General features: G+C 40.1%; 57 protein-coding genes and 4 tRNA genes (1 of these 61 running past the window's edge). 51 read left to right on the forward strand and 10 right to left on the reverse strand.

All coding sequences use genetic code 11. The features are described from left to right. Positions 1-372 (reverse strand): helix-turn-helix domain-containing protein (locus tag RCO25_RS06730; protein WP_308995374.1); only part of this gene is annotated, 372 nt, incomplete at its 3' end. A 225-nt stretch (positions 373-597) separates the two neighbouring features. Between RCO25_RS06730 and RCO25_RS06735 the strand changes: the two genes are divergently transcribed. The 17 genes from RCO25_RS06735 (at position 598) to RCO25_RS06815 (ending at position 20,921) form a co-directional block, all read left to right on the forward strand. Further along, positions 598-1,455: an ABC transporter ATP-binding protein gene (locus RCO25_RS06735; protein WP_308995375.1), complete on the forward strand. Its 858-nt coding sequence runs from the start codon at positions 598-600 to the stop codon at positions 1,453-1,455. 532 nt (positions 1,456-1,987) lie between these two features. After that, a tRNA-Gly gene (locus RCO25_RS06740) sits at positions 1,988-2,062 on the forward strand. 6 nt (positions 2,063-2,068) lie between these two features. Continuing rightward, a tRNA-Arg gene (locus tag RCO25_RS06745) sits at positions 2,069-2,145 on the forward strand. A gap of 34 nt (positions 2,146-2,179) precedes the next feature. Further along, positions 2,180-2,256, forward strand: a tRNA-Pro gene (locus tag RCO25_RS06750). A 15-nt stretch (positions 2,257-2,271) separates the two neighbouring features. Further along, positions 2,272-2,345, forward strand: a tRNA-Gly gene (locus RCO25_RS06755). Between the two features lie 327 nt (positions 2,346-2,672). Beyond that, the gene (ppc, locus tag RCO25_RS06760) at positions 2,673-5,477 is read left to right on the forward strand and encodes a phosphoenolpyruvate carboxylase (protein ID WP_308995376.1); all 2,805 of its coding nucleotides are present in this window, start codon (positions 2,673-2,675) and stop codon (positions 5,475-5,477) included. Positions 5,478-5,759: 282 nt separating this feature from the next. Then, complete coding sequence (locus RCO25_RS06765; RefSeq protein ID WP_308995377.1) at positions 5,760-6,914, forward strand: S1C family serine protease; 1,155 nt, start codon at positions 5,760-5,762, stop codon at positions 6,912-6,914. A 466-nt stretch (positions 6,915-7,380) separates the two neighbouring features. Next, on the forward strand, positions 7,381-7,974 hold the full coding sequence (gene sigW, locus RCO25_RS06770) for an RNA polymerase sigma factor SigW (RefSeq protein WP_374992071.1): 594 nt from the start codon (positions 7,381-7,383) through the stop codon (positions 7,972-7,974). Positions 7,975-8,181: 207 nt separating this feature from the next. Beyond that, a complete protein-coding gene (locus RCO25_RS06775; protein ID WP_308995378.1) occupies positions 8,182-8,820 on the forward strand; it encodes a zf-HC2 domain-containing protein in 639 nt (212 codons plus the stop codon). A gap of 139 nt (positions 8,821-8,959) precedes the next feature. After that, on the forward strand, positions 8,960-9,802 hold the full coding sequence (gene cdaA, locus RCO25_RS06780) for a diadenylate cyclase CdaA (protein WP_308995379.1): 843 nt from the start codon (positions 8,960-8,962) through the stop codon (positions 9,800-9,802). Further along, positions 9,795-11,201, forward strand: a complete 1,407-nt coding sequence (locus RCO25_RS06785) for a CdaR family protein (protein WP_308995380.1) — start codon at positions 9,795-9,797, stop codon at positions 11,199-11,201. The genes cdaA and RCO25_RS06785 overlap by 8 nt, the downstream gene beginning before the upstream one ends. 62 nt (positions 11,202-11,263) lie before the next feature. Further along, a complete protein-coding gene (gene glmM, locus RCO25_RS06790; protein ID WP_308995381.1) occupies positions 11,264-12,604 on the forward strand; it encodes a phosphoglucosamine mutase in 1,341 nt (446 codons plus the stop codon). Between the two features lie 564 nt (positions 12,605-13,168). Further along, positions 13,169-15,001: a glutamine--fructose-6-phosphate transaminase (isomerizing) gene (glmS, locus tag RCO25_RS06795; protein WP_308995382.1), complete on the forward strand. Its 1,833-nt coding sequence runs from the start codon at positions 13,169-13,171 to the stop codon at positions 14,999-15,001. A 418-nt stretch (positions 15,002-15,419) separates the two neighbouring features. Beyond that, a complete protein-coding gene (locus RCO25_RS06800; protein ID WP_308995383.1) occupies positions 15,420-17,258 on the forward strand; it encodes an ATP-dependent nuclease in 1,839 nt (612 codons plus the stop codon). Beyond that, positions 17,245-19,122, forward strand: coding sequence for an ATP-dependent helicase (locus RCO25_RS06805; RefSeq protein WP_308995384.1), 1,878 nt, complete (start codon positions 17,245-17,247; stop codon positions 19,120-19,122). The genes RCO25_RS06800 and RCO25_RS06805 overlap by 14 nt, the downstream gene beginning before the upstream one ends. Positions 19,123-19,677: 555 nt before the next feature. After that, positions 19,678-20,139: a hypothetical protein gene (locus RCO25_RS06810; RefSeq protein ID WP_308995385.1), complete on the forward strand. Its 462-nt coding sequence runs from the start codon at positions 19,678-19,680 to the stop codon at positions 20,137-20,139. 233 nt (positions 20,140-20,372) lie between these two features. Beyond that, the gene (locus tag RCO25_RS06815; protein WP_308995386.1) at positions 20,373-20,921 is read left to right on the forward strand and encodes a GNAT family N-acetyltransferase; all 549 of its coding nucleotides are present in this window, start codon (positions 20,373-20,375) and stop codon (positions 20,919-20,921) included. Between the two features lie 120 nt (positions 20,922-21,041). On the opposite strand, the gene RCO25_RS06820 is transcribed toward RCO25_RS06815, so the two are convergent. Further along, on the reverse strand, positions 21,042-21,821 hold the full coding sequence (locus RCO25_RS06820; protein WP_308995387.1) for a hypothetical protein: 780 nt from the start codon (positions 21,819-21,821) through the stop codon (positions 21,042-21,044). Between the two features lie 175 nt (positions 21,822-21,996). On the opposite strand from RCO25_RS06820, the gene RCO25_RS06825 reads away from it, so the two are divergent. The 13 genes from RCO25_RS06825 to RCO25_RS06885 all read left to right on the forward strand — a co-directional run bounded on the left by RCO25_RS06825 (position 21,997) and on the right by RCO25_RS06885 (position 31,988). Further along, positions 21,997-22,557 (forward strand): hypothetical protein, encoded by a 561-nt coding sequence (locus RCO25_RS06825; RefSeq protein WP_308995388.1) that lies wholly within the window; start codon positions 21,997-21,999, stop codon positions 22,555-22,557. Positions 22,558-22,717: 160 nt separating this feature from the next. After that, complete coding sequence (locus RCO25_RS06830) at positions 22,718-23,584, forward strand: hypothetical protein (RefSeq protein WP_308995389.1); 867 nt, start codon at positions 22,718-22,720, stop codon at positions 23,582-23,584. Between the two features lie 954 nt (positions 23,585-24,538). Then, complete coding sequence (locus RCO25_RS06835; RefSeq protein WP_308995390.1) at positions 24,539-24,952, forward strand: hypothetical protein; 414 nt, start codon at positions 24,539-24,541, stop codon at positions 24,950-24,952. 71 nt (positions 24,953-25,023) lie between these two features. Further along, entirely contained in the window at positions 25,024-25,602 is a 579-nt protein-coding gene (locus RCO25_RS06840; RefSeq protein ID WP_308995391.1) for a hypothetical protein, read from the forward strand. A 40-nt stretch (positions 25,603-25,642) separates the two neighbouring features. After that, entirely contained in the window at positions 25,643-26,224 is a 582-nt protein-coding gene (locus RCO25_RS06845) for a lipoprotein (RefSeq protein WP_308995392.1), read from the forward strand. Positions 26,225-26,652: 428 nt separating this feature from the next. Further along, the gene (locus tag RCO25_RS06850; protein WP_308995393.1) at positions 26,653-27,132 is read left to right on the forward strand and encodes a hypothetical protein; all 480 of its coding nucleotides are present in this window, start codon (positions 26,653-26,655) and stop codon (positions 27,130-27,132) included. Positions 27,133-27,285: 153 nt separating this feature from the next. Further along, a complete protein-coding gene (locus tag RCO25_RS06855) occupies positions 27,286-27,771 on the forward strand; it encodes an Imm26 family immunity protein (RefSeq protein ID WP_308995394.1) in 486 nt (161 codons plus the stop codon). A gap of 133 nt (positions 27,772-27,904) precedes the next feature. Then, entirely contained in the window at positions 27,905-28,354 is a 450-nt protein-coding gene (locus RCO25_RS06860; protein WP_308995395.1) for a protease complex subunit PrcB family protein, read from the forward strand. 118 nt (positions 28,355-28,472) lie between these two features. After that, positions 28,473-28,961, forward strand: coding sequence for an NUDIX hydrolase (locus RCO25_RS06865; RefSeq protein ID WP_308995396.1), 489 nt, complete (start codon positions 28,473-28,475; stop codon positions 28,959-28,961). 315 nt (positions 28,962-29,276) lie between these two features. Then, positions 29,277-29,858, forward strand: a complete 582-nt coding sequence (locus RCO25_RS06870; protein ID WP_308995397.1) for a hypothetical protein — start codon at positions 29,277-29,279, stop codon at positions 29,856-29,858. Positions 29,859-30,055: 197 nt separating this feature from the next. Continuing rightward, positions 30,056-30,592 (forward strand): hypothetical protein, encoded by a 537-nt coding sequence (locus RCO25_RS06875; RefSeq protein ID WP_308995398.1) that lies wholly within the window; start codon positions 30,056-30,058, stop codon positions 30,590-30,592. Between the two features lie 223 nt (positions 30,593-30,815). Next, positions 30,816-31,109 carry a hypothetical protein gene (locus RCO25_RS06880; protein ID WP_308995399.1) on the forward strand — a complete coding sequence of 98 codons (294 nt, stop codon included), beginning with the start codon at positions 30,816-30,818 and terminating at the stop codon, positions 31,107-31,109. Positions 31,110-31,355: 246 nt separating this feature from the next. Beyond that, positions 31,356-31,988, forward strand: a complete 633-nt coding sequence (locus tag RCO25_RS06885) for a hypothetical protein (RefSeq protein ID WP_308995400.1) — start codon at positions 31,356-31,358, stop codon at positions 31,986-31,988. 209 nt (positions 31,989-32,197) lie between these two features. On the opposite strand, the gene RCO25_RS06890 is transcribed toward RCO25_RS06885, so the two are convergent. Continuing rightward, positions 32,198-32,575, reverse strand: coding sequence for a hypothetical protein (locus RCO25_RS06890; protein ID WP_308995401.1), 378 nt, complete (start codon positions 32,573-32,575; stop codon positions 32,198-32,200). Between the two features lie 205 nt (positions 32,576-32,780). Here RCO25_RS06890 and RCO25_RS06895 point away from each other — a divergent pair, with 205 nt between their 5' ends. The 10 genes from RCO25_RS06895 (at position 32,781) to RCO25_RS06940 (ending at position 39,539) form a co-directional block, all read left to right on the forward strand. After that, positions 32,781-33,248, forward strand: coding sequence for a GNAT family N-acetyltransferase (locus RCO25_RS06895; protein WP_308995402.1), 468 nt, complete (start codon positions 32,781-32,783; stop codon positions 33,246-33,248). Positions 33,249-33,379: 131 nt separating this feature from the next. Beyond that, on the forward strand, positions 33,380-33,895 hold the full coding sequence (locus RCO25_RS06900) for a hypothetical protein (RefSeq protein WP_308995403.1): 516 nt from the start codon (positions 33,380-33,382) through the stop codon (positions 33,893-33,895). A 244-nt stretch (positions 33,896-34,139) separates the two neighbouring features. Further along, positions 34,140-34,502 carry a glutamine amidotransferase-related protein gene (locus tag RCO25_RS06905; RefSeq protein WP_308995404.1) on the forward strand — a complete coding sequence of 121 codons (363 nt, stop codon included), beginning with the start codon at positions 34,140-34,142 and terminating at the stop codon, positions 34,500-34,502. Between the two features lie 453 nt (positions 34,503-34,955). Further along, a complete protein-coding gene (locus tag RCO25_RS06910; protein WP_308995405.1) occupies positions 34,956-35,465 on the forward strand; it encodes a GrpB family protein in 510 nt (169 codons plus the stop codon). Between the two features lie 234 nt (positions 35,466-35,699). Continuing rightward, positions 35,700-36,083 carry a hypothetical protein gene (locus tag RCO25_RS06915; RefSeq protein WP_308995406.1) on the forward strand — a complete coding sequence of 128 codons (384 nt, stop codon included), beginning with the start codon at positions 35,700-35,702 and terminating at the stop codon, positions 36,081-36,083. A gap of 202 nt (positions 36,084-36,285) precedes the next feature. Next, a complete protein-coding gene (locus tag RCO25_RS06920; protein ID WP_308995407.1) occupies positions 36,286-36,750 on the forward strand; it encodes a GNAT family N-acetyltransferase in 465 nt (154 codons plus the stop codon). A 168-nt stretch (positions 36,751-36,918) separates the two neighbouring features. Continuing rightward, positions 36,919-37,398, forward strand: a complete 480-nt coding sequence (locus tag RCO25_RS06925) for a GNAT family N-acetyltransferase (RefSeq protein WP_308995408.1) — start codon at positions 36,919-36,921, stop codon at positions 37,396-37,398. Between the two features lie 154 nt (positions 37,399-37,552). Beyond that, a complete protein-coding gene (locus tag RCO25_RS06930) occupies positions 37,553-37,927 on the forward strand; it encodes a VOC family protein (RefSeq protein ID WP_308995409.1) in 375 nt (124 codons plus the stop codon). 151 nt (positions 37,928-38,078) lie between these two features. After that, a complete protein-coding gene (locus tag RCO25_RS06935) occupies positions 38,079-38,585 on the forward strand; it encodes a GNAT family N-acetyltransferase (RefSeq protein WP_308995410.1) in 507 nt (168 codons plus the stop codon). A 294-nt stretch (positions 38,586-38,879) separates the two neighbouring features. Beyond that, the gene (locus tag RCO25_RS06940; RefSeq protein ID WP_308995411.1) at positions 38,880-39,539 is read left to right on the forward strand and encodes a hypothetical protein; all 660 of its coding nucleotides are present in this window, start codon (positions 38,880-38,882) and stop codon (positions 39,537-39,539) included. Positions 39,540-39,605: 66 nt separating this feature from the next. On the opposite strand, the gene RCO25_RS06945 is transcribed toward RCO25_RS06940, so the two are convergent. From RCO25_RS06945 to RCO25_RS06955, 3 genes are all read right to left on the reverse strand, one after another. Further along, a complete protein-coding gene (locus tag RCO25_RS06945) occupies positions 39,606-40,004 on the reverse strand; it encodes a YhjD family protein (protein ID WP_308995412.1) in 399 nt (132 codons plus the stop codon). Positions 40,005-40,114: 110 nt separating this feature from the next. After that, the gene (locus RCO25_RS06950) at positions 40,115-40,318 is read right to left on the reverse strand and encodes a hypothetical protein (RefSeq protein ID WP_308995413.1); all 204 of its coding nucleotides are present in this window, start codon (positions 40,316-40,318) and stop codon (positions 40,115-40,117) included. A 207-nt stretch (positions 40,319-40,525) separates the two neighbouring features. After that, positions 40,526-40,870, reverse strand: a complete 345-nt coding sequence (locus tag RCO25_RS06955; protein ID WP_308995414.1) for a helix-turn-helix domain-containing protein — start codon at positions 40,868-40,870, stop codon at positions 40,526-40,528. 160 nt (positions 40,871-41,030) lie between these two features. Between RCO25_RS06955 and RCO25_RS06960 the strand changes: the two genes are divergently transcribed. The 4 genes from RCO25_RS06960 to RCO25_RS06975 all read left to right on the forward strand — a co-directional run bounded on the left by RCO25_RS06960 (position 41,031) and on the right by RCO25_RS06975 (position 45,232). Beyond that, complete coding sequence (locus tag RCO25_RS06960; RefSeq protein WP_308995415.1) at positions 41,031-41,720, forward strand: hypothetical protein; 690 nt, start codon at positions 41,031-41,033, stop codon at positions 41,718-41,720. A gap of 100 nt (positions 41,721-41,820) precedes the next feature. Then, positions 41,821-44,307: an AAA family ATPase gene (locus RCO25_RS06965; protein ID WP_308995416.1), complete on the forward strand. Its 2,487-nt coding sequence runs from the start codon at positions 41,821-41,823 to the stop codon at positions 44,305-44,307. 11 nt (positions 44,308-44,318) lie between these two features. Further along, positions 44,319-44,633: a hypothetical protein gene (locus RCO25_RS06970; protein WP_308995417.1), complete on the forward strand. Its 315-nt coding sequence runs from the start codon at positions 44,319-44,321 to the stop codon at positions 44,631-44,633. A 185-nt stretch (positions 44,634-44,818) separates the two neighbouring features. Further along, positions 44,819-45,232, forward strand: a complete 414-nt coding sequence (locus tag RCO25_RS06975; protein ID WP_308995418.1) for a hypothetical protein — start codon at positions 44,819-44,821, stop codon at positions 45,230-45,232. Here RCO25_RS06975 and RCO25_RS06980 read toward each other — a convergent pair. The 3 genes from RCO25_RS06980 to RCO25_RS06990 all read right to left on the reverse strand — a co-directional run bounded on the left by RCO25_RS06980 (position 45,229) and on the right by RCO25_RS06990 (position 47,986). Beyond that, positions 45,229-45,513: a hypothetical protein gene (locus RCO25_RS06980; RefSeq protein ID WP_308995419.1), complete on the reverse strand. Its 285-nt coding sequence runs from the start codon at positions 45,511-45,513 to the stop codon at positions 45,229-45,231. The two genes, RCO25_RS06975 and RCO25_RS06980, sit on opposite strands and share 4 nt — an antisense overlap. 307 nt (positions 45,514-45,820) lie before the next feature. Then, the gene (gene recJ / locus RCO25_RS06985) at positions 45,821-47,467 is read right to left on the reverse strand and encodes a single-stranded-DNA-specific exonuclease RecJ (RefSeq protein WP_308995420.1); all 1,647 of its coding nucleotides are present in this window, start codon (positions 47,465-47,467) and stop codon (positions 45,821-45,823) included. Between the two features lie 300 nt (positions 47,468-47,767). Further along, a complete protein-coding gene (locus RCO25_RS06990) occupies positions 47,768-47,986 on the reverse strand; it encodes a helix-turn-helix domain-containing protein (protein WP_308995421.1) in 219 nt (72 codons plus the stop codon). A gap of 135 nt (positions 47,987-48,121) precedes the next feature. On the opposite strand from RCO25_RS06990, the gene RCO25_RS06995 reads away from it, so the two are divergent. From RCO25_RS06995 to RCO25_RS07015, 5 genes are all read left to right on the forward strand, one after another. Continuing rightward, a complete protein-coding gene (locus RCO25_RS06995) occupies positions 48,122-48,952 on the forward strand; it encodes a TnsA endonuclease N-terminal domain-containing protein (protein ID WP_308995422.1) in 831 nt (276 codons plus the stop codon). Continuing rightward, the gene (locus tag RCO25_RS07000) at positions 48,953-51,148 is read left to right on the forward strand and encodes a Mu transposase C-terminal domain-containing protein (RefSeq protein ID WP_308995423.1); all 2,196 of its coding nucleotides are present in this window, start codon (positions 48,953-48,955) and stop codon (positions 51,146-51,148) included. Next, on the forward strand, positions 51,138-52,871 hold the full coding sequence (locus RCO25_RS07005) for an ATP-binding protein (RefSeq protein ID WP_308995424.1): 1,734 nt from the start codon (positions 51,138-51,140) through the stop codon (positions 52,869-52,871). The genes RCO25_RS07000 and RCO25_RS07005 overlap by 11 nt, the downstream gene beginning before the upstream one ends. Before the next feature lie 12 nt (positions 52,872-52,883). Continuing rightward, a complete protein-coding gene (locus RCO25_RS07010) occupies positions 52,884-54,743 on the forward strand; it encodes a TnsD family Tn7-like transposition protein (RefSeq protein ID WP_308995425.1) in 1,860 nt (619 codons plus the stop codon). Positions 54,744-55,000: 257 nt separating this feature from the next. Beyond that, complete coding sequence (locus tag RCO25_RS07015) at positions 55,001-55,930, forward strand: hypothetical protein (protein ID WP_308995426.1); 930 nt, start codon at positions 55,001-55,003, stop codon at positions 55,928-55,930. 212 nt (positions 55,931-56,142) lie between these two features. On the opposite strand, the gene RCO25_RS07020 is transcribed toward RCO25_RS07015, so the two are convergent. Continuing rightward, entirely contained in the window at positions 56,143-56,517 is a 375-nt protein-coding gene (locus RCO25_RS07020) for a hypothetical protein (protein ID WP_308995427.1), read from the reverse strand. Positions 56,518-56,610: 93 nt separating this feature from the next. On the opposite strand from RCO25_RS07020, the gene RCO25_RS07025 reads away from it, so the two are divergent. Beyond that, positions 56,611-57,321, forward strand: coding sequence for an Ntn hydrolase family protein (locus tag RCO25_RS07025; protein ID WP_308995428.1), 711 nt, complete (start codon positions 56,611-56,613; stop codon positions 57,319-57,321). A gap of 189 nt (positions 57,322-57,510) precedes the next feature. Beyond that, on the forward strand, positions 57,511-57,671 hold the 5' portion of the coding sequence (locus tag RCO25_RS07030; protein WP_308995429.1) for a hypothetical protein. The gene runs 451 nt beyond the window's last position; the window shows 161 of its 612 coding nt (coding positions 1-161); its start codon is at positions 57,511-57,513; the stop codon falls past the right edge of the window.

The raw sequence follows: 57,671 nt of genomic DNA on the forward strand, positions 1-57,671 counted from the left end.
CTTTGTCCGGCGTCTTTGCTTGGCTTGTTTGAGTCCCTTAGCTAACAGGATGCGTCTCACACTGGAGTTGCTTAGTTCCAAGGCTTCGTGCTCTTGAAGCAACTCTGCAAAGTGACAGCAGTTACTGCCGTGATACTTCGATTTGTATAACGCTACTGCTAGATCTTTCGTCTCTTCACTTAATGCGTGTACCGGTTTCCTTCCCCGATTTTTGTGGGCGATGCCCTGTGCTCCTTCTGCTTTATATTTGTTCTTTAGCCGGATGATTTGCCGGAGGGAAATCCCCAGCGCAATAGCTCCTTCGTTGTTTGTCATATGTCCATCGATGATTTTCCCCACCACAAGTACCTTCTTCATTTCTTCTCTGCTCAATGTAATTGTCTCCTGTCCCATAGTGACATTATCTCAGAACAGTTATGGGATGACATTATCACAGAAGAACAACAGGAAAAGAAGTTAGCCATTGACTTTTAGTATGAGAAACATTATCATTAAAACGTCAATGATAATCGTTATCAATTTTCGTTTGTTAAACGGAATAAAAATACTTAATCAGAAGGTGTCTGCCCCTGGCAGCGGAAGGAGCGTGCATGTCCAATGATTCGTCTAACGACTTCGAGTCTTGACATTGCTTATGATGATCGTCTTATCGTCCAAAACTTAAACATTGCTATATCTCAAGGGAAAATTACGGCGCTTGTAGGAGCGAACGGCTCTGGTAAATCAACTATTTTGAAAACGATGGCCCGTATTATGAATCCTTCCCAAGGCAGCGTGCTTCTGGACGGCAAATCCATTCATAAGCAATCAACGAAGGAAGTTGCGAAGCAGCTGGCCATTTTGCCGCAAAATCCAACGGCTCCGGACGGACTGACGGTAGCTGAGCTCGTATCCTACGGCCGGTTTCCTTATCAGAAGGGCTTCGGATCGATGAGCAAAGACGACCGCAGTATCGTACAATGGGCAATCGAAGCGACAGGCATGACTGATTTTGCGGATCGTCCTGTTGATCATCTTTCCGGCGGACAACGCCAGCGTGCGTGGATTGCAATGGCGCTTGCGCAGGAAACGGATATTCTGTTCCTTGACGAGCCTACGACCTTCCTTGATATGGCCCATCAGCTGGAAGTTCTCCATTTGCTTCAAAAGCTTAACGCAAGCAATAACCGCACCGTAGTGATGGTTGTGCATGATTTAAATCACGCAACGCGCTACGCTCATCATATGATCGCCATTAAAACAGGTGTCGTTGTTGGCGAAGGTACACCAGCTGAAGTTATGACACCGGATATCATGCGTGAAGTATTTAATATCGAAGCAGATATCGTTCCTGACCCGCGTACGGGGGTTCCGCTTTGCTTGCCTTACGCGCTTGCTGGCCAGCCAGCTGCGGATAAGGTAACGATGAACAGCCGTGCGGCGCAAGAGAAGCTTTTAGCTGCTGCAGGAGCATAATTCCATTGGAATCCCAAAAGAGACGGTCTAAAAGGTTACATACCTTTTAGTCCGTCTCTTTTTTCATGCAGCAGGCATACGCATCGAGAAATGTTCAAAAAACAGCTGACCATATCTATCCTGACCGTTAGCAACGGAGGTTCATTTTACATTTAACGTCATATGCAGCTTAACCAGCGATTGCAGACGAAGCTAAACAGGTGTCATCCCGATCTGCCCATATTCGATATTATTATGTTTTTCTCCAGAACAACATCCGCTAATCTATAGTTGTTCCTCTGCAGGAATGTCCGGTTCAAGTGTCATAAAGGAGCACGATTTACATAAGCTTAATTAGAAAGATCAGTTATCATTTCGTGTAAATTCCCGCGTCATTATTGGATTTTTCGACTCGGCGGCACTATTAATTTAAGGTTTTCGAAAATAATTTAAAACTTTTTCATAAAAACAGTTGCTTTTTGTTTTCAGGGGTGATATATTATTACTTGTCGCCGCGATGATAAACATCACGAACGGCTGACACAAGTAACATGCGGAAGTGGCTCAGCGGTAGAGCATCGCCTTGCCAAGGCGAGGGTCGCGGGTTCGATTCCCGTCTTCCGCTCCATAACATGTGCCCTTAGCTCAGCTGGATAGAGCGTTTGACTACGAATCAAAAGGCCAGGAGTTCGAATCTCTTAGGGCACGCCATTATCCAATCATTAGATGCACTTTATTTACACCTCGGGACGTAGCTCAGCTTGGTAGAGCACCTGGTTTGGGACCAGGGGGTCGCATGTTCAAATCGTGTCGTCCCGACCATATTTCATTTTTTTTGCGGGTGTAGTTCAATGGTAGAACTTTAGCCTTCCAAGCTAATAGCGTGGGTTCGATTCCCATCACCCGCTCCAACTACAAACGACGAAGTCCTTGATCACTCAAGGGCTTTTTTTTTATTATAGAACAGATAGTCGCTTGCGTTCAATATATCCAATGGGGAGTCATCTGATCGCCAATTGCTGAGCTTCTAAACAGTGGAAGCACCCGTAAGGCGCGGCTTCTCTGTTTTTGCTTGGATTGGCTTCAGGGCTTCAACCCTGTAGGTTTTTGTAGTATGATAGTAGAAGTCAAAAAACGTTCATGTTGTACATGCAAGCTTCCGAAGCGTTATTACGCTTCAAAAAACAAGTAAATGCTTACGGAGCGATCTTGCTTCGCAAAAATTTAGGAGGAACAGTATGTCGGATCAATCTGCATCAACTTTGACGACAAATCGGCAGCAGGCTAACAATTTGCTGCGACGCGATGTCCGGTTTTTAGGAAACATTCTCGGCGAAGTTCTCGTTCATCAAGGCGGCCGTGAGCTGCTTGATATCGTGGAACGGATTCGTGAGCAAAGTAAAGCGCTTCGCGCTGAATTTGTACCGGAAATATTTGATCAATTCAAGGAAAACGTATCTTCCCTTAGCCCGGAAATACGTCATCAAGTAATTAGGGCGTTTGCTATTTATTTCCAGCTCGTCAATATTGCTGAGCAGAACCACCGGATTAGACGGAAACGCGATTATGAGGTTTCTGCAGGCGAAACGGTACAACGCGGCTCCATTGAGAGCGCCGTTCAAGATTTGAAAGAACGTGGGATTGCGATCGATGACGTTCAGGATATTTTGAGCAATATTTCGCTTGAGCTTGTTATGACTGCGCATCCGACCGAGGCAACTCGTCGCGCGGTGCTTGATATTCATAAACGGATTGCTGTTGATGTGATGGAGCTGGACAACCCTACATTAACCTATCGCGAACGCGAGAAGCTGCGTGAGAAGCTCATGAATGAGGTTCTTATTTTGTGGCAGACAGACGAGCTTCGTGACCGCAAACCAACCGTTATCGATGAAGTTCGCAACGGCTTGTTCTATTTTGATGAAACGTTGTTCGAGGTGCTGCCAAGCGTATATGAAGAGCTTGAACGCTGCCTCAGCAAATACTATCAAGACGAGAACTGGCATGTGCCTGATTACCTGCGCTTCGGCTCATGGATCGGCGGCGACCGCGATGGCAACCCATCCGTAACGGCGAAGGTCACTTGGGAGACGCTAACGCTGCACCGTCAGCTGGCGATTCGCAAGTATGAAGAAAAGCTTAATGAGCTGATGGATTTGCTCAGCTTCAGCACAAACCTGGTCGAGGTATCCGAGGAACTCGTGGAATCGATTCGTTCGGATCGCGAACATGTCGAGCTGAAATGCGTTGATCTATGGAGAAACACGAAGGAGCCTTACCGGATTAAACTGGGCTTCATGCTTGAGAAGCTGGCTAATACGCGTGATGAATCTCTTAAGGGCTCGCCAATGCGTTATAACCACCCGGAAGAGATGCGTGAAGACCTGTTCGTTATTGACCGCAGCCTGCGCCATCACTTTGCTGATTATGTAGCGGATACGGCGTTAGCTAAGCTTATCCGTCAAGTAGAGCTGTTCGGGTTCCACCTTATGGCGCTAGACGTACGTCAGCACAGTCAAGAGCATGAGAATGCAATGTCTGAGATTTTGGCGAAAATGAACGTGGTCGCGGACTACGCTTCGCTTTCGGAAGAAGAGAAAACGGATCTGCTTCACCGCCTTCTGAATGATCCTCGACCGCTAACGTCGGGTCACTTGGATTACTCGGAGTCTACGCGTGAATGCTTGAACGTTTACCATACGATTTACCGGGCACAACAAGAATTTGGCGTCAATTGTATCTCGAGCTATCTGATCAGCATGACGGAAGCAGCGAGCGATATGCTTGAGGTTATGGTATTTGCGAAGGAAGTCGGCTTATTCCGCAAGGAAGCTGACGGTACTATCCGCTGCACGCTGCAATCGGTACCGTTATTTGAGACGATCGACGATCTTCATGCGGCGCCAGAAATTATGAAAGAGCTGTTCGAGATGCCGGTTTACCGCCAAGCGGTTGCTGCTCGCGGCAATCTGCATGAGATTATGCTTGGTTATTCCGACAGCAACAAAGACGGTGGCGTGGTTACAGCGAACTGGGAGCTGCGCGTAGCGCTGAATGACATAACGGCTGCCGGTAAAGAGTACGATGTGAAGCTGAAGTTCTTCCACGGCCGCGGAGGCGCTCTTGGCCGCGGCGGAATGCCGCTTAACCGCAGCATTCTGGCGCAACCGCCTCATACGATTGGCGGCGGCATCAAGATTACCGAGCAGGGCGAGGTTCTCTCCTCCCGTTATTCGATGCAAGGTATTGCATACCGCAGCTTGGAGCAAGCAACATGGGCGCTGATTACGGCTGCTCGACTGGCGAAATACCCTGAACAAGCACCGCAAGCGGAAGCGGAGTGGGATGAGATTGCACGTTCGATTTCCGAGACGGCGCTCGTGAAGTATCAGGATCTCATTTTCCGCGATCCGGATTTCTTGACTTACTTCAAGGAATCTACGCCGCTGCCTGAGGTTGGCGAGCTGAACATTGGCTCCCGTCCTTCCAAACGGAAAAACAGCGATCGTTTTGAGGATCTGCGCGCGATTCCTTGGGTGTTCGCTTGGACGCAAAGCCGTTACCTGCTGCCTGCATGGTATGCTGCCGGTACCGCATTGCATCAATACGCAGGCGAGGACGAAGCGAAGATGAACACGCTTCGTACGATGTACGAGAAATTTCCGTTCTTCCGCTCGTTGATCGATAACCTGCAAATGGCGTTAGCTAAAGCAGATTTGGTCATTGCGAAGGAATATGCAGATATGATTAAGGACCAAACGATCCGCGATCGTATTTTCGAGCAAATCGAACAAGAGTACAAGCTAACCTCTGAGCTTATTCTAAGCATCACGGGACAAACGGAAATTTTGGATAATGTTCCGGTTATTCAAGAATCGATCCGTCTACGCAATCCGTACGTCGATCCGCTTAGCTACATGCAAGTGCAGCTTCTAACCGAGCTGCGTGCGCTTCGTGACAACGAAGAGGATGATCCGCAGCTGCTCCGCGAGGTGCTTCTGACGATCAACGGCATTGCGGCTGGCCTTCGGAATACAGGCTAATCCATATCCATATCATCATTTGCTTAGGCGAATCATTGTAATTGAAGAAGCTGGTCATGGTGCAAACCATGGCTGGCTTTTTTGCGTTTGTTAGACAGGCAATCAAATGCAAGCAGAGCGAGAAAGGGAAAGGGATGCTGGTTTATCGAACCTTAAGGATAGCTGAAATCGGGTTTTATATTTTCTTATGTTCCTTTATGATCCGCTTAAGTTTCGTTTAAGGTACATCCTGCATGATAGGTACATAGCAAACAGACACCTACTTTGGGAAGGATGATAGAAATGAACGAGGATAACAAACGGGCGGAACCGTCTAATAATACTTATACAGAAACTCATACATCGAATATAGCAAACGAGACTCCTGCCGCTACTTATATTTATGAATCCAGCAAAACTACCCATGATCTAAGAGCTTCTTATGAGAGAGAGCTTAATTTGCAGAATATTGAAAGAAAACCAGTAACGGATGGGAAAAAACGACCGAAACGTGCTGGAGGAAGCTCGGCAAAAACGATGCTTGCTTCGTTCTTGATTGGTGCGATGGTCATAGGCGGCTTTTCGTATATGGCAGATAAAAACAATCTATTCAGCGGAAATGGGCAGACGCTGCAAAACACCGGTTCAAGTGTTGAAGGTCAATCTGCTCAGGAGGATGCGGGTCTTTCTACGGCATCGCTAAGCACAAGCGACGATATCGCCTCCGTTTATGCCGCAGCAAGCCCTGCGGTAGTGAAAATTGAAAATTACTCGGAGCCTGCGCAATCCGCTTCCATGTTCGATGATCCGGGCTTCCGGCAGTTTTTTGGAGGCGGACAATCGGGAAGAGACGGACAGCAGCAGGAACAGCAGCAGGAACAGCAAGAGCAAGAGCAGAATAGTGCGGAGCTTCAGCTGACGGGCTCAGGAACAGGATTTTTCTTCGAGTCGGATGGCTACATTTTGACGAATGAGCATGTTATTGCAGACGCGAAGGAGGTTAAGGTTACGGTTCAAGGCTATGACGAGCCCCTGACTGCCAAGGTTCTCGGTTCGAGCTACGAGCTTGACCTAGCGGTGCTGAAGGTAGAGAGCCCGGATGGCAAAGAGTTCCCATCGCTTGAGCTTGGAAGCTCTGATGCCACTCAAATTGGTGATTGGGTCATTGCAATCGGCAACCCGTACGGCTTTGATCAAACGCTGACCATGGGTGTGTTGAGTGCGAAAGAACGCCCAATTACCATCGCGGATGAGCAAGGCGAACACGAATTCGAACATTTGCTGCAAACGGACGCCTCGATTAATCCAGGAAATTCCGGAGGGCCGCTCCTTAATGAAGCGGGTGAGGTGATCGGTATTAATACGGCGGTTAACTCTGAAGCACAAGGCATTGGCTTCGCAATTCCTACAACGACGATTTCGAAGGTGCTGGAGCAATTGAAGACCAATACGCTATAATGCACAAGGCATACGATAATGGAAAAGGTCTGGAAGCTAATTGGCTTCCCAGACCTTTTTGTTATTCCGCCCGGGATACTGGCCGAAGGTCGAACCGATAAACTAGCCTCAGGTCGATTGCCGACTTCGCGCCAAACCGATATAATTGGCAGAATGACGATTGATTAGCAATTGCAAAGTTAGAAAGGTTCTTTCTCAATTGTCTGCTTTAGTCTTGCTTTTTCAGTTCATGTGGATTACGATTTTCCTTGAATGGTAATGATTTGAATTCGGGCTGCGCGTCATTTTATTGCATAAAGGCCGCCATAAAATGCTCTTGTAATATGCGTTACGAATGATTTGGGTATATTAGGATGAATAAACTTGATATCGCAGGGGCGTATAGCGCCTATCCTCGGCGATTACATACAGATAGTTGTTACCTTAGGCAATAGGGTTGCCAAGCATATAGCAAGGTGATCGTCGAATGAACGGAAGGTTTGGAGGAGTTAAGGTGAATGTATTGGAAGCACGCCTGGCGAAGTTAGCGCTCAAAGGCGATCAGCAAGCATTTGCTGAGCTTGTAGACCTATATCAAGATAAGCTCTTTCATATGGCATATCGAATGTTAAACAGCCGCCAGGAGGCGGAGGATGTCGTTCAGGACACCTTCCTTCGCGTTTACAAGAACCTGGACCGGTATGATGATACGTTGAAATTTTCGACATGGATTTACAGAATTGCGACGAATCTCTGCATTGACCGGCTGCGCAAACGCAAGCCGACCTACTCGCTTGACGCAGAATCGAACGATCACGAGGGCCTGGATGGCTATTCGATGATTCCAAGCGATAACCGGACGCCTGAATCAGAGCTTCTGCTGTCAGACACGCAGCGGATCATACATGCGGCAATCGCTTCGCTGCCGCCGAAATACAAAAGCGTCATGACGCTCCGCTATATGCAGGATCTTTCCCTGCAGGAGATTGGCGATGTGCTGGACATGCCCGTGACAACGATAAAAACCCGAGTTCACCGCGGCAGGGAATTTCTTCGGAAGAAGCTGGAGCACAAATTATAGGAATAATGAGAGTGAACTTGCATGTAATCGGAAGCCATGTCCTCGACATAGGCTTCTTTCTGAGAGAATTGCGGGACGGATAACCGTATCATAATATTGGCTTGCCCGAATTCAAAAAAAAGTGAAACATCCCTCTCGTCAGTAACGTATCCTAATAACGAGAAAAGAACTTAATGCGCGAGCAACTGAAAGAAAGGACTGGCTGCTATGAATTGCAACGTCGCCATCGTATGGATGCATGACTATTTAGACGGCGAGCTGCCGCGTGAAGATATCGTTACGTTAAAATCTCATTTGCTTTCCTGTCCGGCTTGTCGCAGTCGGTTTGAACAGCTCCAGAAGACGGACGCCGCGGCGTTCCAGACTTTAGAAGCGATTAAGCCAGCCGCGGATTATGACCGGAAGGCATCAGAGCAATTAACGCAGCGAATTATGCAGCAGCTGCCGAAGAAACAGAACAAGCAGCGGAACCGCGCCGTACGCTTCATTTACAGGTACCCGGGAGTTACTGCTGCTGCAGTGTTTGTACTCGTTATGCTGGGAAGCTTCTTCACCATGTGGGAAGAGGACACCAAGCTCATTATAGCAGGCGAGGATCTTCAGCAGGTCATTATAGAAGGCAATACAGTCATTGTGCCGGAAGGTGCCCATCTAACGGGGAACCTGACCGTTGAGAACGGAGTGGCTGAAGTGAAAGGCGAGGTCGACGGTAACGTAACCGTCATCGACGGCTCCTTGAACTTAGCGTCCACCGGACATATCGCGGGTCAGAGCAGAACCATAGATCAAGCACTTGATTGGTTCTGGTACAAAGTGACACAAACTTTTGGCGGTAACGCTCGTTAATGCAAGCTGCCTCCCTCTTGCAGGGGGGCGTTTTATTTTTTTTTGAAAAAAAGGATTTCCAATCCCATATCTAGAAAATAATAAAGTTGAAAACCGATAATAGACAATAATAAGGGGATCGGCTGTTGGGGGTTGGCATATGAGTTATTTCTCGGATTTGACATGGCATGACTGGTTAAAGGACATCATCGATGTCGGCATAGTCAGTTTTATAATTTATAAAATGATTTTGCTGGTACGTGGAACCCGTGCGGTTCAGCTTTTGAAAGGTATCTTTATACTCGTTGCGGTTTGGGCGCTTAGTACATGGTTCAATTTGTATACGTTAAAATGGCTCATGAATCAGATGTTCACATTCGGTATCGTGAGTGTGCTTATTATTTTTCAGCCGGAACTAAGACGTGTGCTGGAGCAGCTCGGCCGCGGAAAGCTGTTCGCGCGTTCGTATTCGCTTGATCGGGATGTCGTTAATGATCAAATTGACGGCTTGATTAAGGCTGTCCGTTTTATGGCAGAACGTAAGATCGGGGCGTTAATCGTATTTGAGCGCAGCACAGGGCTGAGTGAATTGATTGAGTCGGGTATCCGCATGGAGTCGAGAATTACATCGGAGCTGCTCATTAATATTTTTACGCCAAATACACCGCTTCATGATGGGGCAGTGATTATACGCGGCAATCAAATCATGGCAGCCGGCTGTTACCTGCCTTTGTCGGAGAACCCTTTTATAAGCAAGGAGCTTGGCACGCGTCACCGCGCTGCTATCGGTGTAAGTGAAGTGACGGATGCCGTGTCGGTAACGGTATCGGAAGAAACGGGACAAGTATCCTTATCGCTGGGCGGCATGATCGTGCGCGATATTAACGAGGAATCGCTTATTTCGAAGCTGTTCGATGAGCTGACTCCGAAGACGAACGGGCGCGCGAAGGAGCGCGTGACGATATCGTCTCTTTGGAAGCGGAAAGGAGGCAGTGATGGATAAATGGTTAAGTCACCCGACCTCGCTCAAAATTATTTCCGTCATCGTGGGATTGCTGCTCTGGGCTGTCGTGCATATTGATCCGGACACGTCACCTCAGACGGTTACTTCCAATGTGGACACAAAGACGATAGAAGCATCTGTCATAAAAGCCGACGGACTTGATACGGACAAGTACGTTATGACGGCCATGGAGCCTACTGTTGTACGCCTGGATGTACAAGGCAGGCTTACCAATCTTCTTAATGCTTCTTCCGATGATGATTATGTCGTTAAGGTGGATTTGAAGGACGCGAAGCCGGGCATACAGGAGCTGCCCTTGGTTGCAACCTTGCCAAAGGGAATTCAGCTTGTAGAAATGTCGCCGCGAACGGTAACGGTTCAGATCGAGGAGATTTTGACAAAGCCGTTCGAGCTTCAGGTGACTAGGGGAGGAAAACCCGCTGCTGGTTATGTGGTAGGCGCTTCTACGGTCGTAGCGCCATCGACCGGCGTTGAGGTTACGCTGCCGAAAGACGACATGAGCAGGGTAGGCGTTGTCACGACGGAGATAAATGTAGAGGGTGCAGACAAAACAATCGTTAACAAAAAGGCAAAGGTTGTCGTATATGATACGGATGGCATAGAAATGACTAACGCGATTATTTCACCAGAAACGGTGCATGTCGAGGTTAAGATCACACCGCCGTTCAAAACGCTGCCTCTACAAGTGCGCTATACGGGCACACTGCCAGCTGGACTAAGCCTGGTATCCGTAAAGCCGGCCATTGATCAGGTTACGGTATACGGCGAACAGAAGGCGTTAGACGAGCTTCAGGTTTTTGACGGCGTTGTGCTTGACCTCTCAAAGGTGAAGCAGTCCGGTTCCGTACAAGTCAAGACGGAAGCGATTGACGGCATTAAATCTATTGATCCTGCGGAAGTCACGCTCGAGGTTGTTGTTGCACCTATTATTACGCGGACCTTTACGGGATTGCCTATATCCGTAGAGGGCGCCGCGAGCGGGATGTCATCGGTCTTCCGAAACCCGGCTGACGGAAAATTCGATTTAACCGTCAGCGGAGCAGAATCGGTGTTGAATGCACTGAAGGCAGAGGCGATAACGATTATTGCCAATGTTGAAGGACTAAAGCCCGGCGTACATGTTGTAACGCTTCAGGTGGATGTGCCAGCTTATGTGCAGACGGTGCTGGATAATGGGAAGACGTTAACGGTTTCGATTGAAATTATAGACGATGCAGCAGTGGGGTCAGATGATGAAAACGCAGAGGAAGTAGGAGGCACTCCGACGGAGGAGCCTCCATCGCCTACGCCGACACCGTCACCGACACCGCCGGATACCGGTGAGGAGAGCGGTAACGGCGGCGATAACGCTACTGGCGGCCCAACAATGAATCCATAATCAACGAAGCAGCATAAGTAGAAAATAACGAACGCAATATATGACAAAGGAGCATTTTAATTATGGGGAAATATTTTGGTACAGATGGTGTTCGCGGGGTAGCCAACCGTGAGCTTACACCGGAGCTAGCTTACAAAATCGGTCGCTGCGGCGGCTATGTTCTTACACGCACGGCTAACAAGCCTAAAGTAGTTATCGGTTTGGATACACGGATTTCGGGTCCAATGCTTGAATCGGCGCTTATTGCAGGCTTGTTGTCCATTGGCGCAAGCGTAGTTCGTCTTGGCGTTGTTTCTACGCCGGCGGTTGCTTATATTACGCGTGAGATGGGCGCTGACGCTGGTGTAATGATTTCGGCATCGCATAATCCTGTAGAGGATAACGGCATTAAGTTTTTTGCAGGTGACGGCTTTAAATTATCGGATGATACCGAGCTCGAAATCGAGCAGCTAATTGATGCATTAACGGATGAACTGCCGCGTCCTGAGGGCGGCGATATCGGAGCGGTATCAAGCGATAAAGGTGCTAAACAGCGTTATTTGGACTATTTGAAGACAACAATCAAGGGCGATTTCAGCGGTCTGAAAATCGTGCTAGACTGCGCGAACGGCTCTGCTTATGAGCTTGCGCCTTCCGTATTCCGCGAGCTTGGTGCGGACATCATCACCGTAGGCGCCGAGCCGGATGGACTTAATATCAATGCAGGCGTCGGATCGACGCATCCTGAATATTTGCGTGAGCAGGTTCTGAAGCATGGCGCGGATCTTGGGCTTTCTTTTGACGGCGACGCGGATCGTCTTATTGCCATCGACGAGAAGGGCGAAGAGGTAGACGGCGACTTTATTTTGTGCATTATCGGCGACGCGATGAAGCGGGCCGGCAAGCTTAAGGAAGATACGATTGTGACGACGGTAATGGCAAATATCGGATTTTTTAAGGGCGCGGAGCGTATCGGCCTCAAAACGGCGCAAACCGCAGTCGGCGACCGTTATGTTATGGAAGAAATGCGCCGCGGCGGCTTTAACCTTGGCGGCGAGCAATCCGGGCATGTTATTTTCCTTGACCATATTACGACGGGTGACGGCATACTTACTGCGCTGCAGCTTGTGGATACGCTTGCTGCTTCCGGTAAGAAGCTAAGCGAGCTCAAGGGACTTATGCGCAAGTACCCTCAGAAGCTTGTTAACGTACGGGTAGCGGATAAAAGCTTGTACCAAGGCAATGCCGCAATCGAGGAAGCTGTTAAGCTCGTAGAGCTTGAACTGGGCGATAACGGCCGCGTTCTTGTACGTCCATCAGGTACGGAATCTTTGATTCGCGTCATGGCAGAAGGTCCCGAGAAGGATCAGGTTGAGGCCTATGTGGCGCAAATCGCAGAAGTCGTAAAAAGTGAGCTAGGCTAAGCTTCTTAGGAGAAAATGTCGAAGGCTTGTCGGATCTTGTAGAAGACGAGTCTTTGACCCCTTTTTCTGGAAGATATTCGCGTATATTTTCATCGAATGGTTGCACAGCAAAGCAAAAATGAATATGATAGGTAGTATGATTCAGGAAGGAAAGCGAGGATAGAGGTTATTTAAGCATGTTAAGCGCCAGAGCTTGCGTGATGAGCAGCCTTGTGGTCAAGCCTAGTATTTGGGCTTGAAGCGGGTGTTCATACGGGAAGCTGACGAGGTGAAGGTGTTCGAAACATTCGGCGGGGACCTTCCGGTATTGCAAGCCAACCGAAAGCCGTTACGTAAAACGGCCGGGCGACCGGTCATACAATCGTGCGGCGGGCTTATTATTTTTGTATTTATATTCATCACTCCCGTATGTCCAAGATGCCACCTGTGGGGTGGGCACGGGCAGAGGGGTTACATTTTCCGCAATGATTGCGATTAATCTGTGACAACTTCATATTGCCTGTGCCACACAATGGCGGCATCCGATAAAGGCGGGAAAATAACCTATCGGAGGCTTATTAAATTATGTGTGGAATCGTAGGATATATTGGTAAACGCGACTCTCAGGACATTTTGCTCGAAGGATTGAAGAAGCTGGAGTACCGGGGATATGATTCCGCTGGTATCGCTGTCTTCACGAAAAACGGGCTCGAAATTACAAAGTCCAAAGGTCGTTTGGCGAACCTTGAAGGCTTGCTGCGCGAAGAACCGTTAGAGGGTTTTGTCGGTATCGGTCATACTCGCTGGGCTACTCATGGTAAACCATCTGATTTGAACTCGCATCCGCACACGGACAACACGGCTAAGTTTTCCGTTGTTCACAACGGTATCGTTGAGAATTATTTGAACCTGAAAGAAGAATTGATGGCAAAGGGACATATTTTCGTATCGGAGACGGATACGGAAGTCATTTCCCATCTCATTGCTGATGAATATGACGGCAACATCGTAGAAGCCGTTCAACGTGCGGTTAAACGTATGCGTGGAGCTTTCGCGCTTGGTGTTCTGACAGAGTTTGAACCAGACCGTCTAGTTGCCGTTCGTTTTGCAAGTCCGCTTGTTATTGGCGTAGGCGAAGGCGAAAACTTCATTGGATCGGATATTCCGGCTATTTTGGAGCACACGCGCAACGTTTATATTTTGAACGACGGCGAAATGGCCATTTTGACAAGCAGTTCTGTCGAATTGATGACGACTGAAGGCGAAAGTATTTCCAAGGAAATATTTCATGTCGATTGGGATCTTGTAACGGCGGAGAAAGCCGGATTTGATCACTTCATGCTGAAAGAAATTCACGAGCAGCCAAAAGCTTACCGTGATACGATGATTAGCCGCATTGCAGAAGACGGCAAATCCGTGGAATTAAAAGAGCTGGGAATGACAGCTGAATATATTAAATCGATTCGTAAAGTACACATTGTGGCTTGCGGAACGGCTTACCATGCAGGGCTTGTTGGTAAATCGGTTATTGAATCGCTTGCGCGCATTTCGGTTGAGACGGATGTTGCCTCCGAATACCGTTACCGTTCGCCGATCATCACACCGGATACCCTTGTCATTGTCGTCAGCCAATCGGGCGAAACGGCGGATACACTTGCTGCTCTTCGTGAAGCACAGCGCAACGGAGCTCGCGTTCTAGCGATTACAAACGTTGTAGGAAGCTCGGTTGCACGCGAAGCAGACCATGTGCTTATCACTTGGGCAGGTCTTGAGATTGCGGTTGCTTCAACCAAAGCCTACACATCGCAGTTGATTGCATTCTACCTATTCGGCCTTCACCTTGCCGGCACGCTTGAAACAAAAGAAGCAGCCTATATCGAAGAAATGATAGCTGCTATGCATAAGCTTCCTGAACAAGTTGAGTCTATCCTTGAACAGGCAGCAGTTCTTAAGAAGGTTGCAGAATCAATCTCGCATCATAAGCATTTGTTCTTCATCGGCCGCGGCGTAGACTATGCTGTAGCGCAAGAGGGTTCGCTCAAGCTGAAGGAAATCTCGTACATTCACTCTGAAGCTTATGCAGCAGGCGAGCTGAAGCACGGTACCTTGGCATTGATCGAGGATGGTATTCCGGTTATCTCTCTTGTAACGCAAGAAGAGCTTTACGAGAAAACACTTAGCAACATTAAAGAAGTTAAAGCTCGCGGAGCTCACGTTCTAGGTATAGCAAACGAAGGAAGCGAAGAAGAAGTAGCGAAATCTGTCGATGAGCTGTTCGCGATTCCGAAGACACTTCCGATCCTATCGCCAGCATTGTCCGTAATTCCGCTGCAGCTGATTTCTTATTATGCATCGCTAGCGCTTGAGCATGACGTAGATAAACCGCGTAATTTAGCGAAGAGCGTTACTGTTGAGTAGGGTTAGTTTAGAGAATTGGATGTTGATTCTGTTAAATAATAATGGGAAGTGTTAAATAAAAGCGGGAAGTGTTAAATAATAGTGGGAAGTGTTAAATAAAAGCGGGAAGCAGGGTATTGATCCTGTTAAATAAATACCGCAGGTAGAATAGTTAAGTGAAGCGAGAACTTCCCTAAAAGGGTAAGTTCTCGCTTTTGTTTTTTATTGGAGAGCCGAACAACATTAGGCATTTGAGGAACAATTGTATAACGGCATTAACGGCATAAAGTGATATAATAAAAATGACTATATCGGACCGATATTTCGATTTAAAGGCTTGTTGAAAACAGTGCCTTGATTTATTTAGAATGTTGATCATTTGAATCTCTTTACGGGCACTTCAAACGCTTGTGGGATGAAAAACCAGGGGGACGAGAGAATGAGAATTAAAGAACTACGCGTCAGCAACTTTCGCAATTTCGATGAAGAAGTAGTCATTGTCCCAAGAATCGTTTATGGCATGGACCTTGTAGTATTGATTGGCGAAAACAATGTCGGTAAAACAAGTCTGCTCTCGATCCTTCATCTCGTGTTCAATCCTGAACGTTCTATTCGTACATTAGAATTTCAAGAAGCTGATTTTTATGATATTGAAAAGCCCATTCAGGTTCGGATAACATTCTCAAACTTGAGCGAAGAACTGTTATCTCATTTTGTAGGATTGGTCGATCCAGAAGTAGTTGATGGTGAGGAGCTATGGACGTTACCGCTTGTCTTTACTTGTTCATTTGATAAGAATACCAATGAAACAGATCCGACATTAGTTTACGGCAGGCAAACTGACCGAACATTATCCTTTGCTGACAAACGTCTCATCTCGTTTTATTATCAGGATGCACATAGAGATTACCGTGCAATAAAATCTGGTAAAGGTAGCCTTTTTGGTCGCATCTTGAATCAAATTGACTTAGCAGCTGAAGAACAGGTGATTTTGGGTAAACTTGATGAGGCTGGTGCAGCATTGAATGACAATAGCGATATAACGAAATTCATCAAAGGCATCGCTGAAGTAACGAGCCAGATTATTGAATTACCGAAAGGCCTCGATTCACTTCGTCTAATTGTTGCAGCTTCATCAGCCCTTGATATAAAAAAGCACATTCAATTGCAACTAATGCAAAATGGTGACCGTTATCTCAACATTGAACAATTGGGGCTTGGTCTTCAAAGTGTTCTGACAGTAAGTGTATTTCGTTCCTTTGCAGGTATTGGAAGATTGCGGGAAGGCATTTTTGCGATCGACGAGCCAGAAGCGCACCTATATCCGCATTCACAAAGAGCATTATTCCGTGAATTAATGCAGCTTTCGAGAATGCGACAGGTTTGGGTTGCAACTCATTCGCCCTCTTTGTTGGAATGGATCAATCCGCGACAAATCTGTATGGTACGAAAAAATGTTGAAGGTAAATCTATTTGTATTCAGCTTGCACCAAGTTTTCCTGAGGCACATATTTCCTCGTATGAAAAGCATTTGGATGTAGGCAAAGCGGATGCTTTCTTTGCTAAAGCGGTATTACTTGTTGAAGGCCCAACGGAGCAGGGTTTGTTACCAGCCCTGGGCATTGAATATTCAAGTTCATCGCAACATTATGATCTTGATCGTATTGGCATTTCCGTCATAAATGCTGGTGGCAAGAACAATATTAAAGCAATGATTAAGCTGCTTGAGAATTTTGGTATTCCGAGTGTAGCTGTTATTGATTTTGATGCTAAAGACAAAAAACATGAAACCGAATTGGAAGAATTAAAAGCTATTAGCGCGAATGTTTACGAACTGCCTAGAGCGGTTGACATGGGGGACATTGAAGGTTATGTATGTCTACACAGCCCTGTTACCGAACTCGTTAGGATACTAGAGGAAGCATTGCCCCAGGAGAAGATAGAAGCATTGATTGCAGATCTCAAAGGAGCAATTAATCGATTTAATGCTGAACAAGCAGAACAGTTTAGTGCTGAAATAAGAGCGGGAGCAACCCTTTCTGCTTGTGTCTCGATTATTTTGAGCGTGGCTGAAGCAGAGATTGATGTCAGGAAGGCATTAGCTAAAGGCCTCCGCAAAATTAAAGGTAGGACAAGCGGTCGTTTAATGGGCGAACGATTGCATGCTTACTTCCCGAAAGAGTTTGTGGAGAATACACTTGATCGCGTCATTACATTGGCAGGGTACAGCGTTGCAGAGGTTCAAGCGGATAAGGAGGATAGCCATGAAATGCTTTGAAAGCTTAAACCCTGAGCAAAAACATGCAGTGGAATTCTTCGAGCGAAATTCAATGGTATTCGCTGGACCAGGTACAGGGAAAACCCGTATCATTACACGCCGTGTTGCCTATATGTTTGAAGCTGGAAAGTTACCACCAGCTAAAAACATTCTTGCAATTACATTTACCAATAAAGCTGCTAATGAGATGAAGGCAAGGGTGCAAGAATTTACAACCGTGGATAAAAAACGTATACGTATAGGCACTTTTCATAATTTCTGCCTATGGGTCTTAAAATCTTATGGTGATAAAATAAATATGCCACGGGACTTTGCTTTTATTTCGCCAACACAACAGCAGTACCTGGTTAAGCAACTAATCAGCAAGTACGACTTAATGTTGAAGCCAAGAGATTTCACTAATAAAATCAGCGATATCAAGAATTCGTCTGTTGATTTTAGTGAATTTATTGCTAAAACAAACACAGGCTTAGTAGGATTTCACGAAGCGACGATAGAGTATCAGAATCGATTATACGAAAACAAGCTGATTGACTACGACGACGCCATTCTTCAAACGGCTACACTTTTCAAAGCTCATCCCAAGATTCTCTATCTTTATCATAATGCCTTTCCATATGTATTGATCGATGAGATGCAAGACACTAACCGAATGCAACTTGAGCTTATTCGTCTACTCGGTGAAGGCGCAAAACACGTCATGGCAGTTGCAGACGATGATCAATCTATTTATGGATGGCGAGGGGCATTGCCCACTGTTATACAAGATTTTATTAATTTGCTTGCGGCAGAACCAATCGTTCTAAGACACAATTATCGTTCACCTCAAATGATTTTGGACCTTGCTAATAAGCTCATCGTCAATAATGATGGAAGGACTGAAAAGACGTTAGTTGGTCGCAACAATGAACCGAATGATTGCACCAAAGGTAAGCGTTTTGACACTTGGGAAGAGGAAGCGGAATGGGTGACAAACAAGATTAAAGAGCTTCATGATACGGAAGGGATTGAGTACCGACAGATGATTATTCTGTATCGAAATCGGCATTCTTCCTTGAAGATTATTGATGCTAAACTAATCGAGAAAAATATACCATTCCAACATTTCGGAAAGAACTTCAGTGGTAAAGAGATACTATTATCTGATTTTATTGTGGCAGCAATGAAACTTGTTTCAGATCCTTCGAATGAAATCATTTTGTTTAGTTTGCTCGACATGCTTTCAAAGCGATTTGAAGTAGATGATGAAGAAGCTCTGTTCGAGTATTATAGTAAACACCTCGATGAGGTATCTCTTGCCAGTTTGTCAGCTATGATTCCTAATGATCAAATTGATAAATTTATTAAGGCATTAGCTCAATTCTGTATTGATTCCCAAGAGACTAGGGCCTTCCCAAAACTTTATGACGATTTGTTCAAAGAACTTAAAGTTGAAATGACGCTGGATAAATTGGATGATGGCGAACGAATAGAAGAAAAACGGCATTTAGAACTTTTAAAGCAACGTGTCTTGAAGTCAACTGCAACAAGCTTATCTCAGCTTGTTGCAGAAATAGAGCTACCTGATGACACACCTCATGCTGAAGCGAGATCAAATCGGGTAAGTGTCTCTACGTTCCATACAGCCAAAGGGTTAGAATACAAAGCTGTATTTATCATAGCTCTTGAAGATCACATCATACCTGGATACAGAAACGGTATAGATCCAGAAAAGTTACAGGAAGAGCGCAGAGGACTTTACGTAGCGATGACAAGATCAGAAAGCAAATTGTTTATGACATGTGCGTCAATGCGCCCAAAATGGAAAGAGTATCCCGAAGAGGTCATTCCAAGTCGATTCTTCGCTGAACTGAGGAAAAAATAGAGTTACAGTTACAGATAATCTAAACAAAAGAAGCGCTGAAAGATTCAGCGCTTCTTTGCCATTTTGAAATCATATTTAGAACGGGAATATTGCTGTTGGTTCTTCATTTACGGTTTTATCTGAATTCTGCTCTACTATAAAAAAGGCTATGTTATATCCAATTATTGGTATTTGTTATCTACGTGATCCTGTTAAATAATAATGGGAAGTAGAATCCATTCTGAAATCCAATATTGATACTTGAACCTGTCGTATTACCGACGGGTTTTTCTTATCGTTGCACCTTCTTTCCATAAGGAGGCTTAAATGCTATTGGATTTCAGTAAAATAGATACCACAGGTGCTAATAAAGGTTTAAGCAGAAATCTCTACTAACTTTCTGTGCTGAATTAGTTCAGAAAATCAGTAGGTTACACATCTGTAAATGCTCTTTTAAGTTAAGCAATTGGAATAAGTCTGTAAGTTAGCGAATATAGGATTATACACATACCCTGTTATTGGTGGTTCATAATTGAGCATAAACCATTCACTTGGTTAAAAAACGGAGGGAATTTGATGAGCGAAATAAACTTTTATGTGATTAATAAACTCTCCGAAGACCCCGAAATGTTTAGACCACTAGAAGTTGATGGTTATACGAGTGGGGTCATTAAACACAAAGTATTTTGCTTTACCTCAAACGGTAAGAGGCAGATGATTGGTTTAAAAAAGCCAGATGAATATTATAACTATGTACACCACTTGAACAAAGAGGAAGTTCATCTACTTGGAAAGATGTTTCCTGGTTCCATCCCTAAACGAGAAGCAACCGTTTCCCTCAAACTTGAGGCTTGGGGAGAGCTAGTTCGAGAAGAGCTTTGTCATTTGATCATAGATGGTAAGCTGTATATCGATCATAAGGAACCGAATGGAAGAATCATTAGAAGGAAACTTGTGTGGATAGGCCCGCCTTATGAACGAAATATAAAAAAAATGCATGGATGGATTAGAGGTATTGAGAAAGAACCAATTATTTAATGCTGTCATTTAAATGATTACTTACTTTAAATTAAGGCTCTGTTTAATTACACTGTTGATATTTGACCACTTCGAACATTTATTCTAAAATAAAGTATAAGAAAGTACGTTCGGGAGGCGACAGGTATGAAGGTAGTTGAAATTATCAATGAAATTAATAAATTATCTGATGTGGATAAAGAACAGTGTTATCAGGCATGATTTACATTTTGTAGATAAAGGAAGTCGATTGAATGGGATATGTTCGTGAAAAATTAATGATCACGACAGATAGGCTCGTCCTTAGATTATTTCAAACATCCGATGCGGCAGCGGTTGCGACGCTTTGCAATAACTATAATATTTACAAAAATACATTGTACCTACCTTATCCGTATAGTTTAAATGATGCATTATCGTGGATGGAGCACCATTACGATAATTTTATGGCGGATAAATCGTATGAGTTCGCGGTAACAGACAAGGAAACTGGCGAATTATTTGGAGCAATTGCGTTATCGAGCAATAAACGTTTTAACCATGGAGAAATAGCCTATTGGATTGGCGAGCCATATTGGGGAAATGGCTATGCGACAGAGGCAGCACAGTCGATTTTACAATTTGCTTTTGAAGAAAAGAAACTGCACAAAGTGTTTGCACGATATTTTCCATCGAACCTTAATTCAGGTAAAGTTATGGAGAAGATTGGTATGAAAAAAGAGGGGATTTTAAAGGAACATGTCATAAAAGACAGTAAATATGTGGATTTAGTATATTACGGAATTATTAATGAAAATGATTAATAATTAACATGCGAGATTAAGAAATGGGGCGATTATTACTTTTTCGCCATTCGAAAAAATAAGCGTATTCGAGTTTCATTTCGAATACGCTTATTAATTTGAAGAAAATCAACAATCAAGTTAAACAGAACCATTTTTTAAGTACCGCCATGCTACTTCTACATTTTCATCCAATAAGTAACCTGGAATTAATACATTTGTTTCGGTCAGTTCTTGTTCTTCTTTAGTACACAATTCATCTCTAAATGATCGCCATAATTTATAACAAAAATGTCGACGCAATTCCTTATTTGTACATGTTTTAAATTCTTCGTGATTGATTAGGTAATTCCTGAATTTATCTAAAATTCGATCTCTTGCTACACTCCGTTTCGCCAGCAATTCCTCTTTGTCCGATAGTTCACCTATCGTTTGTTTTAAAATGCGGGTAATTTGCAAGTCTTTATTTAACAGATCATCCCATTCTTCGTACTTATGATTGTATTTGTTTATTCCTAATGTTACACCAGATATTAATGTGGCGCTGACGGTTACTGTGTAGCACTCTTGTCGGGGGAGTTGATTAATTAAATCATTATGCTTATCAACTAAATGATTAATTTTTCTACGTACCTGTAATGATGCAAAAAGGTAGTTATGATTTTCTCTTAAATCATCGGGTTGAATAATTGCCTCAGCTATCTCATAATCGTAATAAAACTTTTCTTGGATAATAACTGGTGAAGCATTAGCTTTAGCAAGCTGAAGCAACTTCACTATATTTGATTCCGTGCAATCTAATTCAACTTCAATGTTAAGGGTAACGTCAATAATTTCGTTTGCATCGAAATAAAAACAGTTGAACTCGGTTGCTTTTTCCACTATATATTCGGACCATTCCTCCATAGAAAGCTCTTCCATTATAATCAATCCCCTTTGAAAAGTTGTTTTCCAGCAGTTTAACAAAGAAAAGTTATGAATCATTTTATTAAGTATCTATTAGCTAGTAACTTGATTGAATCGGAGTGTTTTATGGTAAAGTAAACTTACGACGTTTAATTTTGTGTTTAAAGTAAAAATACAATGGAGGGTTATTTTGTTTGGAAAAATGATGAGTAAGATCTTATATAAAGAATTGTCCAAATACATAGATTCCAAAAGAAAAACGGATCGACGAACAAGAGAAATCAATATGCATTATGAAGAACAGCGGAAAAGGGAAGTTTTACTACAACAGAATCGCAAACAAGAATTTGCTAATCAAATATTAATTGCGGATACATTTCTACGACAAGTTGTATATTTGGAGCAACTGATCGATTCAAAAATAGATAAAATTGGTGACTATTTTCATAGAACATGGTGGGCTAGAAATAGTATTGAAAAGCAACATCAACCGTATCCAATTAGTTATGGATATATTTTTTTAACCACTCCACAATTGAACGAATTAGGAAGTAAATTAGATATTTTAGGAAAATATGAGATGCCCAATTATATGTCTTTGGCGCAGATAGATACACTAGAATTTATCATAAACAATGTAGAGCTAATTGAACAAATCAATAATCGCTTACACTCCAAAAACTACCGAATATCTGAAGTGAAACTTCAAGGCCCGACTTTGACGTTTTACATCAATTTAGTCTCATCATAATTAAGGAGTATGTTCGCACACAGCCCCGTTTTTTTATTGAAGTAATGAGCAGGTTAATTTAATTATCACCTCCATTAATTTGGAATGTAGAAACACAGGAACATTTTTATCAAGTTCTGCGTTTCTATATTTAACAAACCAACAGATGGGTGAGGAGAAAATGATATTCAAAAAAATGATTTGGGTATCCATGTGCATTATGATATTAACCGCATGTGGAGATATACCAGAGCAAGCAGTTAATTCATCAACATTGAAAGCTCAAGTAAAACAAGTTGATGATCCGATCCTTGATTTCCAAAGAGAAGTTATTCCAGTAATAGAGGAAGCATTCAAGAAACACTTCCCGAAAAAAAAGAATGTTTCCGATGCGGAAACGCTCGATAGCCATGATGACGAAGCAATCGAAAACTTTACCGACTTATATTTTGATAACGATAATCTGAAAGTTGTATTCCTGGTTTATAAAGAGGATGCGAAAGAGATGAAATCACTCCGTCAAGAACTCGAAGTTAAACTCGGTGACAAAGTCATTTTCAAGAAAGCTAATTTTAATAACAAAGATGTTGTCAAGAAGGTTCGCGGGTACAATGAAATACTTGAAAAACAATATTCGATTTCCGTATTAGAGACGGGAGATGGTACTCTCAAAATAAACATGAAGATTAGAAGTTACGGGGATGTGGAGAGAAAGATTACTCCAGATGAAATCGATGCTATAAAAAAGACTTTGTTTGAACATGTGGGTCAGCAATTCCCTTTAGAAATTACTGTTGAGGAATGTTGCAGCAAAACAGATGCCATGTCTGGAATTATTATGGAGATCGACAAGGTGAAAAAAAGAATACTCATTCCTGGTACCTGGCTATCCTTGACCGATGACGCAATTATTGTTTCAGATAATAAAGAAATCGAATTCGATCAGTTAAAAATTGGTCAGGAAGTGTTAGCTTGGTCCTCTGGTGTGTATCTTACTTCAGACCCTGGACAAACTGGAGTGGTTAAGATTCAAATCACGCAAAACTAAAAGAAAAATTTTTTTGAATAAACATCAAGTGGAATCTGCCGAGCTAAATGGTTCGGCAGATATCTCCGCTAACGGGCAGGTTAGCGCAACCGTATCCTTATTTAAACCGTCTAATTTAAAACAGAAGCAACACAACGATAGGGTTTAGGAGAAATCGTATGGTCGAAATGTTGATAGGGATTATACTTATTTTATGCTTAAGTGGATATATAATATGGAGAAGTGTGATGTGGGTTCACAAGGGATTAAATTATAAGCAAAATATTGAAATAATAAAAGGTGTGCTTTCCTTATCTATAATTACTGTGTGTTTGGTGTTTATTTGCTGGTTAGGATGGATATTCTATCACACGCCAGGTTCTGATTTTTGATTGTGTGTTAAATTGATTGTCAATTTGAACACCATTTTTCATTACACTAACGGAGAACATTAGATCAATAATAGACTAAGTTGTCAGAGCATTTGGCAACCTGGTCTAATTTTCTTGCTGAAAACTATCCCCTGGAATTTTCATGTGGATCAGGTGTGATGTGGAACAACAAGATGATACAAGATTTAGTCTCATATCGGAATAGAAGCATCGTCTGAGTCCCAATAAATCTGCATAAATCTTTGCAATAAAATAGGTTGAGCGATTTTTTTGTTTTAAATATTTTGAACCTCATCATAGTTATACTTCCACTCTAAAAATCCATCAAGCTTACAACCGCAATTCTTAAACCTGTGATAATCTTCAATAGTTGCATCGTAATTTAATGTCATTGTTGAACCACATTGATTACATTCCCATACATGCCATATCTCCAAATTTGTTTGTCCCTCCTATGTAGCTTCCTATTTTATGATCATTTCCAAAATAAAAAGTACATATAACCGCAATTCAACTGAAGAGAATATAGAACGGGCAACTTAATTCTATCTCCAATCGTCATAAAGGTTTAAGGGGGATTGTAATGAGAAAACTGGTGATTACTTTAGCTATCTGTTTCATTATTGCGGGGTGTATGAACAAAGAGAAAACAGTTACGTTGGCACAAATTAAAGATTCATTTGAACTTCATGGGGTTTCGATGTTAGAAGAACCAGGCTTGCATCCTGAAATCGGATTTTCAAGAGCATATAATGATGTTACACCTAGGATTTTTGTAATTGATGAAAATCAAAAAATTAGCATTTATGTCTACACCTCCAGCAAAGAGGTTAGAAAGGGTATAAAGGATTTCGAGAAAAAGACAGCAGTAGCGGATTTGAGTCCATACACCATATACCCAATAGCTAATGTATTGATTTTTTATGTGGCAGATGAATCCTTTAAAGATGAGCGAGTGGATATGGTTGTCGAGGAGCTGCGGTCTCTCAAGAAATAGAATATAAGTAGCATAAATGGAAGTGTTATAAAGTTAGTCGGGAACGGTCATCTATCGATGAGGTGATGAAAATGTGGAAAAACACAACTATGGTCCTACTGTGTTTTTTGCTCGTGTTCAGTATGTGGTTTGTGATTGAGCCTTTAACCGTCCAAGCATGCTCTTGTGCGGGGCCTCCAAGCGTAGAAGATCAGCTGAATCGAAAAACCGCAATATTTACGGGAAAAGTTTTGACTTTGACAAAACCTGCTAAAGGAAAGATTTGGTCTTCCGCAGATCCTGTTAAAGCCCAAATGGAAGTGAAAACGGTATGGAAAGGTGAATTAGATTCTCAAACGACTGTTTACACGGCATTGAGTTCGGCAAGTTGTGGATATGAAGGATTCGAAGTGAATGAAGAATATATCGTTTTTGCTTACGGTGATCCAGAACGACTTGAAACTGGTCTTTGTGGAGGAACAAAGACGCTTGCATCCGCGCAAGAAGAACTAAAAGCATTGGGAGCAGGATATGAACCATCAAAGACTCCATCCGAAATATCTATCTTTAACGAAGATTCAAATAACCGATTCGTTAAAATCGGTTTAGTGATTACCGTTTTTCTCGCATTTTTTATGTTACTGGTTATATCCTTTAGAAGGCGCCGATAATTCTAAAGGTTTCATACATCTTATATTGAGAGGTGTTTTTATGAGGGAATTCAAATTATTACTAAGTTTTATAGTGATAACATTTTTATTGGCAGGTTGTGGATCACAAGGTAATTTTGACAATATTAGCTCTAAATCGGACGATTATGATGTGTTAAACATTCCGCGTGCGGAGATAACTGAAGGCGATTTTGTATATCGCCTTGTAACCGAGAAGGAGGAGTATCAAAAGGGTGATTCAGTAAAGATTTATGCTGAATTAGAATATATAGGCGACAAGGAAACTGTCACGATTTATCATGCTGCGTCTCCATTCTATTTTCCGATCGTGGAGAAAACGCGCGATTATGATATTTCTTATAGCATGAACGAACCGTTATTAAGCACAACTCTCAAAAAAGGTGAGCCTCTTCGGGAAGAGTATAAGAAAAGCGGCGGATACGGTGAACAAGATAAAAAAGAATATGCCGATTTTATAAAAAGTTTTTGGGAGAATGGGTTTCCTGCTGGTTATTATGTTGTTGAAGGTTATGTTGATTTTTATGTTCAATCCAATGAAGACAGTAATGATAAAGAAGATTTTAATATAAAGACTCAAATCGATTTCAAAGTAAATGAGTAGGGCTCGTTTATTATATGCACTCTGTTGAATGTTATCAGGGTGCGGGAGTTGTATATATACGAGGGGTTGGGGGCGACAAAGAATGCAAAGAACGTTAGCCTTTTTAGTATTAATAATTATTGTCTGTGGATTGATAATTGGTTGCAGTACAAAATTGGAAAAGGGTGATTATATCATTGGAAAGGAAATCAACAACTATAATATTCCTACAATATTTGTATTATTTAGTTCATTAATAACTTAACGGATAACGATTGCTCAATGAACATAAGAAACGGAGGCCGACATCATGTTACCGTTTTCTCGACTAACGGGCAGTATAGCATAGGGATTTGTAATAATTACCTCACAGTCCATTGCAACTAAGTTCATATGTATATTCGTCGTATAGAGAAACAATCAGAGAAACTTGGGAGGAAAATTTTTCGATGAAATATAAATTCACATTCATGTTTTTAGTTTTTCTGATAGTGCTGTCAGCCTGCTCGGGCAGAGGGAACGTAGAAAAAAAGTTGACGCTAGAGATTGTGGCCCAAGCAATGGAAAACCAAGGGATTAAACTACTACAAATAACACCTAAGGGGGGGAATTCACCTTTTGGTACTTTAAGCAAAGTTGCGGCAGTAACGTATGCCATAGATACATACAGCATGGGCGATGCCACAGATGAGCTTGAAGTCGATTCATCGATTCATGCGAATGTGAATGTGTACATATTCATTTTTGATTCCGAACAAGCTCGAAAAGAAGGGCGTGAAGATTTCAACAATAAACTGGAGTTTGCCAAGCTTTTAAATAATCCTAGCGTTTACGAGAAAAAGAATGTGATGGTTGTGTATTTTAAGCATCCCGATGATATGACTGAGTACGATGATATGATTAAACGGGCAATTGAAAAGCTGAATTAAAGTTAATGGAATATTGGGGAACAATCGTTGAATAACATACATGGATGAGCAGGCGCTGCGATGGCCTGCTCATTTTATAAAGCTAACGGGCAGTTTAGCGCAGTAAGTGTCATGATATAATAATGATAAAACCTTGTTTTTGGAGATGAATTAGTGGAAATAAAATATCCGTTTAAACCTAAGACTAATAAATTTTTAACTCCTGGTCAGTTCTGGGCAATTCCTCTTCAAAACGAGAAATTTGCTTGTGGTAGAGTTATACAAGTAACTAAATCATACATGGCAAGCCCAACAAAAACATTTCTTGCTGGATTAATGGATTGGGTAGGAGATGCACCTCCAAAGTCAGAAGATATTGCAGAAAAAAAGACATTAATACAAGGCGTGGCACATATAAAAGCAATCCACGAGACAGGTTTGCAAGAAATGATAATCGGTTATCGTCCATTAGAAATAGACTTCATTGAACCTGATTATTTTCGCTCTCAAACTGGTTATCAGCCTGAATATTGTAAGTTGATGAAAGGGTTAGTTGAATTAAGACCAATTACTAAAAGTGAATGGGAGTTATATCCTACACTGGGTGCTTGGGGGACAGATTACATTAGACAATTTGCGGAAATTAAGTTATTACGCTAACGGGACACGATAGTTGAATAATTCACATGGATGAGCAGGCGCTGATGTGGCCTGCTCATTTTATTAAGCTAACGGGCAGAATAGCGCAACAAATTTCTTCTAGTTATCGTCATCTATACAGCTGGGGGAGACTTTGAAGAAAATATTTCTTGTACTTGTATTCGTTCATATTGTCTTGATGGGTTGTTCATTTCAAGATAATCCTAACGAAGATGTCGAGGTTGAATCGGATATTCCATTTCAAATTGTCAATAACGTGCAATTTAACTTTTGGATTAAAGAAAAAGCGCCACAGGGCATATGGTTTAGCGAAACGATGGCTAACACGAGGAACAAAAGTAGGGTCGAGCGGTTTGACTACGGAGACAAAACTTACTTATTGATTTCTAGTGGGGAAAAGCCAACTGGTTTCTATGAAGTGGTGTTGAAGAAAGTTATTAATGAGGAGGATTTCATTAAAATTTTTGTTGAAGATAGACCGCCTCAACGTGATGAGGTTCCTGATGTGATGGAAAATCCACGACTGCTCATGTTTTTTGAACGTACGGATAAAGAAATTCTCCTGGAATGGCCATTAAGCTAACGGGCAGGATAGTTCAATCGTTTCGTGAGTACCTTCAAGCATATAAATTCACGAAAGCAGGAAAGTACAGGAACCATATGGAATAAATATACAAATAAACCGTTGAAGGGGTCGTGAAATGGAGTTTCCTACACATATTGTATCGGCAGGCGGAATTGTAGAAGATGGAAATGGAAATATCCTACTAGTAAAAGCTCATGATGATGGCTGGGTATTTCCTGGTGGAATTACTGAAGTTGGTGAAAATCTGATTAACGGTGTGATTCGTGAAATCAAAGAGGAAAGTGGAATAGATGCGACCGTAAGCCATTTGATTAACATTGTTTCTAATACAGGTTTACATAAGTGGTATGACGGCGTGACGGATGTCCCTACGAAGGTCATGTTTGATTTTGTGTGTAAAGCTGAGGGAGGAGAGTTAACTACCTCTGATGAAACAAGCGACTGTCGTTGGGTTCCAAAGGATAAGGTCTTGGAATTCCTTACTCTACCATTTATTCGAATTCGCTATGAAAGTTATTTGAATTTTAACGGCTCGGTGAATTATATTGAGTATACTACTCCGACAACGTCAGAATGTAATGTCAAGCTTCAAAGGCGTGTTTAGTTGTACGAGGGCTCGTGTTTTAAAAATCTTTGAACTAACGGGGAACGATAGTGGAATAACACACATGAAGAGCAGGCGCTGCGATGCCTGCTCTTTTTATTGAACTAACGGGCAGGATAGCGCAACAATAATCACTCTATTTTCGTTCTAATACAGAAAGGGGGATTTAATATTTATAACCTAATAAAGAGATTTATTATTGGAATCTCACTGACGGTATTTTTACTATCGGGTTGCGCAACTGTTGAAAAGGATTCTGTCAATAACATATACCAAGATAGCCGAAAACAAGCAATAGTAATTACTGAAGACACAATGACAGGCTATTTGCTGCACATTGATACAAAAACACGTGTTGTTAGTTTAAATATTTCAAAATGGGTGAACCGAGGTAAAACGAAAGTTAATGATATGATGCATTCGAAAAAAATCACATATAATGAGAACACCATTTTTCAGGATGAGCATGGCTCGGTCGTCCATCCAGTGGATTTCAAGATAGGCGAGAAATTAGCTGTGTTGCCAACACCAGATGCCGCAAGCTCAAGTGATGAAACAGTATCTGTTGCAGATAAAGTCATTCAATTGACGATGTCAAAAGAAGAGAAGTTAGAACGTTTTTTAGCTAGCAGTGACAATTTTCATACTGTTGTGCTTTATGAAGAAGGCACAACGCCACCATACGATGAAATTGACTTCGAGAAACACGTTCCCGAATCATTCGCGGGAGGCATTTCGTGGGTTCCTTACATTGAAGGATTGGCAGTGGATTATAAAGAAGAACTCGGTTTGGAGAAGCTGCCAATGATTTTGGTTTTTGACCGAAATGGATTAGTTTTTCAAACTGAAACTTTGGAGCAATTGAAATTATGTCCGACGAAAGTCGTTAAAAGCTGATAGTCAATATGCCTCCTCTGTTAAACTAACGGAGAACGATAGTTCAATCAAAATAGGGGCAGTTTGCTGCGGCAGCTGCTCCTTGTTCATTAAGCTAAATGGCAGAATAGTGGAATATTTTTCATATATCGATGCTAGGAAAGGAGTGTTACAATTCCTTAGTAAGCAGTATAGCACTACATTAGAGGAGCTGTTACATGGCAACATTTTTTAAAGTTAAACCAAAATGGATAATCACTGTACTTTTTATTGCTTTCACATGGAGTCTAAGTATAAATTGGCTTAACCATCAAACCTTAGTCAAACATACGGAGGAAGTTTTAGAAAGATACTCCTTATCTTTGGTCACCACTCAACAAGCTTTGAATTCTAGTGTTAATGGAGATCCCAAGACAAGTGATCAGTATCTGAATACGGCAAGGGAGTACTTAGCAATAGCAATTGAAACGGCAGTATTATTGGGGAAAATGGATGGAAAATATCATCTTAATAACCAAGGAGATATATATCAAACAGTACCTTATGAATTGCGGTGGTTGTTGAATGACGCTATTAACTCAAAGGATAAGGAGAAATCTCTCCAAATCGCTAATGAAGCTTTTGTCATCTTTTCAAAAAATTTTGATAGCACAACTTTGAAAGACCCCGACTCATTTCGTATTCAATACCTTAACACACGGGCGCAATGGCAGAGTTTGAACCTTAAAGAAGCAGGTCTTTCTTTGCCTTCGTAAAGAATTTATTCGAGAGTACGGATGGTATTGAACTACGGACTGCTTTCAACTAACGGGTACGATAGTTGAAAGCGCCAAGGGAGCAGGCCACTGCGGCAGTTGCTCCCTTTCTGCATTGAAGTAAAGGGCAGGATAGTTGAGGAATAAATGGTAACAAATACCTAGAACGTGATACAATTAAAAAGGTTGATTTTATGAATGAGTGATATATGGAGGTATTCTTATGTCAAAAAAATCAATATTAATAATTCTATCAATGACGATTTTAATTGGTGCAGCTGGAATATTTTATTATGATAATACATTTGCTCGAAGTATTGCCTTAGTTACTGTAACAGAAAAAGGAAATGATTTTATTATGATTCAGAAAGCGAATGGAACGGTAGAAAAAATTAAAACAAAAGAATTAGTAATGCCATTAATAGAGGTAGGTGAGTTTTATTTTATTACTTATTATAGTAATAAACTTCGTTCTCCGTTTTTAAAAAGCATCGAACCTTCAGAAGCAAGTTTCTAACCTATTTCTTACCTATCGTTGCGCTAACGGAGAACGATAGTTGAACAATCAAGGAGCAGTTTGCTACGGCAGCTGCTCCATTTCTTTATTAAGCTAAACGAGCAGTTTAGCTTATTGGGTGGTCTTGAGTTAGTGGCGGTTTATACCGTTTCCCACAATCTGGCGAACATTCATTAAGCAACATTTAAACTGGATGCCACGTCTTAACAATCAACAAAAGAAACAAAACAAAATGGTGAGGTAAAAATGATTATCAAAAAAGCGATGTTGTTTTTGGTATTTATCGTGATTCTAACCGCTTGTGGAATGTCAGAACAGAAAACAAAATTAGACACACCTCAAGTTGAAGAAAAGAAAAATCTTCCACCTAAGAAGGCAGAAGCAGGAGTAATAGATGATTTGATTGCTTTCCAACAAGATGTAAGATCAGTAATTGAAGAAGAGTTGGTTAAGCAATATCCAACGAAGCATCCTGATTCTGGTGAAACAGAAGTGGATAATGAAGCGTTGTTGGAAGATCTAGTATGGTATTGGGATAATGATAATAAAAAGGTCATTTTCAAGGTTTATCATGAAAACTCCCCTAAATGGAAAGAAGCGCGGAAGCATATTGAAGAACGTTTAGGTGAGATGGTTGTAATCAAGCAAGCCACTAAAAACCTTAAAATGTTGAAGGATTTGGTTGAACCAGTAACTGATTTCCTCAAAACAAAGAATATTAAAAAAGATATGAGCGTAAGCTGGAGTCCAATTGAGGAAAAGGTTATCGTTAAGGTGGATGATCTAACTCAAGAATTAGAAAATGAAATTAGTTCAAAGTTCGGAAGCGACAATGTTACAGTTGAAGAAATGCCTGATCGTAATGCTCAAGATACCTAAGTTAGAAGTTATCCATTTACATTTGTTGTCGTCGTCATACCGTTTGGCCATCGATCCGCCTGAGGCATTTTGCATTAAACTAACGGGGAACGATAGTGGAATAAACAGGGAGCAGATTGCCGAGGCAGCTTCTCCCTGTTTTCATTGAGCTAAAAGGCAGGATAGTTGAATCAATTACGGGCATTAAATTACCAAAAACTTTGTTCAGATTAGTTGGGAATAACATTAATGTCTTTCATAAAGCGGATCGGAGGATTGGATTCGAACTGATGGGATGAATCCCACTTTACCTCAACGTTCTGGCCAATGTTTATTTTGTTGTATATTTCTTCTGATAAAGTGTACCAAGATGAATCATTTTGTGATCTTGCCAAGCTTTCTAATTCTTTCAAGGACATTTTTTCGTAGGCAAATCCTTCTGTTTTAGGAATTAGTAAAAATCTAAATTTTTCGTTCATTACATCTTTATAAACAATTGTTCCAAGGGAAGTGCTTATATTGTCTGAATTGGTAACACCGTTGATTGTGCAACCCGATATAAAAAGCACTAGAATTATAAGACCATATGGCAAAATTCCTAATTTCATTGTCGATCCCTCCTTAAACATAGGTTACTTTATAACGGAGTTAGATCTAAATTTGTTGCATGGTAAGTTAATTTGGAAGAAAATACAAAGATAAATGAAATTACCATTATTACGCTAACGGGTAACGATTGCTTAATAATTTGAAGAGTCTGATAATCTAATTAAGCGTGAATTAATTAATTACTTCGTGCATTAGGAGGCGAAAATGGAATACACAATAAGAATGGCCAAGAAAAGTGACTTAGATGGTTTATGCAAAATTAGAAATAATAAAGATTTATTCGTTAGGTATTTTAAGCAAAATGAAGATAAAGAAGTATGTCTGGTAGTTGCTGAAAAGGATAATACAATTTTAGGTTTTGGTGTTCTTAAATTAAAAGGCTGTTTGAGCCCCAAACTAAGTGACCTCTACGTAAAGGAAACATATCGGGGAATTGGCGTAGGTTCGGATTTAATAAGATATCGTGAGAAAATTACAAGTGATATGGGATATTCTAATTTGTTCGTTAGTGTTGACCCCATAGAGAATCCAAAGATGATAAAGCTTATTACAAAGCTCGGTTACAGCGCCATTAGCGAGCCATACATAAAATCCGCTATTTTCTATAACGATGAGGGGTCGGCTTATGAAAAAACTTATACAAGAATTGATTTGAAGAAGTTGTTAACCTAATGGGTAACGATAGTTGAATAACACACATGATGAGCAGGTGCTACGGTGGCCTGCTCATTTTATTATTTGCTTTGAAGATAAGGTTATGGAAAATAAGTGGTAAAATGATGTCTAGTAGGGGGGAAGAATCGATGTGCAAAGTATTAGTTATGTTGTGTACACTAGTACTTACTTCTTGTTCAAGTATGCATCTAAAAAATGTAGAAGAAGTCAATATATCTAGTGTAATAGACATACCTGATGATGACATAGCAATAATTTTGAATGCGGCCAAGGATAAGTTGCTTCCTGGATTTGCAGGTGTTTATAAGAACAATGCTGACCAACTTATAATTGGATTGGTCGAGGGTAGTGAAGAAACCCGTCAAATGATATTGAATATGGCAATGAAAGATGACAAAATTCTATTCTTTTCAGCTCAGTTCACGAAAGATGAATTAGAACTCCAGATGGAACGTCTTAACAAAGAACTGCCTAATTTACAAAAGAAAGGGCTGGTGTTTAACGATTTTGGTATTTCCACTAAGGATAACAGACTGGTAGTTAATGTACCGCGAGATGATTTAACGAATTTCGAATTAATTACCGAGGTAATTGAAAAGAAATACATCCTTTTTAGGGTTACTGAAGAATGGAGGGAATTTTAAGCAAGACCGACAGAAGACTTCCGATAATAACATTTTAAACATTGTAACCTGACTGTTACTCGATTCACATGTTGCTCCTGGTTTCGGATGGCAACTTAGACATTACGGGTAATGAAACGGGAGCTAATTGAACTAAAGGGCATTTATGTTTGAAAGATTAAGCAGCGAACCTTAATCAACACATTGAAAAATTCGCCAATTTATAGTATAAACATTTAGTTGAATTTGAAAGGGGGCTTGCAAATTGAAAGTTGGAATTGTTGGTGACATTAGTCCAGAATATCCTTCACAGATTGCTACTAACAATGCTCTTATGCATTCATCTAGGAAATTAGGGGTATTTGTTGAGTATGAGTGGATTCCCACAGCGACAATAAGTGAAAAAATGGATACCATCAAGGAGACGTATCAAGGTTTTTGGATAGGCCCAGGGGTTCCCGATTCTATTGATGGGGTACTGAGCATTATTCAATATGCCCGCGAAAACAATGTACCATTGTTAGGAACATGCGGTGGGTTTCAATTCATCATTATGGAATATGCAAGAAATAAAATGATGTTGGAGAATGCAGGGCTGAAGAACGAGATCCCCACTCAAACCAATTAATTATTATTAAACTAGCTTGCTCATTAGTTGACCAAAAAGGTGAAGTCATAGTAAAGAATTCCTCAAGAATATTTGAGATTTATCAAATGGAAAATGTAATCGAACAGTTCAGATGTAGCTATGGACTTAGTCCAGAATATGAAAAACAAATTCATGAAGCTGGATTAAGAATAGTCGGAACAGATTCCATGGGGAACCCAAGAATTATTGAACTACCTGAGCATAAATTCTTCATCGGCACGTTATTTGTTCCTCAATTAAGTTCCACATTGGATTCCACACACTGCATCGTTAATTCCTTTATTACACAGTCTTTAACAAGCGTTAAATGAGGTAGATGATTAAGCTAACGGGCAGGTTGGTTTTGAAAGGAAATAAAGGTTTTTACAGTAAACTTATAAAAGGAATTACTAAAAAATTTCGACATTACAAATCTGCTATGGGGGGATTCGCTTGGCTGAGGAAGTTGTTATTAAAGAATATACTCCAGAATGGCTTCAAGAGTTTGAGAAAGAGAAGGCGAAGATACGCCAAACTCTGAAATACAATATAGTTTATATTGAACACATAGGAAGTACCTCGGTAGTCGGATTACCATCTAAACCAATATTGGACATTGCTGTTGGTGTGAATCATCTTGATGAAGCAGATTCATTTATAGAACCTTTGAGTAAGCTTGATTACGAATATGTTCATAAATTGGAGTTTCCCAATCGTCGTTTTTTTCGTAAAGGAGAATGGCGAAAAGGAACACATCACCTTCACGTATATGAATTAAACAGTGACGAATGGAAAAATACCCTTTTATTTCGTGATTACCTCAGAAGCCATCCAGAGAAAGTATTAGAATATGCCAAACTTAAGAAACATCTTGCATCCAGATATCCAAAAGATAGAGTGGCTTACATTGAAATGAAAGCACCATTCATTCAATCGGTTATAGAATTGGCAAAGAAACGTTGAACTAACGGGTAACGTTAGCTCAATAAATAAAAGAGACGGCAGCCTTTATTAGTGGCTGCCGTTTTCTCAACTAACGGGCAGGATAGTTTAATAGCATACTGCTCCTTATTTTATTTGCAGAATAAACGGATAAACGCTAAATCCATGTATTACCTGTTTAACGGTCGCAACATTCAATTGATTCGACCGTCTATATAATATTAGAATGTGTTCAATTACAATGGAGGAATTAAGATGAGAAAAACATTTTTGGTATTAATTATTGCTGTATTTGGATTGATAATTGGATGCAGTAATCAATCAGAAAAGGGTGATTATATCATTAGAAAAGAAATTGGAAATGTAAACGACAGTAATATTTCTATGATATTAGTAGCAAAGAATATTTCTGAAGAAGAATCAAAAACGAAATCCCAATCTGATTTTATGAAAGAGGGAACTGATTTAATGTATTATCACATAGAAGATGAAAATTTGTACGAAGACCTTACTATTGGCGAAAGGGTAAGTGTAGAAGCAAAAACGTTTACGATGGATGGAAAAGAAGTGTCACATGTAATGCAATCGAATCCACCACAAACAGTGGCAGGTGAAATTATTAGACATTCAAAAAAATAGTAAACGCAGAACAATTATTACGCTAACGGGAAACGATAGTTCAATAAAGACACGGAGGCAGCCGATCACAATCATCGGCTGCCTTTTCCACGCTAACGGGCAGTTTAACGCAATATTAGTCGTTTTGGATGGTCTGCTATGATACAATTAATTCCAGATACTTAATTCTTGCTGGCTCTTTAAGTCACTGGAGGAAAATCGGATGGTAATAAAAGCAATTGATGAAAAGCTAAGAGCGGAAGCAATCGAGTTTAGAGGATCAATCATTGTATCCAGAGGGCAAGTACATTCAATAAATAAATTGCCAGGGTATGTAGTATTAATTGGTGATGAAATAAAAGGAATGATAACCTTCCACATAAGTGAAGGTGATTGCGAAATCGTGTCCCTCGACAGCAAAGTTGAGGGTCAAGGTATCGGAACTAAACTGATTGATTTAGTTATATCAGCAGCGAGGGAACAAAACTGTAACCGTGTATGGATGATTACTTCAAATAATAATATAAGGGCTATTCGTTTTTATCAAAAAAGAGGATTTGACATGAAAGCAGTTCATCAAAACGCCATCACAGAAGCAAGAAAAATAAAGCCATCAATACCCATGGCAGGATTTGATGGGATACCAATTCGACACGAAATTGAATTTGAATTGCTCTTAGGATATTGAATCATACCGCCAACAGAGAAGAGCTCAATACCGTACATCACGAGGCTTCCGCAGGATCGATCGGCAGCTAGGCTGTGCTATCTGGCAGTAATGCGAAAGAATCGGATTAGGAATAACATGGAATAACGTAGTACATTATTAGGAGGTTTATTAGGAGGTGGATTTAGCATGGAACTTCTAAGGGTTTCATCTGAAAAGAAAATAATACTACGAAACCTAATGGAATTATATCAGTACGATATGAGCCAATTTGAGGATGAGAGCGATAATGATGTTAACGAATATGGCCTTTTTGACTATAAATATCTAGATCATTACTGGACTGAAGACGGGCGGCATCCCTTCTTTGTGATGGTATCGGGGAAGCTGGCTGGGTTTGTTTTAGTTAGGGAAATTACAGTTTCAGACGATTTACCCAAGTTCTCAATAGCGGAGTTTTTCATTTTAAGAAAGTACCGAAGGCAAGGAATTGGAAAAGAAGTAGCATATAAAACGTTTGAGAAGTTTAAGGGAATATGGAGTGTTTCTTGGTTGGAAAAAAATTCGCTTGCAAAAACATTTTGGACGAGGACAATTTCAGAATACTCGGAAGGTGAATATTCAGAAATTACGTACGCAGGTAACCCTGCGGTAGAATTTAACTCATGAGCTCAACGGAGAACGATAGCGCAATAATTATGACTGGAGCAGGCGCCGCGGCGACCTGCTCCTGATCGTTTAAGTAACGGGCAGGTAATTAAATAGACACGTGGTATTTATTGGATATAGCAATGGATATAGCAATTATGGGAGGCGATATTCTATGCAATTAAAAACCAGTTACCAGTACATACCTGTAACTAATCTTCAACAGGCTTTGGAATGGTACTCAGAACATCTCGGCTTTAAATTAGCGGTTGAAGACCCGATTTGTCTAGAATTGAGAACAGAATCAGGAGTTCGGGTATTCTTAATCCCTAATGATGAAGGTAAAGTTACTTCGCATATGAATTACACTAATGGTGTACAAGCAACATACGGCTTTATTGTGGCTGAGGATATCCATTTGCTTTACCAGCAATTCAAAGACAAGGGTATTAAGGTAGGAAAGTTGACAGACTATCAAGGCTTGTCCTTTAAGTTTTTTGACCCAGATGGAAATGCAATTGAACTTTGGGGTGACTACCCAACAACATAGTTCATTAAACTAACGGATACGATTGCTCAATGAACATAAGAAACGGCGGCCGACTTAATGGCTGCCGTTTTCTCAAGTAACTGGAAGTTATCTTCAATGCTCTTTTATGGTAATATACGGTTAAACTGACAATCGAATTGAGGGGAAACCGATGAAAATAAGAGAAGCTCACATTGAAGATGCTGAAAAAATCGCAATTGTTCATGTTGATAGCTGGAAAACCACTTATAAAGACATTATTTCCGAATCGTATTTGTCTAATCTCTCCGTTGAAAATAGAATGAAAAGTTGGTTATGGACATTTGAAAATCTAAACGTACATGAAAAAATATTCGTTGCAGAGGACAGAGCAGGTAAAATCGTTGGATTTTCTAGTGGGGGTCGAAGTCGGAATGATGAATTTGAACATGATGGAGAACTATATGCAATCTATTTATTAAAGGACTACCAACGATTAGGCTTAGGAAAAATGCTTTTCAATTCGGTTGTAGAGTCATTAAAGGATAATGGCTACTCATCAATGATGTTGTGGGTTTTAAAAGATAATCCGTCCCTTGAATTTTATAAAGCACAAGGTGGTCAGATAATTGGACAGAAGGGTATTACAATAAGCGGAAACAATTTAGTTGAATTAGCTATTGGATGGGATAGAAAATAACAATTAGTTGTTAAGCAAACGGGACATGATAGCGGAAACAGTTGCTTCGGCAACTCTTTTTAATAGATTCTGATGAAGTGTAGTAGTACAATATGAAGAAATACAAAAAGAAAGAACAACTCGATCCTGGTTAGTATACAAAAAAAATAAATGTACTATTGAGACGTATGAAAATCCCTTTCACTTTTTAATAATGAAAGGGATTTAATCAGTCCTAGAAAAATCGGTACATTGTTGATGCGATAACAGGTATCATTAACTTCATAATAAGATAATCTTAGGACGGTGACAGGGATGAATCTCATTCGCTTTGTTTTTCTTTTTATTATTAGCATAGGAATAGGACTTCTAGTGGGTTTCTACGATCTCGAATTATCAATTGTTGATTTTATACCGATTGTACTCGGACTAACAGTACTAATATATTTGGATCATATCATTTCTTTCTTCGTTCTTTATTTCTCTCGTGATATGGCCCGTGTTGAAAAAATTCTTTATAAACAAAAACATCCCTACTATACAGCCCTTCTTGACATAACAAGAGGTAATTATGATGAAGCCTATAAAAAAATAGAACGTCTAAAAAATTGGGGAAGGCAACAACAGATGCGAGCTTTATTAAAAGCTGCACTATATTTAGAAAGGAATAATTTATCCTCAGCGAAAAGAGAAACCGAAATGATCAAAAATCCTGAGGTACGCTCTTACAACTACGCTCTGATCGCTCTAATGGAGATTCAATGGGAGTCATATAGAATGTACAAAAGTAAACTGAAAAATAAGGTCTTTCTGTATATACTTGAGGCCGAAGAGGAATATAAAAAAGGAAATATGGAAAAAGCCGAGCAATTGGGTAATCTGGCAATCAAAGCTTCAAAGGGACTTCAGAAATATTTAATGCTTACATCTTTGGAGAGGCAGCGAATCAAACCTAACCGCGAGTCATATTTTTAGTACACTAAATAAAAATGCCTATCAAATGGTTAAACCATTTGATGGGCATTAACTATTTTATATTCGTTATTTCTTCATGAAAATCTCTGCCGTATAAGCAGATATCCTTATATTAATTTCTCTTAGCAAGTATTCGCGCGAGAATGTTAAACGCTCCTCATAACCGCGACAAGTAATACGATAATCTAGGCTATTATGGGTGCTTCCAAGCTCATTAATTACGAAATTATGATTGAGCATTGCCTGCCTGGGTTCTGTTAAATCCGCGTCAATTTTCGCGATAATAAGGTCCGCAGCTCTGACGAAGACACTGCGCAACGAACGGGCTTTTTTATACAATTCGCATTTATTATGTTTGACTATTTTGAGCACCAGTGGAAGGATAATGTAGTTGTATATCAACCGCTTCTCTTCGTTCGACGGGGGAGCGGGATGTTCATAGATATCCGATAATTTCATAGCCATGCGCAAGTCACCTCACGCTTATTATATGCGAACATTTGTTCTTGAGTCAATTGTATATCGTTTGATTTATGGTGTTTATTTCAGTTTTGGTTATCAAATCAAGTTTTTCCTTACTTAGCGTAAACGAACGTGCAGTTCTCCCGCATAAAACGCTCATCACGGATCTTGATTATCTGATCCGTCATTTCATCAAACGACCCACTTCCTATTAATTCTCCATCCTGAAACGCAAGTATCTGCGTTTTATCGAGTACGGCCGTATGAAAATGGATGGCCGACGTAAATTGGCGAAATCCCTTGTATTTTTTCGTCATTTTAAGTCACCTCAACCCAAATTATTCGACATATAAGCTTAATTTCCCTGCACTTATGCTGATTATATTGCGAATACAACTTTTATGGGCTGATATCAACTAAGATTAATTGGTTAATAAGAAATATAAGCTCTTTCAGCGCCAAATGTAAAAAAGGTCCGCCTACTATATAAGGTGGACCTTCTTAACGTATTTGCGGGTTCCAATTCATTCATTGAACTGTTTTAAAGCTTCAAACAAAATATGTTTTGCTTTATAAATGGATCTAGCGTCTTGGTTGTACAATGCAGCAATAATTGCTTTAATTTGTTTGTCTTTTTCAGTAACAAGTTCTGCTTCATTGCTGTAAGTAAAAAACTGTGATTCATTCACGTTCAACGCATTTGCGATTTTTTCAAGCATACCGAGCGATATATTCTTCTGACCTCGCTCTATCCTCCCAATATAGCTATACGAAACCCCGACAATTTCTCCGATCTTCTCTTGCGTCAACCCTTTATGTAGACGAACTTCTCTTATGCGTAGTCCAACCTTCTCAAGGATGCCGTTCATGATCCCGCCCCCCTCATAATCTGAGTGTAGACAAGCTAAAGCATTCAAGAAATGAACTGTAAGGAACATGTTTATAAAATGGTTCCCAACAGACACAATGGTGGTGTATAATCTCAATTGGGAACAATAGACAATCGAATTGTCCCCTTTAACTAGGAGTATGGTCACAGATAAGAGTAATGGGGGAGTAGGTATGGAGAGGGAAGAGTTATTGGAACATTTAGGGACAACATACGATGTGGTTAAGGAGTTTGAGGATCTAGATTCTGAAAAGTATAAGTTAACGAGACGAAGAGACGAATGGCTGGGTGATCCGACAAAAATTAGCGGTGAAGGTAAACGGAATTTATATCTAGTCGGCTCCTACCTGGTGATTTACTTGTTACTTTTTGGAAGCTCGGTTTATGATGGCGTGTTCGGAGACCATAACTTCTTCATCAAGATATTATTAGCGTTTTGGTATATCGCATTATTAAGTGGTCTTGGTTTCTTATACAAATTTTTGTTTAAAGCGATCGGTGCCAAGATTGTTTCCAAAAAAACGTTTTATCTAGAGAAAATCAGTGAAGTTGAAAATGACATTTATGAACTTGAACAGCAGCAGACCGAACTGGCTGAAGACATAATGAACTTTACCGATGTTCCTGAAGATTATTTAACTTCGGATATCGTTGGCCGATTCCATGGATATGTGTCTAATCGCCGAGCTGACACTCTCAAAGAATGCATCAATTTATTTGAGCAGGAACGAGTACAAAACAATATGAAGCGGGAGCTGGAAGCAGCGAACAAACAAATTGCAGAAATGGCTCAGAAGATTGGTTCGCTGGACTCCAGCCTAAAACAATAGAAAGCGAAGTCGAAGATCTTCGTTATAACAAGAACAAACCATACGATGAAAACAGACGTGAAATCCGCGTCTGTTTTCATCGTATCTAAAGGAGTCATGTATGTTGAAAAGTCAGGCTCAAATAAAAAACAATAAGATGTCTATTACTCACGACCAAAAATTTTCCATTGCTATGGATTACATTCTGTTGTTATTAGGGGCCGTATATGCGTTATTTGCTTTGATGGATTTAATCTCGGATGACAGTTTTGTAAACAATTCAGGTATTTTGTTTCTTATATATGGGGTAATTGTTGGTGCTTCTTTTTATGAGAAGAAGGGGAACTTTAATAAGCTGTGGTCCATTCTTTCGTATGGAATATTGATTTTTGCACTAGTGGGAGCATTTGCAGGTCAAACCGTAGGTGCTTTGGTCATGATTTTTGTGTTGTCGTTGATAGCCGCTAGACAACGATTTCCTTCGACAATTTTCATAACGGGCGTTTTATTGGCTTATTGGTGCGTACTTTTCACTTCGTGTTTATTTGAAATCGGGAAACAATTCGATGATGTAATAATTAATAATACATTTGATGCTTTACTAACTGCCTTTTCATTCGATGCTATGGAACGTCATATTTTAAGTTGGAAAGTTATGTTCCTTCCCATTGGTGGGTTCATCATGCATGGGCTTTGCCACCCTGGCCCTGCACAATCGATAAGAAGCAGTAGTCCGCAGGAACATACAGAGTCCGTTCACGGAGGTTCAAGCCCATCCCAAACGTATAGTGAGGAACTGAAACAAAGAAGACGAGATAATGTTTCCCGTTACCGAGACGCGATGAAGCAAAAAGAGGAAGAAGTAACCGCATATCATGAGGAAGACCAGTCAAAGCCGCAACCGAATGATTCAGACAGACAAGAAACGTTAACCAATGCGATGCAACGTTTAGAAGCAATGACTGGATTAGCCGAACTTAAGACAGAGATTCGCAGTTTTATGAAGGAAATGGAAGGTAAGAAGAAAGCAGAAAAATTGGGTAAGGTGAAGCCGACCAAGCCGACGTTACATATGGTATTCCAGGGATCGCCTGGAACAGGAAAAACCGAGCTCGCTCGGTTAATGGCGGATATTCTTTATGGCCTTAAATTGATTGAGACGAATAGAATTGTTGAAACCGATCGTTCGTCCATTGTCGGGCAAGTGATCGGTCAAACGGAAGCGAACATGATGGACCTCATTGAGCAATCAACGGACGGCATCTTGTTTATCGATGAAGCGTATGCTCTCGCAAAAACGGATTCTCCAAATGATTTTGGACAGGAAGCCATTGACGTGTTGATTAAAGCCATGGAAGACCGCAGAGATCGTTTAGTGGTTATCTTAGCGGGTTACCAATCGGATATGGAACGGTTATTAGATATGAATGAAGGGTTTCGTTCCCGCATTCCACTTACATTTAACTTTGTGGACTTTACGCCAATGGAGTTGACAGCGATCTCTCTTTCGATACTGGAAAAGAGCGGATATGAGTGTAAGGAAATTATGGGTGAATTAGAGCGAACGGTTACTTTTTTACAACAGAGTGGTACGATCGCTGGTAACGGAAGATGGGCAAGAAATTTTGTGGATCAGATTATTAAAGAGCATAACGTCAGGGTGGCAAATGAAACGGATAATTCTAGAATCGGTAAGATTCTACCGAGCGACATTTCGCGAGCTGCGGGTATTCGTAAAAAACCTCAGGATGGATTTGATGATGAATTAGCACAAAAAGGCAAACATCAACTTAAAGAGGAGGCTTTACAAGAGCTTCATCGGATGATTGGGCTTTATGCGATTAAAGAACAGTTCAAGCGGTTTATGAACTCCATTGACGTTGAGAAGAAACGGGCGGAGGAAGGATTATCATCGGAGCGAATGGGCATGCACATGTTATTTGTAGGTCCCCCAGGAACAGGGAAAACAACGGTTGCGAGAATTGTAGGTAAATTCTTAAAAGGTTCGGGGGCCTTAGCCAATGGGCATTTGGTAGAGGCTGATCGCTCGACGATTATGGGCAAGTATATTGGTCATACGGAAGCGAATATGAAGAATTTGATTCAGAAAGCGAAGGGCGGGGTGTTATTTATTGATGAGGCTTACGCACTCGCCAAAGGGCACGAAAATGACTTTGGCAAAGAGGCAATCGATGTCCTCGTCAAGGCGATGGAGGATCATCGTGGCGAACTTGTGGTCATCTTAGCGGGTTATGAAGCTGAAATGAATGACTTGTTAAATATGAACCCAGGATTAGAATCACGTATCCCGTTTAAGCTGTCATTCCCTGATTATTCGGTATTCGAAATTATAGAAATCGTTAAAGCTTCTATGTCGTCAAAGCATTTCACGCTCACTTCTAAAGCTGAAAACGTTTTGGTCAATTTCATTCAATTTGCGGCGAGTCAGAATCAAGGAGTTCTTAATGGTAATGCGAGATGGGCAAGAAATTTGGTCGAAAAGATTCGGATGGAACAAAATAATCGAATCGCACAGACAGGCTCGCAGGATTTAATGATTATTGAAACGGAAGACATTGAAAACGCCGCGAAGCAAATAATCACGTAGGGGGAGAGTTGATGGGACCTATTGAATATTTCACGGCTAAAATGGCTGCGAAAAAGGTGAGTCAAGGAAGTGCTTTTACGAAATATTTTGCTAAGGCGGCAGCGGAAGCTATCGTAAAAGCCCCAATTAAATTTGTGGGATTTATTTTAAAGAACTTGTTCAACTGGATGATATGGGTGATCACTAAAATTTTGCCCGCTTGGGTAAGAGCAGTTCTGTTTTTTGTTTTCCTTTATTTCATTTACATTTCTTATCATCAATTTAAAGACCACGGGGGTTTCAAACAGATTATCGATAATATCGTTTCATTGTTGATAAAAAAATAAGCAAGAGAAAAAACGTTCATGGGATATTCTAATGAACGTTTTTTCTGTTTTTAATAGGTAAATGGTCTTATGAAAATGCTACAATAGTGAAGATGGCTTTTTATAGGGAATATAAAAAAAGGACGTGTAACAAAATGTATAATAATATCTTGTGTGAGTCGAGAATAAGTAATAAGAAGTATCTTATGGAGTTTGACAAACATTTCTTTAAACGAATTAATCAAAGAGTTGAAGATGTGAATGCGGATGAATATAAAGTAACTTTTGAGGTTCTTGCTGATTATGACTTTATTTTTGGAAAACATTTTGAACGCTTAGTTGTTAGGGATTTTTCTCGCAAGAAGATGTTTGTTTATAGTTTAGATATAACTGATGATGACGATCGCGATCGGCTTCCAGAAGCGAAAAACTATAAAGAAAAAATCTATTTGATCACCTGTTTTCATGATGCGGAGTCTTTTAGTCAAATTAGATCACAAAGAGTTGTTATAATTTCTGAAGATGGTCAATTGTATAATAGTGAGGAAGCAATTCCATATAAAGAATATCGTAACTGGTTTTTCTCCGTTTACAAAAGATATCCCAAAGAACGAGATTAGTCTTCTTCAATAATTTTTGATAATAACTGAATCATCCATAATGGTCCGTTTTTATATGAGCTTGCTATACTTCTAATGAAAAACGGTGAATCAGGAAAATAGTAAGTCCAGTGATAATTATTTTTTTTATCTTCAGGAACATAGATATGCAGCAATCCGCTTTCGGGATCTATTAATTCAAATTTTGTGTAATCAACAGGTTCAAGGCGATATGATCTTGCCTGTTTATTATTATACAAACTTTTTGATTGATAATATGGATGAGTTTCAATGATTAACATTTTGTTTCCCTCCTTGTTATAGTTATAAATATTTTTTGAGAAAAACGAATATCCTTTCCATAATCTCAACATTACAGAAAAAGGCGTAAATGATTTCGGAAATACAACTATCCGAATTTTTTTACGCGTTTTGCATCTAGTCTATTTGTTTACGCATTAAACACAATAGACGAAAACTAAAAATTAACTAAGACACTAGCAATACCAAGGGATCGGATTAATTCGATCCCTTTTAATATTTTGTACATCCACGCTCAAATCCCTTTTTGAAAACTCAAGTTTTTTAATTCGATCGGAAAGTACGAAGTTAAATAAAACGAAAATCCTCGACGATGTAATCTCTTTTTTTATAGCAGTTCGGGCTGTAAAGTAATTCAAATGACTTTCGTGTAGCATTTTTAAGCTTGTCAGCTTTTCCAAAAACCATAGCTTTATGTTTAGAAAAGTGTAGGGCTGCATGTTGATTCTTATTACCGAAGTATTCAATTTGCTTTGGAAATATATCGCGTGACAGGAATTTAGGTTTCGGGTTACCCATCCCATATGGTTCAAGGTCATTCATATCTGAAAATAAAAGGTTGGGAAAATCGGCAAGCGAAGTTTCGAAATCATAATAAGATACGGAAAGGATAGGGGGCTCTAATTCAGCGCTTTTTTGTAAGGCTCGGTCAAATAAAATCAAGTGATTTGTGTCAATCGATAATCCTGCGGCCGCTCGGTGCCCTCCGAATGTTATCAAATGTTCGGAACAACGTTCTATGGCGTTTACGATGGAAAAATTCGTGTTTTGCACGCTGCGAGCGGAACCTTTCCCTTCATTCGTAATAACGATAGAAGGTTTACGATATTTCTCGGATAATTTTGCAGCTAATATACCAATAATACCTTCATGAAGGTTATCCATTGCCACGATAACCCGATTATTATGCAAGTTATGGGCAATGACTTGACTATCCAGTAGAGCAAATTGCTCAGTCGTCATCTGTTTTCTAGCCTGATTGAGTTGGATGAATCGGTTGGCTTCTTCAACGTATGGATGATCATCCATTAGATAAGTAACGGCTGCATTTGGATCATCTATTCGGCCTGAAGAATTGAAGATGGGCGCTAGTAAAAAAGAAACATCGGTACTTGTGACATCAGTTATTTTTAGCAGTTTTAGCAAACATTTTATCGGCGGAGAGGGCTGGGTATTCATTCTGGATATACCAAGCTTAGTTATCACTCTATTTTCACCCTGAAGGGGCATCAAATCAGCAATTGTGCCAAGTGAAGCTAATTCAAGGTAAGCCCATACGTTATGATTCCAGTCACTCCGTTTACTGATTGTAAATAATCCCTGAACTAATTTGAACGCAACGCCTACTCCTGCTAAATGTGAATTGGGATAGGTGTTATCTGAACGTTTTGGGTTTACAAAAGCATAGCAGTCGGGATGCGGCCCCATAATTTGATGATGATCAGTAACAATAACATCAATTCCGTATTTTTTGGCTGTCGCTAAAGCAGCATGAGCATTAGAACCGTTATCGACGGTAATAATAAGCGTAACTCCCTGTCCACGCATTTTTTCAATAGCAGATTCCGTAAGACCATAACCGTCTTTTCTCGTAGGTAAAGTAAAATTAGCATTGGCCTTAAAAAAACGAAGCCCCTTTAATAACAATGTTGTGGATGTAATGCCGTCCACGTCGTAATCCCCGTATATCATGATGTGCTCTCCACTTTGAATCGCTTTCACAATTCGGTATAAGGCTATCTTTAAATCATTGAGTAAAAACGGGTCATGTAAATCCGTTAATTCAGGATAGAGATGTTTAAATAAATCATCTTCATTAGTTATCCCTCTGTTATACAACATTTCAACTAAATTAATATGCAAACCTGATGACGCAGCCAAATACTTCACGACATGTATGTTACTTGTGTATGGTCGTTTTTCCCATAAAATCAAATCATCACCTCCGAAACATTCATGTCCGTCGGATGAGGATTCTATACATCGTGACTATTTGCTAGTAGTGAAATGAAAGAAGAACCATTGAAACGAACATGTAAATTGTTCCAATAGTTCTTCTTTTTTTGATAAAAAACATATTTACATTAAGAGAAAAAACAAATTTCAGGTTAAATAAAAATATTTATATATATTTTCGTTATAAATTTCAAATTATATTCCTGAAATCGTCAGTATACTTTAAAATTTTACCAGTGGCCTTTAAGATTACGCTTACCTATACTGGTGATGTAAAGGTTACTTGTACAATTTTCTTTCATCATTTTCTTCGTACAAACTATCCATTGTTACCTGAAGAACGTTGCATAACCGAGGAAGAAAATCGGGCTTGATTTTCCCATTTCCGTTTTCGAGTGTGCTTAAGTAATTGGCGGATACATCTAATAGCTCAGCCAATTGTTGCAAGGTATAGTCCTTGCGAATGCGAAAATATCGGAGATTGGTTCCAAATGACATAAGACTACTCCCTTCTAGATATGGTGTAGTATGCGCTGAAAGATCGTAAAAAATCACGAAACGGGTATAATAGTCTGATAATTTGCCTATAATTCATATTATTACACTATAAATTTTAACAGGTGGGGAAGCTAAGTGTCTAATGATATTTCAAGTTATGAAAATAAAATGAAAAAGGGACATGGTCAGGGGAAGGGAACTGAATATATTCCTTGGACAACTGTACGTGATTTTGCTTCGCACGGGCTTTCTGGCCGAGTAATGGGATGGAAGACAGGAAGAATCCATCACTTTCTATCTCAGCTTGAACGGTCGTATTTTTACATGCTAGAGTGGTCGGCAATGATCAAAGATATCAGGGAGAAATATCCCTTACCTCTTGAAAGAACTTTCGATTTGTCTGAAAGGTTAGGCATAAAGCATCCTGCTGATAAAAAGACAAAAGAACTCGCAGTGATGACGACAGATTTTGTGATAGATTTCGTACAAAACGGAGACATATGTATGATAGCGCGTTCGGTAATACCTTCAAATCAGCTTGGGGCAAAGCGTACCATCGAACGATTAGAATTAGAACGAATGTATTGGGTGGAGCGGGATATTGATTGGGGTATAGTTACGGAACGCGAGATTCCAAGTGGTATGGTGCAAAATATCGAGTGGGTGTACGCGTCACATGATATAGCGGGTTCTCCTTTTCAATTATCTCCTGAATTGCTTACGCAACTCGAACCCCAATTGTTCAATTCTGTTACTGACCCTTACGGGATACCTTTGGCAAAGGCAGCGTTGCAGATTGATCAAACCGTTGGATTGGAAGTTGGTAGTTCTTTATGGGCCGTTCAACATTACATTGCTACTAAATTGTGGGTAGTCGATATGACTGAGCGGATTGAACCATCAAAACCGTTATTTGTTCAGCGCGCCGAACATTTCGAATTATTAGGAAAGGAGCAAATCGTATAAATGATAACTATTGGTTCATTAATCGAATGGATTGATGAGGGATATATGGAGAGAGTGCTTTGGATCGACTCTCATAGTAATAATTGTTTTGTTATCCGCTTAAATGCGATCGGAGAAGAGCAAGTTCATTTCCCCGAGCTGAGACAGGTCATTCCAATCACGTCTGCTATTGCAGAAAACCTTGCTATTATTCGGACGGTTGACCCGTACATTAGGTTGAAACTGCCTGACCCGATTGAAGACACAGATTCCTATGAATCACGCGACAAAGCTTGGGAATTAATTAAAGATTTAATCCAGGATGAACCCGATATATATGATTGTAAATTGCGTTGGGCAATTATTTCAGAGAGAGTGAACTTGAAAATTGCCACGGGTAAAACGTATTACAAATATCTTCGCAGGTACTGGGCGTGGGGCATGACTCCCGACGCACTTTTTCCCGCCGATTTTCGAAAGGGCGGGCGCGGAAAACCCAAAAAAGACAATGGAATTAAAAGGGGACGGCCTTCCAGATTATCAAGAACTCTTGGAATTAGCACAGGAGTTAATCTTACGGAAGAGATATTAAGCACGTTCAAGACTGCAATAAAGCTTTTTTATCATAACCGAGAACGAAAGTCGCTTTCCAGAGCATTCGATGACATGATCGAAAAATGGTTTAATATCGGTTATGAAACAGATGTGGACGGAAATAGTTTTCCAATCTTACCTCCAAAAGAAGAATTACCTACTTTTTCTTCATTTAAAAGCTGGTATTACAAAAATTATAATACCCGTGAAAGAAATATCGCTAGGCAGGGAAAACGTTCATATAACCTAAGACATCGTGCAGTATTGGGAACATCGGAACAGATGGCATTTGGACCTGGGTCAATTTTTCAAATCGATGCCACCATTGCGGATGTTTATTTGGTCAATCGCTTTGATCGAACTCAAATAATAGGAAGACCTGTCATTTACATGATCGTTGATGCGTTCAGTAGATTAATCACTGGCATGTACGTCGGGTTAGAAGGACCGAGTTGGACAGGAGCACGAATGGCATTAGCTAATGCCTTTGAGAGTAAAGTCGACTTTTGCAAACAGTATAAGATTACTATAACGGAGGATCAATGGCCAAGCCACCATCTTCCAAAAGGGTTATTGGCAGATAACGGGGAGTTAAAGAGTAAAGCATCCGATAATGTGGTTGGTGGGCTTCGAATCCCGATTTTAACAACTGCTCCTTACCGCGCAGACTGGAAGGGGATTGTGGAGCAGCAATTCAACTTACTTAATGTTAATGCGATTAAGTGGCTGCCTGGAGCGATTAACAAAAGACATCGTGAACGCGGTGAACCTGATCATCGGCTGGACGGAAAACTTGATTTGTTCGAATTTACACAAATCATAATTCACACTGTTATGGAACACAACTTGGAGAAGTATATGGATTACTATACCATGAATGAATTTATGATCGGTGAACAGGTTCAACCGTATCCCCTTGATTTATGGAATTGGGGTATTCAAAACCGTAATGGTAGCCTTCGTACTTTTTCTTCTGATTTTGTGCGCTACAATTTAATGCCTAAAGATGAAGCGGTGGTTACAGAAAACGGAATCAGATTCGAAGGCATGACTTACTCTTGTAGTACAGCAATCAGAGAAGCTTGGTTCGAGACGGCTAGAGCGACAGGTTATTGGAAAGTTCCGATATCGTATGACTTCCGCAATATGGATGCTATCTATCTTTCAGCTGAAAACGGACAAGGATTTGAACGTTGCGATTTGAATGATCGATCCACTAGATATAAAGGGAAAAGGCTTGAAGAGGTAATGGATCTGCATGAATTGGAAAAGTTGAATAAGGATAAGTCAGGTACAAGATCGCAACAAGCTAAAGCTATGTACAAGGCGAGAAGAGCAGAAGTTGTCGAAAACGCCATCCAAAAGACGAATGGTCAATTGTCGGTCTCGGAAAAAAGCGATCATGCGAGGGTAAAAGGAATTAGAGACAATCGCAGATTGGCTAAAGAAGAGAATCGGGAAAAAGAAAAGTTCGATATCGGGAAAAAGGCGCTTCCTATAAATCCTGCTAATGTTATTGAAATGCCCCTTAAAGAGGTCGATTTAAATGAGGAAGCACAGCGACCACATTTGACGAAAAAACAATCATTTTTAAAATTATTGGGGGACCTTGATGATGAGTGATTTAAAAAAACAAATCCTAGACGAAGGAAGTTATGCGTTTGTTGGTAATAGGGTAACAGCCAGATATACTGAAGAATTTGACCCTATGCACCAACATAACGTTTATCTTGCCGCATTGCCTTCCATACTGAGTGATAGAGAAGCTGCGTATCAGCTTCGGTTGGAACCCGCTTATCTGGAATCAGAGAGGCAACTTTCAATAGAATACAGGCAACATGCGGTTCAGAGGCTTGTAAACGTCGTCCAACCGACAGCAAATCAATTGGAACTCCATCAACGCTTTTCAAGGGTCATTAGAAGTGGTTATGTAACTCGAAATCCCTTGTCAGCAGAATGGAACAAACAATTACGAAGCGCTTTTCCAAATTTGCTTTGGGATGAAGTCAATGAGTATACAAAACCTGTTATCTCTCCCTCGGCAACAGGTTTTTCAATTATAGGTACAAGTGGTGTGGGTAAAACAAAATCGGTGGAAAGAGTTCTAGCCTATTACCCGCAATTGATTGTTCATCATGAATACAATGGTAATGCATTTGATAGACACCAGCTTGTTTGGCTGAAGCTAGAGTGTCCTTATAACGGCTCTCTAAAAGCGTTAGTCCTTAACTTTTTTCAATCGGTAGACGTTGTAATGGGAACTGATTTTTATCGGAAGTTTCATAAGAGTCGCCGATCAGCGGATGAATTATTACCTGATATGGCGATTATTGCCTCTTCCTTAGGTCTGGGTGTCCTCGTCATCGATGAAATTCAGAGGCTTAGTTTAGCTCATAGCGGCGGTGCTGAAAAGATGCTTAACTTTTTTGTTAAATTAAACAATCAAATAGGAGTTCCCGTGGTTATCGTTGGCACGCATAAGGCCCAAAATATATTAACCAAAGAACTTGCTCAAATTCGAAGAGGATTGGGTCAAGGTGATATGATTTGGTCAAATCAAGAAAACGATGAACAATGGCAATTGTTTGTTAAAAAAATCTGGAAGTATCAATTCACCACCGTTGAAACACCACTTGATAATAAGCTTAAAGATGCCCTTTATGAGGAGTCACAAGGAATACTAGATATTGCTGTAAAACTTTACATGCTAACGCAATGGTCAGTTATTGGTCAATCGAATGAAAAAATCACGCCAGCCATTATTAAAGATATTGCAAGGGAATGCATGAAAAGCGCGCAACCTATCTTGAGTGCATTACGGAATGGTCGGACAGAGGATTTGATTAAATATGGTGATGTTATTCCCTTGAGCCAAGAGTATTTAGAGGACTACTTAAAGACTCAAAAAGAACGTGTAATTCTTGATGGTCGCCTTAATACACTTCAAAATCAGCAAAAGGCAGAAAAATGGGATCAGATCAATGTAGCAGACGAAGAGCTTTTAGTCATTCAAATTGCGATGGCACTGATCAATGCAGGAGTAGATGAAAACACAGCAAAAGATTGTGCTAAAAAATCACTCCAATTCAATGGGGCGAGTACTGACCTCAAAGTAGCAATGTGGGATGCCTTTGATTTGGCTAGAAAGGAAAGACAAAACGTTACGGCAGCTGCTAAATCGAAAAAATCACCATCAACAAAGAAAAACAGCAGTAAAACGATGCCTTACTCCGAACAAGATTTACGTCGAATTGTCGAACAAGGATATAAAGATGGTATTCCACCATATCAATCGCTGCATGAAGCGGGATACATTCATACTTCATTAGAATTCCATACAGCTTAGGAGAGTGACTTCATGATACACCAATTCGATCCTCATCCAGATGAGCTGCTATACAGCGTTCTTGCACGCTATCATATTATTAGCCGCAACATCAATATTGGTACAAAGGAAACCGTAAATGATGCATTTTCGAGCAAAACGGCTTCTGCGGTTGTGGATTTTCCTTCTCGATTATCGATGTTTCATTTAAATCTGCCCAAAGGAACAAAATACACACCAGAACGGATCATACGGGATTTGACGTTATTACCACTTTATGCGCCGTTTATGCCGATCGAAAGATTGGACAAAGCAATTCATAAGATGAAGGAAAACGGTGACGTTCACACAACCATAGGAGTTATGGCCAGTGCAATCCCTGTCTCACGTTATATGCGATATTGTTCATCTTGTTATAAAGAAGATGAAATGAATTTTGGACAATCGTATTGGCATCGTAGTCATCAAGTGCCAGGCGTTAATGCATGCGATAAACACCAAATCAGGCTATTGGATAGTAAGCTTCAAATAACCCAAAAAGAAAATAAACATGAGTTCGTTGATATTTCAAATGCGTCATGTTACGGATCAAAGGAAGTGGATTACGATCTCACAGAGCATGAACGATTTATTTCGAAATCGGTCGAATGGCTTCTTCATCATGAGGTGCCAATAATGGGTTTTGAAGCTATACAAAACAATTATCGCGTTTGTTTGCAAATGCAAGGATACGCGAACTTTAATGGGAAAGTTCGCATTGACAAGTTCTTAAGAAGTTTTGTCGGCTTTTATGGCCACGAGTTTTTAGATTCATTGCATTGTTCAATTGATCCCGCTGATTCGACGAATTGGCTGTTAAAATTGGTGAGAAAGCAGAGAGCTGTTACGCATCCGATAAGGCATCTGCTTCTGATGCGCTTTTTAGGACAAACTCCAGAAATGTTTTTCGCTGAGAAAAAGGAGTATAAACCTTTTGGAACAGGACCTTGGCCGTGCTTAAATGCCGCCACAGACCATTTTCACCAAGACGTTATTGAAGAAGTACAAATGAATAGGGACTTTAAGACGGGGCATCCTGTTGGTAATTTTTCATGTGCATGCGGTTTTTCATACGTCAGGAGAGGTCCAGATAGAACTGAGCTCAACAGATATAAAGTGGGGAATGTAATAAAATATGGACACACTTGGGAAAGTAAACTGAGATCACTAGCTAATCAAGAGGGAATGACTATCGCCAAAATGAGCTCAATTCTTGGTTGCGACAGAATTACAACAAAGAAATACAAAACAATCCTAATGCAGGAAGAAGAATCAGTCACTAAAGAGCCTGATAGTCACACAGGAATTGATGAAGAGAAAGCCGTTAGACGGGATAATTGGCTTGAAATCCAAAAACGTTTGCCAAGCGCAACGAGAAAGGAAATAAGAAAAATTGCTCCTGCAAACTTTATATGGCTTTATCGGCATGATCGTGAGTGGCTTTATCTTCATTCGCCAGTAATAACACCTAAACAAAAATATTCTGACACACGGGTAAATTGGTTGGAGCGGGACAGAGAGATTCTTGTTGCTGCCAAAGATGTGGTTGAACTAGAATTTTCGGGGAGAAAAAAACCTGAACGGTTATGCGTTAGTATGATTGGTAAGCGAACGGGTCGGTTAAGCATTTTGCAAAAACACCCTCATAAAGTCCCCGAAACGATGTCGTATATTACTACCGTAGTGGAGTCGATAGACGATTTCCAGGTTCGTAGAGTTAAATACGCTGCTCAACAACTAAGAAATGATAGTGAGCTTCTCATGGAGTGGAAAATTGTCAGGAAAGCGGGCTTGAGACCTGGATTTTCAATGAAGGTATACCAGCAAGTGTTGCGAGAGTGTGCAAGGCAATAATTATATGCATAAGAAGCAATGCGTTGTTATTATTTTCACTCAATAAAAACAAACTCATCATTTAAAGATGAGCTTGTTTTTTTTATTATTGCTCTTTCAAAATGATATAAATCTATACTTACACCTTCTCTGCATGTTGAATAGACGCTATGAAATTCGTTATTATTAGGTGAACGCAAATATTGATAAGTATCTAAAAACATATGGAACTATTGCTAGTGACTCATTTTAATATGGAGTTAGGTGGTTATTCATTTATGAGGTTATTATTAAACACTCTGAAATTGGTATATCATCCAATTACAAATCAAGAAGGTGATTGGTTATGGGAAGATAAAGAGGTGAAGGAATACGTTAAAAATAGTAAATTGTATATGATTGGCCATAGAGAAGAATTAAAGTTCAAGGATGCAATTTTTATTCATGAGGATAATGGAATTATTCAATTTCAATTAAGTACGAAGAGCGTTCAGAGTTCAACTATTCAAATATCTGTTGACAATTGCATACCCAAACTTAAACCTGGATTACCGATTTCCATTGAGATAGGAGAAAAGTTATTCAGAATAACGGAAAGTGAGTCCAATGATGTCTTGTTATGGCTTACCCCTGATAAATTCCTTTACCACTATTGGAGAAGCGATATCGGTATCAGAGTTATTGAAGGTGAATTTAATTTGCGAGAATTCACAAATTTTGAATTGTATTATGTGGGTATTTCGAAACAAAATGACAGCTTTTCGAGGCTTTTTGAAAAAGCACATCATGGCAGATTGAAGATCTTGACCAATGCGTTTTCTAAAAGTCCAGCAAGATTGTCGGATGAATTAGTAATCTTCTTGTTTGAAATTGATAAAATGAACATTAATATGTTTTCGACGTTAAAGGATATTAATGCATTTATGAGTTACCAAACTGAAGATGATATCGCTATTGTAGCTGATGCCGAAAAAGCGTTTATTAAATTACTTGAGACTCAGTATAACGAAGTGAGATATGAAAGCTATCCTCGTGGCACAGATGGCCTATTTAATGAAGGATTGGACAGATACGGTTATGTAATCGGTGAAGATATTACGTTTTATACGGACACAATAACGTTTAACGGGGCTAATGATTTTGCAGAGGCTTCGGATATGATTTTCATTGAGGGTGAAGTGGCGAAAGTAGTTAAACATATGGAATAGCGATTCTAATCTCAACCTTAGCACTTCAATTCCCGCTATTTATTGTCAACATAACCAAAATGACTTCGATTTGAATATGAAAAAACGATGGGATAGACCTATCGTTTTTTTTATAGTGGTCCTCTGTTAGTTATATGAATTCCACTATTAAATGATGTATCCGAAAATTATATCTGAGTAAGCTTGAGGAGCATTTCTGATTGTATACAAAACTATATATCTTGGTTCTTATTTGGTATTATTGTATTACTAATATGATTTCTTCGTTCGGCAATAGCTTCTTCAACCGTTTCTTGGATGTTTTTTCTTAACATCTCATCTAGATTTTTTATTTTAGTTTCTTTGGTTAATAAATCAATACCTCTATTTAACCCTAGATTACCTTCATCAATTAAATCGAAAAACGGCATACCCTGACCTAAATATTCAATGATGGCATTAATTACGAGTTCCTGTTTTGATTTTGCAAAAACTTGTTTGGCTATTGGGAATTTGTGTTGTATTAAATACAACAGCAGCTCTTCGTTATAAATTGTTTTTCTATTTTCTATGAGTTTGTCAATATACTGTTTTTCAGCGTCTAACAATTTTACCCCCTCCTTATCATCTTTCTTTCTACATTCGAGATTATTATCTTTTTCTTATTTGTATACTATAAAATATTATTTAGAGGAGTAACTATGACTGCATTAATTGGGTACTGTTTTAAAGATGGAGCATTTTTAGTTGCAGATACGCAACGGTTAATCGAAACAAAGTTTCCTGACGGAAACAGTACAATGGTATCTGCGAAGGCGTTGAAAATAAATAAATTAAATCAGAATATTGGAATTGCTAGTGCAGGCAACCCAAGCGATGAAGCTAGATTTCGATTACAAGTAAATATAAAACCTGAACATTCGAAAGAACAAATTTCAAATATGGTTGCGGAGTATTACGGTGAACTCTTAAAAACAAACAGAGATGCACATGCTAATCATATTTTATTTGGTGTTGATGAAGGTAAAGGTTTTATTCAACATTTTATTTGGGAAAATGAACAATATACAGTTAGGAATTATGAAGGTGAGCAGATTATTATTGCTGAAGGTGAAAATCCGAATCAATTTAAAGATTTAGCAGAAAGATGTTTGGTGTTAAGTTCCTTATCTCAGATTAAAGGATATCAGTTAGACTACTGGGCACAACTTGTTATGCATCATATTGTGAATCATACAGGTAAAAAAGAATATATTGAATTATACAAAGAAAATCCTGTTGCTTTCCCTATTGACTTATTAATTTTTAAGAATGGTGGAATATCTTATTATTCACGACGCTTTAAGTTAGACAATAAAATTGAAGAGAAATTAAAAACTAAAATCTCACCTAATATTTTCACAGTTCAATAAAATGACACCATGGAATTTATAAAGATGTATTGCTTCGTTATGACATGACAGGATGGAGTGGAAAATAGCCTTACCAATGAAGTACAAGTTGCAACTTGGCACCATATTCGTTTTATCAAGGGAAGATCGATGTTAATATTTCCAAAAGTTGATAATATCAATTACTTATTAAGGAGTTGCCCTTAGTTAATGAAAGCAATTTATAAAGGGAAAAATAATATTTCTTCTTTTACACATGGTACAGAGTATACCGTATTAGGAAAGTCCCAAGGACTTTATCGGATTATTGATAATTCTGGAGAAGATTATTTATATCTATTAGATAATGCTTACTGGGAAATACCTGATGA

This window comes from Paenibacillus sp. LHD-38, from assembly GCF_031157315.1.
Classification (GTDB): Bacteria; Bacillota; Bacilli; order Paenibacillales; family Paenibacillaceae; genus Pristimantibacillus.

Bases quoted from the DNA above. Each gene is read 5' to 3' on its own strand.
- RCO25_RS06735 (WP_308995375.1), top strand. From the start codon at position 598: ATGATTCGTCTAACGACTTCGAGTCTTGACATTGCTTATGATGATCGT.
- ppc (WP_308995376.1), top strand. From the start codon at position 2,673: ATGTCGGATCAATCTGCATCAACTTTGACGACAAATCGGCAGCAGGCT.
- RCO25_RS06765 (WP_308995377.1), top strand. From the start codon at position 5,760: ATGAACGAGGATAACAAACGGGCGGAACCGTCTAATAATACTTATACA.
- sigW (WP_374992071.1), top strand. From the start codon at position 7,381: ATGAACGGAAGGTTTGGAGGAGTTAAGGTGAATGTATTGGAAGCACGC.
- RCO25_RS06775 (WP_308995378.1), top strand. From the start codon at position 8,182: ATGAATTGCAACGTCGCCATCGTATGGATGCATGACTATTTAGACGGC.
- cdaA (WP_308995379.1), top strand. From the start codon at position 8,960: ATGAGTTATTTCTCGGATTTGACATGGCATGACTGGTTAAAGGACATC.
- RCO25_RS06785 (WP_308995380.1), top strand. From the start codon at position 9,795: ATGGATAAATGGTTAAGTCACCCGACCTCGCTCAAAATTATTTCCGTC.
- glmM (WP_308995381.1), top strand. From the start codon at position 11,264: ATGGGGAAATATTTTGGTACAGATGGTGTTCGCGGGGTAGCCAACCGT.
- glmS (WP_308995382.1), top strand. From the start codon at position 13,169: ATGTGTGGAATCGTAGGATATATTGGTAAACGCGACTCTCAGGACATT.
- RCO25_RS06800 (WP_308995383.1), top strand. From the start codon at position 15,420: ATGAGAATTAAAGAACTACGCGTCAGCAACTTTCGCAATTTCGATGAA.
- RCO25_RS06805 (WP_308995384.1), top strand. From the start codon at position 17,245: ATGAAATGCTTTGAAAGCTTAAACCCTGAGCAAAAACATGCAGTGGAA.
- RCO25_RS06810 (WP_308995385.1), top strand. From the start codon at position 19,678: ATGAGCGAAATAAACTTTTATGTGATTAATAAACTCTCCGAAGACCCC.
- RCO25_RS06815 (WP_308995386.1), top strand. From the start codon at position 20,373: ATGGGATATGTTCGTGAAAAATTAATGATCACGACAGATAGGCTCGTC.
- RCO25_RS06820 (WP_308995387.1), bottom strand. From the start codon at position 21,821: ATGGAAGAGCTTTCTATGGAGGAATGGTCCGAATATATAGTGGAAAAA.
- RCO25_RS06830 (WP_308995389.1), top strand. From the start codon at position 22,718: ATGATATTCAAAAAAATGATTTGGGTATCCATGTGCATTATGATATTA.
- RCO25_RS06835 (WP_308995390.1), top strand. From the start codon at position 24,539: ATGAGAAAACTGGTGATTACTTTAGCTATCTGTTTCATTATTGCGGGG.
- RCO25_RS06840 (WP_308995391.1), top strand. From the start codon at position 25,024: ATGTGGAAAAACACAACTATGGTCCTACTGTGTTTTTTGCTCGTGTTC.
- RCO25_RS06845 (WP_308995392.1), top strand. From the start codon at position 25,643: ATGAGGGAATTCAAATTATTACTAAGTTTTATAGTGATAACATTTTTA.
- RCO25_RS06850 (WP_308995393.1), top strand. From the start codon at position 26,653: ATGAAATATAAATTCACATTCATGTTTTTAGTTTTTCTGATAGTGCTG.
- RCO25_RS06865 (WP_308995396.1), top strand. From the start codon at position 28,473: ATGGAGTTTCCTACACATATTGTATCGGCAGGCGGAATTGTAGAAGAT.
- RCO25_RS06870 (WP_308995397.1), top strand. From the start codon at position 29,277: ATGACAGGCTATTTGCTGCACATTGATACAAAAACACGTGTTGTTAGT.
- RCO25_RS06875 (WP_308995398.1), top strand. From the start codon at position 30,056: ATGGCAACATTTTTTAAAGTTAAACCAAAATGGATAATCACTGTACTT.
- RCO25_RS06880 (WP_308995399.1), top strand. From the start codon at position 30,816: ATGTCAAAAAAATCAATATTAATAATTCTATCAATGACGATTTTAATT.
- RCO25_RS06885 (WP_308995400.1), top strand. From the start codon at position 31,356: ATGATTATCAAAAAAGCGATGTTGTTTTTGGTATTTATCGTGATTCTA.
- RCO25_RS06890 (WP_308995401.1), bottom strand. From the start codon at position 32,575: ATGAAATTAGGAATTTTGCCATATGGTCTTATAATTCTAGTGCTTTTT.
- RCO25_RS06895 (WP_308995402.1), top strand. From the start codon at position 32,781: ATGGAATACACAATAAGAATGGCCAAGAAAAGTGACTTAGATGGTTTA.
- RCO25_RS06900 (WP_308995403.1), top strand. From the start codon at position 33,380: ATGTGCAAAGTATTAGTTATGTTGTGTACACTAGTACTTACTTCTTGT.
- RCO25_RS06915 (WP_308995406.1), top strand. From the start codon at position 35,700: ATGAGAAAAACATTTTTGGTATTAATTATTGCTGTATTTGGATTGATA.
- RCO25_RS06920 (WP_308995407.1), top strand. From the start codon at position 36,286: ATGGTAATAAAAGCAATTGATGAAAAGCTAAGAGCGGAAGCAATCGAG.
- RCO25_RS06925 (WP_308995408.1), top strand. From the start codon at position 36,919: ATGGAACTTCTAAGGGTTTCATCTGAAAAGAAAATAATACTACGAAAC.
- RCO25_RS06930 (WP_308995409.1), top strand. From the start codon at position 37,553: ATGCAATTAAAAACCAGTTACCAGTACATACCTGTAACTAATCTTCAA.
- RCO25_RS06935 (WP_308995410.1), top strand. From the start codon at position 38,079: ATGAAAATAAGAGAAGCTCACATTGAAGATGCTGAAAAAATCGCAATT.
- RCO25_RS06940 (WP_308995411.1), top strand. From the start codon at position 38,880: ATGAATCTCATTCGCTTTGTTTTTCTTTTTATTATTAGCATAGGAATA.
- RCO25_RS06945 (WP_308995412.1), bottom strand. From the start codon at position 40,004: ATGGCTATGAAATTATCGGATATCTATGAACATCCCGCTCCCCCGTCG.
- RCO25_RS06950 (WP_308995413.1), bottom strand. From the start codon at position 40,318: ATGACGAAAAAATACAAGGGATTTCGCCAATTTACGTCGGCCATCCAT.
- RCO25_RS06955 (WP_308995414.1), bottom strand. From the start codon at position 40,870: ATGAACGGCATCCTTGAGAAGGTTGGACTACGCATAAGAGAAGTTCGT.
- RCO25_RS06960 (WP_308995415.1), top strand. From the start codon at position 41,031: ATGGTCACAGATAAGAGTAATGGGGGAGTAGGTATGGAGAGGGAAGAG.
- RCO25_RS06965 (WP_308995416.1), top strand. From the start codon at position 41,821: ATGTTGAAAAGTCAGGCTCAAATAAAAAACAATAAGATGTCTATTACT.
- RCO25_RS06970 (WP_308995417.1), top strand. From the start codon at position 44,319: ATGGGACCTATTGAATATTTCACGGCTAAAATGGCTGCGAAAAAGGTG.
- RCO25_RS06975 (WP_308995418.1), top strand. From the start codon at position 44,819: ATGGAGTTTGACAAACATTTCTTTAAACGAATTAATCAAAGAGTTGAA.
- RCO25_RS06980 (WP_308995419.1), bottom strand. From the start codon at position 45,513: ATGTTAATCATTGAAACTCATCCATATTATCAATCAAAAAGTTTGTAT.
- RCO25_RS06990 (WP_308995421.1), bottom strand. From the start codon at position 47,986: ATGTCATTTGGAACCAATCTCCGATATTTTCGCATTCGCAAGGACTAT.
- RCO25_RS07000 (WP_308995423.1), top strand. From the start codon at position 48,953: ATGATAACTATTGGTTCATTAATCGAATGGATTGATGAGGGATATATG.
- RCO25_RS07005 (WP_308995424.1), top strand. From the start codon at position 51,138: ATGATGAGTGATTTAAAAAAACAAATCCTAGACGAAGGAAGTTATGCG.
- RCO25_RS07010 (WP_308995425.1), top strand. From the start codon at position 52,884: ATGATACACCAATTCGATCCTCATCCAGATGAGCTGCTATACAGCGTT.
- RCO25_RS07015 (WP_308995426.1), top strand. From the start codon at position 55,001: ATGAGGTTATTATTAAACACTCTGAAATTGGTATATCATCCAATTACA.
- RCO25_RS07025 (WP_308995428.1), top strand. From the start codon at position 56,611: ATGACTGCATTAATTGGGTACTGTTTTAAAGATGGAGCATTTTTAGTT.